We start from the raw sequence: 46,683 nt of genomic DNA on the forward strand, positions 1-46,683 counted from the left end.
CCCTGAGCAGCTGGCCGCCAGGTACGAGGCTGATCCTGCGCAAAGAACGTCCCGTGCGCCGTGAGGCGCTGTTGATTCGAACGGAGGTGAAAGACCGACGTCGCCGATCCTGTCGCAGCAGGACGGTGAAGCTGAGGGCAGCCTGACCCGGGTGGTGACGGGGAGGGTGGCAAGCGGCCCTGACAAAGCCGGGACGTGTCAGCACTGTCAGATGGTGCGGGTCCGGCGAGCGTGACGGAAAGGAGTACGCAAGGAACCGGCGTTTACGTCCCTTCATCTTGCACCGGCTCAAATCTGGCGGATATGGGCCGGGGCGGTGCACACCCACCGAGGGCTGGTGGGGAACTCCTGGGCCGGATAGGTCGGTCGGCCCGGAGACCACGGTGAAGCGCTGCGGGGTAATCGTGGTGAGGCCGCAGGGGCAGAGTCGGGCTCCTACTCCGTCGAGCGAATCGCAGTGAACACGGGAACCATCTCGGTCCCGCCGATTCTCCGGGCACCCGGTCTGGTTGGTTCGGCTGGGCGCACCGACCGCCGATCGGGTCGAGATGGGGCGGAGCCGTTGTAGTACTCCGAGCTGGGGAAAGCCCGGCGCTTGGGGAAGGACGGCAGCGGTATCGAGAAGGGAAGGAGACTGTAATGCCGAAAGACGCGATGGTGAACACCACCGCCCCAGACGAGGTGAACCTGATGGGTCCACGCGCTCGGGTATCGGGGATGCAGGCCAAGCTTCACCATTGGGCGGCGACCGATCCAGGTCGCAGGTTCGATGACCTGTTCAACTTCGTGCACGATCCATCGACGCTGCTCGTAGCGTTCGATCGGGTCGCGGGCAATGCCGGGGCGAAGACTCCCGGCGTCGATGGGTTGACCGTCGTCGCCGTGGAGGCCAGCATCGGGATGCCCGGGTTTCTGGACGACCTGCGAACTCAACTGAAGGATGGCTCTTTTCGCCCACTTCCGGTGCGGGAACGTAAGATCCCCAAACCGGGGGGCAGCGGGAAAGTCCGAAAGTTAGGGATTCCGACGATAGCGGATCGGGTCGTTCAGGCGGCGCTGAAGCTGGTGCTGGAACCGATCTTCGAGGCCGACTTCTTGCCGGTCTCCTACGGGTTCCGGCCGAGGCGACGGGCACACGACGCGGTTGCGGAGATTCAGTATCTGGGCACCAAAGGCTACCGCTGGGTGCTCGATGCCGATATCGAAGCGTGTTTCGACTCGATCGAGCACACGGCCCTGATGGACCGTGTGCGAGCGCGGGTTAAAGACAAGCGGGTGTTGATGCTGGTCAAGGCGTTCCTCAAGGCTGGAGTGATGACCGAAACCGGTCACCTTGAGGACAACCCGACCGGCACGCCGCAAGGGGGCATCCTGTCCCCGCTGCTGGCCAACATCGCCCTGAGCGCGCTCGATGAGCACGTTCATGGGCCGTGGCAGCCGGGTGGGACCATGAGTACCCCAGTGATTCGCGCTCGCCGCAGAAGGGCAGGCCTGCCGAACTGGCGGATCGTCCGCTATGCCGACGATTTCGTCGTGCTCGTATTCGGCAATCGCGACCACACCAACAACCTACGCGAGGAGATCGCTCAGATACTGGCGCCACTGGGTCTTCGCTTCTCCGAAGCCAAGACCCGTGTCGTGCACATGAGCGAAGGGTTCGACTTCCTTGGCTTCCGCATCCAGTGGAAGTGCAAGCGAGGCACGGACAAGTGGTACGTCTATGTGTTCATCGCCGATCGGCCGATCCGATCGCTGAGGGACAAGATTCGTGCCCTGACGAGCAGGCTCTCGCAACAGCCACCCAGGGACGTGCTGATCCGGCTCAACCGAATCATGCGCGGGTGGTCCAACTATTTCCGCTACGCAGTCGCCAAACGAGTGATGCAGTCCCTGGCCATTTTCGTGTGGCACAGGATCGCGCGCTGGTGGCTACGACTGCACCGGTGGAGTTGGACCGATCTTCGACGGCATCTCATCGGCCGCAACGGCCGCTGGCAGATGCCGTCAGCCGACGGGGTCGAACTGTTTAACCTCGGCCGGGTACCAACTGAGCGATATCGGTACCGCGGCACCAAGATCCCCAATCCCTGGGCCATGGCCAACCACGCCTGACGGCAGAGACCGTGGAGAGCCCGGTGCGTGGAGACGCGCACGCCGGGTTCGGCGAGCGGCCCGCAGAAACGGACCGGCGGCAACGCCGGCACCGCGCTGCGGGCCGACTCAACCATCCGGGCGCGCAGTTGCGGTTCACCGACGCCGACGGGATGCGGGTCACCGCGTTCATCACCGACACACCGCCCGGTGTCGTGGCAGGCCAAGTCGCCGGTCTGGAACTGCGCCACCGTCAGCACGCCCGCGTCGAGGACCGTATCCGCGAACTCAAAGCCACCGGCCTGCGTAACCTGCCCTGCCACTCGTTTTGGGCCAACGCCGCATGGTTGGAAATCGTGCTGGCCGCAGCTGACCTGGTCACCTGGGCTCGGCTCATCGGCTTTCGTAACCAGCCTGGGCTGGCCCGCGCCGAGATTGCCACCTTCCGTTACCGAGTCCTGCATGTGGCCGCCCGTATCACCCGCAGCGCCCGCCAACGACGGCTGCGTATCGACGCCACCTGGCGATGGGCCGCACAGATCGCGACCGCCTGGCACCACATCCGCTCCGCCTTCAGATAGACCCCTCACCACCCGACCGAACGATCACGAAAGGCCCACTGGCCCTGGGAAAGCCCGCCCACCCGGCGACACGGGACCACCCCACCACGCCCCACAACAGCAGAACCCAACTCCCAACCCATCCCGCCGCACAGTTCGAGCGCCACCACCTCGGACGAAAAATCGGGGTTAGCGCGGGCAGTCAGCCGGCGCGCACCGAGGAGTCCGGGGCGATCTCGCCCTTGAGCGGCGCCAGAGTGGCTCCGATCGCTTCGATGGTGTCGCCGGGAACGCCGAGCCCACTCAGCGTCGCCACCAGATGATCGACCACCCGGTCGAAATGCGCGGGCTGGATGTCGAAGCGCGCGTGGGCTTCTCGCATCGGATGCCCGAAGGTAGGGCTCGGGTCCGCCGATGGCCGCCGCGATGAACGAGCGCTGATTACCCTTGAGTCGCTTGACGTCGACGTTCTCGAAGTACGGCCACACGCCGTATCCACGGGGAGTCGGCAACGACGGGTCAGGAATCGGGAAGCTCGAACTGGGCCCGCGCCACCTGGTCGATGAACGGCGCCAGTCGGGCGCGCAACTCGTTGTGCTCGGCATCCTCGTCGTAGCCGCGGTAGGCCGCGGTGTCCTCGAAGTCGGCGACGATCACGAAATCCCAGTTGCCGTCGCGCAGACCGGCGTCGGTCCCGACCGTGTAGTGGCGGGTTCCCGGACAGTCCAGATTGCGCAGGCCGTCCTGGATCTGCTCCACCTCGGCGGCGTCGTAACCCGTCTTCAGCTTGGCGAGCACCACGTTTCGGATCATTCGGGCACCCTAACAGCGCGCAGTTCGGACCACTTTCGCAAAAAACTTGACTCAGTCCAGAAAACGACGTAGGAATGTCCATGTGCCTTCGGACTACGCGGACCTGCTCCGCGGCGCGGACTTGCGCGTGACGCGTCCGAGGCTAGCCGTTCTCGAGGCCGTGCAGGCGCAACCACACGCCGACACCGACACGATTTTCGGTGCCGTGCGCACCGCTCAGCCCGACGTGTCCCGCCAGGCCGTCTACGACGTGCTCGCGGCGCTGACCGCGGTCGGCCTGGTGCGCAAGATCCAGCCCTCCGGATCGGTGGCCCGCTACGAATCGCGGGTGGGCGACAACCATCACCACGTCGTCTGCCGGTCCTGCGGTTCCATCGCCGATGTGGATTGCGCGGTCGGCGAAGCGCCCTGCCTGGTTCCCTTCGATCCGGCCGGTGATCTGGAGGGCTTCGTCGTCGACGAGGCCGAGGTCGTCTACTGGGGCGTCTGCCCTGAGTGCTCGCTGAAGGAGATTTCCCGATCACAACCGTGATCACAGCCCAATTCACCACCTACGGAAGGAAATTGCCGTGCCCGATGATCGCCCCATCGAAGACAGCCCGCCGATCGGAGAAGCCCAGACCGACCAGACCGAAGGTGGCTGCCCCGCCGGGTTCGGTCGTGTCGTCGCCCCCGTCGAAGGCGGAGGCAACCGGGACTGGTGGCCCAACCAGCTCAACCTGAAGATCCTGCAGAAGAACCCCGACGTCATCAACCCGCTCGACGACGACTTCGACTACGCCACCGCGGTGCAGACCCTCGACGTCGACGCGGTGCGCGCCGACATCGTCGAGGTCATGCACACCTCGCAGGACTGGTGGCCCGCCGACTTCGGTCACTACGGCCCGTTCTTCATCCGGATGTCGTGGCACGCCGCAGGTACCTACCGCGTCAGCGACGGCCGTGGCGGTGCGGGCGCAGGCATGCAGCGGTTCGCTCCGCTGAACAGCTGGCCGGACAACGCGAGCCTGGACAAGGCGCGCCGCCTGCTGTGGCCCGTCAAGAAGAAGTACGGCAAGAAGCTGTCGTGGGCCGATCTGATCGTGTTCGCCGGCAACGTCGCGCTGGAGGACATGGGGTTCCGTACCGCCGGTTTCGCGTTCGGCCGCGATGACCGCTGGGAGCCGGAGGAGGACGTCTACTGGGGCCCCGAGCTCGAGTGGCTGGACGACAGGCGCTACACCGGCAAGCGCGATCTGGAGAACCCGCTGGCCGCGGTGCAGATGGGCCTGATCTACGTCAATCCCGAAGGCCCCAACGGCAATCCGGATCCACTGGCGTCGGCGATCGACATCCGCGAGACGTTCGGCCGGATGGCGATGAACGACGTGGAGACCGCCGCGCTGATCGTCGGTGGGCACACCTTCGGCAAGACGCACGGCAACGGTGACGCCGAACTGGTGGGCCCGGAGCCCGAGGCGGCCCCGCTGGAGGAGATGGGTCTGGGCTGGCGCAACCCGCAGGGCACCGGTGTCGGCAAGGACGCCATCACCAGCGGGCTCGAGGTCATCTGGACCCACACCCCGACCAAGTGGGACAACAGCTTCCTGGAGATCCTGTACGGCAACGAGTGGGAGCTGTTCAAGAGCCCCGCGGGTGCCAACCAGTGGCGGCCCAAGGACGGCGGCTGGGCCAACTCGGTACCGGAGGCCTTCGGCACCGGAAAGACGCACCCGTCGATGCTGACCTCCGATCTCGCGCTGCGGATGGATCCGATCTACGAGCGGATCACCCGCCGGTGGCTCGACCACCCCGAGGAGCTGGCCGAGGAGTTCGCCAAGGCCTGGTTCAAGCTGCTGCACCGCGACATGGGTCCGGTGGTCCGCTACCTCGGACCCGAGGTACCGAAGGACACCTGGGTGTGGCAGGACCTGGTGCCGGCAGGCTCCGCCCTGTCCGCCGACGATGTCGCCACCCTCAAGAGCGCGATCGCCGATTCGGGTCTGACCGTGTCGCAGCTGGTTTCGACGGCGTGGAAGGCCGCGTCGTCGTTCCGCGTCAGTGACAAGCGCGGCGGAGCCAACGGTGGCCGGATCCGGTTGCAGCCCCAGCTGGGCTGGGAGGTCAACGAGCCCGACGAGCTGGCCCAGGTGATCCGCACGCTCGAGGAGATCCAGCAGTCGTTCAACTCTGAAGCCACTGGTGTGTCGTTCGCCGATCTGGTGGTTCTCGGCGGAGTGGTCGGTGTCGAGAAGGCGGCCAAGGATGCCGGGTTCGCCATCGAGGTCCCCTTCACCCCGGGTCGCGGCGACGCCACCCAGGAGCAGACCGACGCCGAGTCGTTCTCCTACCTGGAGCCCGCTGCCGACGGCTTCCGCAACTACCTGGGCAAGGGCGGCCAGCTGCCTGCCGAGTTCCGGCTCGTCGACCGCGCGAACCTGCTCGGCCTGTCGGCACCGGAGATGACGGTCCTGGTGGGCGGGTTGCGTGTACTGGGCACCAACTTCGGCGGCACGAAGCACGGTGTCCTCACCGACAAGCCGGGAACGTTGACGAACGACTTCTTCGTCAACCTCCTCGACATGGCCACCGAGTGGAAGCCCTCGTCCGCCGACGACGGAACCTACGTCGGCACCGACCGCGCCAGCGGGGCGCAGAAGTGGACCGGCACCCGTGTCGATCTGCTCTTCGGCTCGAACTCGCAGCTGCGGGCGGTCGCCGAGGTGTACGCGGAGGACGACGCCAAGGAGAAGTTCGTGAAGGACTTCGTCGCCGCGTGGGCGAAGGTGCTCGACGCCGATCGCTACGACGCAGGCAAGGGACTCGAGTAACAGCCCGAACGGAGAGGGGCGTCCGGCCGAGCTTCAGGGCCGGGCGCCCCTTTTCTGCTGCGGTCCGGCGGGTTTCAGTACGGGTTGAGCTGAGCGCCGATCAGTGGGGCCAGCTTCTCCGCCATGTATGTGTGCCCGGCATCGGTGGGATGCACCCCGTCGGCGCCGATCAACTCGGGCTTGCCGACGAACCAGCGTGCCGCGATGGGATCGACGAACGTCGCCCCGGCCAGCTCGGATTGGTAACCGAGGACGTCACGGATCCGCCGTATCTCCTGCGGGGGGTCGGCCGTCGGCCACGACGGCCCGACCACGAGGAACTTCGCCGACCGGGCGATCTGGCGGGCCAGCTTCAAGGTGCCGTACATCGCGATCGACAGCCGCGTCGGGTCGACGTTCATGTCGTTGCGCGATCCGAAGAACACGACGAGCACGTCGGTGGGTTTGACCGCCCTGACGGTCAGGTCCTCGAAGACGCTGCCCCGATTGCCGCGCGTGCAGTATCCGGCCCCGCCCTCGGCGGCGACGGTCGGCGTGACGGCGATTCCGTGCTGGGTCAGCGCCTGCCACACCTGCGACGGCCACCCGCTCGTGCCGTTGCCACCCTGGTCGCTTCCGGTGGTGTACGAGTCACCTATCACCGCAACACGGTTGACGGCGAAGTCCGCCAGGCGCACCTCGTGATGCTGGGTTCGCGGAAGCTGTGCGCTGAAGGTGCCGAAGAGCACGGCGACCGAGAGCACCAAGGTCAACAGCCGATTCACCGGACCAGCCTAGGGTCGAACGGGCCCGGATCATGGCCGACTCGCCGCGCACGGAGAACCGTTATCCGGCACGCGCCCCGACGGACTGCAACCTGCTGGGTGCCGGTTCGGCGGGCAGCGCCGCGCGCGGCCGCTTGGTCTCGACCATCCGGCGCATCCACTTGCGTGCCGGCTCCTCGACCACGTGATACAGAAACGCTGCCCCGAGACCGGCCAGCACGATGAGGGCGAGCACCACCAGCTTGGCCGACCAGTCCGGCGTCAACGTGATCTCGAACTGCCGGGCGGTCCAATTCCATGCGGTGTGCACGATCTCGTGGAGCATGTAGAGGCTGAACGAGATGTGCCCGAGGTACACCATCACCCGGGTGGACAGCAGCGCAGGCAGTGTGCCGACGCCGACAGCCAGCGTGATGACCAGCGGAACGAAGAGGATGTCGACGAGGCCACCCGCGTCGTAGATCGACCCGGGCGGATACGCGTCCAGCAGGTACAGCCCGCCGACGATGGCCCCGCCCAGCAGAAGCGACGCGGCCCCCGCGGTCAGCCGGGCCCGGTCGGACAGCTGGAGCTTGCGGACCGCGGCACAGGCCAGGGCGCCGGCGATGAACTGCATGACGATTCGGGGCAGCCAACTCCACGGGGTGTAGAACACGCCGCTGGCCAGCAGGAGCAGCACAGGTGGCAGGGAGGCGGCGATCGCCAGCCAGATCAGCCCGCGTGCTCGGGTGGCGGACGCGATCCGGAACACCACCAGCACGACGGCGCCGAACAGCAGGTACGCCAGCCACTCCGCGCTGATCGACCAGGCCGGACCGTCCCAGCTCGATCCGTCGAAATACGGCTGGAACCACAGCTGAACCAGCAACACCTGCCGGACCCAGCTGGTCGCGTTCAGCGATTCGACCACCGGCGGTTCGGCAGGCACATGGCCGACGTACAGCGTGAAGATGATCCACGCGGCGGCCAGGTGCATGGTGACCAGGTAGACCGGCCACACCCGCGCCAGCCGAAGCCACAGGAACCGCAGCGTGTCCCGCGCCGACCAGGACTCCCCCATCCGGTCGAGGTAGTTCCATGTCAGGACGAACCCGCTGAGGATGAAGAACAGGTCGACGCCCTGCGCGCCTGCGTCGAGAACCGGGGCCAGCGCGGTACTCAGCGACGGCGATGCCTGGGCCAGTAGCGGCCGGAAGTGAAAGAGGACCACCCACAGCGCGGCGACGATCCGCAGGCCGGACAAGGCCCTGATCTCTCCGGTGCGCACACGACTCATTTCGTCGGGATTTCTGCAGGTGGTCGATGCTCGTCGGTCAAGGAAACGGCTCGTGGCCACCCCCCCAGACACCAACGGCGACGGGTCGCAATTTACCAGCGCGGCCGCCGCAACGGCGGTCCGCAACGCCGCGCGGGCACATCGCCACGCGCGACTGCCGGCCCAAGGTATTGTCGAGAAATTGTCAACAGAGGTGATCGGTGCGCGCCAGGGGCCCGTGCCGCCGAGGATTCCGGGGCGCATGCACGTGCCGACTGACGGCGAGGAATTGTCGCTGCTCCTGGTCGAGGACGACCGTGCGGACGCGATCATCGTCGAAGAGCTGATCGCCGACGCCAGCTTCGACACCCGCGTGGTGTGGGCGGAGTCGATGGCCGAGGCAGAACGCCATATCGCCAACGCCCGGCCCGACTGCGTCCTGCTGGATCTGCACCTGCACGACACCGACGGCATCAACGGGCTGAACCGCATCGCCACTCAGGACGCGACCATCCCGATCGTCGTGCTCACCGGCCTCAACGACGAGCACGTGGGCGTCTCGGCCATGGCCTCCGGGGCCCAGGACTATCTGGTCAAGGGCCGGGTGGATCCTGAGATGCTGCGGCGAGCCGTGCGCTATGCGATCGAGCGCAAACGCGCCGAGCTGACCGCCGTCGACCTTCATGCCAGCCAGCTGCGGGCCCGCGAGAACGCGCGGCTGGAACGCGGTCTGCTCCCCTCTCCGCTGTTGCTCGACGATCCGGGCGTCGAGATCGTCACCCAGTACCGGCCCAGCCGGGAGAACGCACTGCTCGGCGGCGATTTCTACGATTTCGTGCAGACACCGGACCGCACCGTGCACGTGATGATCGGCGACGTCGCCGGTCACGGTGCCGACGAAGCCGCGCTGGGGGTGGCGCTGCGGATCGCCTGGCGGGCCCTGACTTTCGCCAACCTGCGCGGATCCGATCGGATGCGGGAGCTGGAGCGGATCCTGCTTGCCGAGCGGGCGGGCACGGGGATCTTCGCCACCGTGCTCAGCCTGGCGATTCCGCCGGAGGGGTCGAGTATCGCCGCGGTTCGGGCCGGACATCCCGGGATGCTGTTGCACGGTGGCGGCACCGTGGAGTGGGTCGAGCCCCCGGGCGGGCCCGCGCTCGGATTGCGTGCCACCGAGTGGAAGGCCCAACAGGTCGAGCTGCCCCCGGGCAAGGGCCTGGTGTTGCTCACCGACGGAATGTTCGAGGGGCATACCGGACGGGGCAACGAACGCCTCGGCGAGGAGGGGTTGCTGGAGTTGGCCCGGTCGCTGGCCGCACTCCCCGGTCGCGAGTTCGTCGACGCGCTCGTCGACGCTGTGGAGGAGCGGGCACAGTCCCACGGCGGCATCAGCGACGACATCGCGGTGGTCCGAGTGGAGCGGACTGCTAGGCGATGAGCGCTTGCGCGAAGAGCAGAAGGTGGCAGTGAGCGCTTGCGCGAAGAGCAGAAGGTGGCGATGAGCGCTTGCGCGAAGAGCAGAAGGTGGCGATGAGTTCGCAGCGCCGCGACCGTGTGGCCCAGCTGACCGTGCAGGGGTGGCAGTACGTCGTGCTGTCGATCATGGGTTTGGTGGTGTTGGTCGGCAGTATCTTCTCCGCGGTCCTGCTCAACCGCACAGATGACATGTCGCGGCAACTCACCCTGCAGATCCAGCCGTCGCGGGTGGCGGCCTACCAGATGCAGGCGGCGCTTCGCGATCAGGAGGCCGCGATTCGCAGCTACCTCGTCACCGCCGACCCGCAGTTCCTCGACGACTACAACCAGGGCAGGACGGACGAGCAGGCGGCCTCGACGAAGATGCGGGTGTTCGAACAGGGCCGACCAGACCTGTTGACGGACCTCGACACCGTCGAGCAGGCTGCCGGGACTTGGCGCACGTCGTACGCCGAGCCGGTGATCGCGGGAGTGCCGCGTGACGACGTGGCCGCGACCACGGAGCTTGGCGGAGCCGAATTCGACCGGCTTCGTGGTCTTTTCGATGACCAGAACGAGCGTCTGGCCCAGGCGCGCGATGACGGCGCGGCTGAGCTGGAGCGGATCAAGTCCTGGCGCGACGCGGTGCTGTTGGCGATGCTCGCGGTGTTCGCGGTGACGATGGTCGTGCTGGCCGTGCTGCTGCGCCGGGCACTGGTGCGTCCCCTCGGATCACTGGCCGCCTCCTGCCGGCGCATCGCGCAGGGCAATTTCTCGGAGAAGATCACCCCGCAGGGCCCCAAGGACATCCGTGGTATCGCGATCGACGTCGAGGACATGCGACAACGCATCGTCGAAGAACTCGAGGCTTCGCGCGCGGCCACCGAGGCGCTCGACGTGCAGGCCGAGGAGCTCCGGCGCTCCAACGCCGAACTGGAGCAGTTCGCCTATGTGGCTTCCCACGACCTGCAGGAACCGTTGCGCAAGGTGGCGTCGTTCTGCCAGCTGCTGGAGAAGCGCTACGGCGACCAACTCGACGAGCGGGGCACCGAGTACATCGGTTTCGCGGTCGACGGGGCGAAGCGCATGCAGGTGCTCATCAACGATCTGCTCACCTTCTCGCGGGTGGGGCGGCTCAACGCCGCCGACGTCGATGTGAACCTCGACAGTGCGCTGGACGCGGCCCTGAGCAACCTCGCGACCTCCGTCGAGGAGTCGGGTGCGGTGATCCAGCGCCCGCCGGACGGACTGCCGACGATCAAGGGCGATCCCACACTGTTTACGATGCTGTGGCAGAACCTCATCGGCAATGCCGTGAAGTTCCGCCGCGAGGGGGTGCAGCCGCGCATCGTCATCGAATGCCTGGACAGCGTCGACGAAGACAATCCTCAGTGGTCTTTCTCGGTGTCGGACAACGGGATCGGCATCGCGCCGGAGTTCATCGACAAGGTCTTCATCATCTTCCAGCGATTGCACGGCCGCGATGTCTACAGCGGAACCGGGATAGGCCTGGCGCTGTGCAAGAAGATCGTCGAGCACCACGGCGGCGCCATCTGGATCGACACGGACTACACCGACGGCACCCGCTTCCGGTTCACCCTGCCCGTTGCGGCACATGACACAGCGACCCCCTTACTGGAAGGATCACCGACATGACACCGGCCGAACGCGCCATCGACGTCCTGCTCATCGAGGACGACCCGGGAGACGAGCTGATCACCCGGGAAGCCTTCGAGCACAACAAGATCAAGAACAACCTGCATGTCGCGCACGACGGCGAGGAGGGGCTGGACTTCCTGTACCGGCGCGGCGCCTACGAGGGCGCTCCGCGTCCCGACCTGGTCCTGCTCGACCTGAACCTGCCGAAGTACGACGGCCGTCAGCTGCTGGAGACGATCAAGTCCGATCCGGAGCTCAGCCACATCCCGGTGGTGGTGCTGACCACCTCGTCGGCCGAAGAGGACATCCTGCGCAGCTACAAGCTGCACGCCAACGCCTACGTGACGAAGCCCGTCGATCTGGATCAGTTCATGAACGCGGTCCGGCAGATCGATGAGTTCTTCGTGCAGGTGGTCCGGCTTCCGCAGTTCTGACGTGGAGCTGCCGCGCCTCGACCCGGCGACCCCCCATCTCGGGGATGTGACGCCGTCGGTGCTGGCCGCGATGGGGGTCGCCGGTTTCTCGCCGCGCATCCCGCTGCCCTACGACGTCGCGGGGGCGTGCGTACTGCTCATCGACGGCCTCGGCGCCGACCTTCTGGACACCTATGCCGCCGATGCTCCGGTTCTGGCGGGGCTTCGGGGGCCCACTCTGCAGGTCGGCTTCCCCTCGACGACGGCCGCCGGATTGGCGGCGGTGGGCACCGGGCTCCGATCGGGCGAGCACGGGATGGTCGGGATGTCGTTCCGGTTGCCGGACGTCGGGGTGATCAATGCGCTGCGCTGGCGCCCCCACCCGTGGGGTGAGGATCTGCGCGACGACGCGCGCCCCGAAGAGGTGCAGCCCGCACCGACGGTGTTCGAACGTGCGGCGTCGACGGGCGTCGCGGTCAGCGTGATCTCGGGCGCCCAGTTCGCGGGGTCGGGTCTCACCCGCGCGGTGCTGCGCGGGGGCCGCTATATCGGTGTGCACGCACTCGGCGATCTGGGCGCCACCGTTCGGAACACCTTGGCGGACGGTGGATTCTGCTACGCGTATCACGCTGACCTCGACTTGGTGGGCCACCTGCACGGTCCGGGTTCGGCGGCGTGGCGAATGCAGCTGAGGCAGGTCGACACGCTGGTCGAGTCGATCGTGGAGGGACTGCCGAGCGGCGGACTGCTCGCGGTGGTCGCTGATCACGGCATGGTGACTCTCGACGACGCCGACGCGGTGGACATCGACGCCACGGAGTCACTGCGTGACGGGGTGGACGCGATCGGCGGGGAGGTGCGGGCGCGGCACGTCTACACGCGGGCGGGGGCGCGCGAGGACGTCCTGGACGCGTGGCGGGCGACCCTCGGTGACCGGGCGTGGGTGGTGACGGGCGACGAGGCGATCGCGGCGGGGTGGTTCGGAGCCCGGGTCGCCGACGAGGTGCGCCCGCGCATCGGTGATGTGGTCGCTGCCGCACGAGGTTCGTCGGGGCTGCTGCGACGCGCAGTCGAACCGATTGAATCTTCGCTGGTTGGTCAGCATGGGTCGCTCACCGACGCCGAACAGACGATTCCGCTGCTGCTCGCCCATCGCTGAGCCCAGCGGACCGGCGGCCCACGCTCGTGGCAGTTCAGGGGCTGTGCTCGAGGGACTCAGCGGGAGGTCCGGCTGGTATGGCGGTCTGGCTGAGGCTCAAAATGTACTGGTGGACAGGTTGTTTCGTCCCATCTGGGTCATCGTTGCCGCGGTTGGTCAATTCACTCCGCGCGCAACGACTTTCGTGAGTCATTCGTCACTGTGCGGCGGTTTGTGAACGCCGTCACAGATTTTGGCCGTATTAGAGACCCTCTGTTAATGTCCCGCTGCATGTTTGCTCTCGCACTCTTGACACTTGTCAACCAGGTGTCGGGCACGCCGTATGTGAGCGGAGGTGACACCCCCGCAGGCACGGATTGCTCCGGCCTGGTGTCGTGGGTGACCAACGCCGCAACGGGCAGGCCCGTCTACGGGGACAGGTTCCACACCGGCAACATCGAAAGCGCACTGCTAGCCCGTGGCTTCCAGTACGGGACACAGCCCGGCGCACTGGTCGTCGGCTGGAACAGCGGCCACACCGCGGCCACCCTGCCCGATGGCACCCCCGTCTCCTCCGGGGAGGGTGGCGGCGTGAAGGTCGGCGGCGGCGGCGCCTACCAGGACCAGTTCACCAATCACATGTTCCTGCCGATGCCCGCGAACGTGCCGCCCGTTCCCGACCCGGCGATGGCGCCGCCGATGCCTGCGCCGGTGCCACCGATGGCCCCGCCGCCCCCGCCGCCTCCCCCGGACCCGCTGCTGCCGCCCCCGCCGCCCCCCGGTGCACCCGTCGTGCTGATGGGTCAGGAGGTTCCCCCGCCGCCGCCTCCCCCCGGCGCACCGCTCTGACACGCGTCCGGCGCGGCAGCGGGCACCCGTTAGCGTCTCTGTCGTGATCGTGCTGCTGCCGCCGTCGGAGACGAAGCGAACCGGTGGTGATGGGCCGGCTCTGTCCATCGAGGCGTTGAGCTCGCCCGCGCTGGCGCCGCTGCGCACCGAGTTGGTCGACGAATTGGTCGCGTTGGCAGCCGACCGCCCGGCGAGCAGGCGCGCGCTGGGAATCTCGGCCGCTCAGGACGCGGAGATCGACCGCAACGCCGCGCTGCGCACCGCGCCGACGATGCCCGCCATCGACCGCTACACCGGCGTGCTCTACGACGCCCTCGACGTCGGCAGCCTGAAGGGTGCGATGGCTGCGCGTGCGAGGTCGCGGCTCGCCGTCGGATCGGCACTGTTCGGCCTGCTGCGCGCCGACGACCCGATCCCCGCGTACCGGCTCTCGGCGACCTCCCGGCTGCCGGGCCGTCCGACGCTCGCCTCGCGTTGGCGGCCGGTGCTCGATCCGGTGCTCGCCGGGGTCTCCGAGTGCGAGTTGGTCGTCGACCTGCGGTCGGGTTCCTATGCGTCGCTGGGAAGGGTTCCCGGCGCCGTCTGCGTCGACGTCGTCGCCGAGCACGCCGACGGACGCCGAACCGTGGTCAGCCACTTCAACAAGGCGCACAAGGGGAGGCTGGCCCGTGCGTTGTCGAGCACCCGGTCAGAGCCCGCCGACGCCGCCGCCGTCGCGGGGGTCGCGCGGCGCGCGGGGCTGCGCGTCGAAGGGCGGGGCGACCACCTCACCGTCGTCGTCGCGGCCTGAGCCGCGATAATCGCGTTGCAGGCCAAGTCGTTCGGAGACAGGATCAGAGTGCGGCGATCACGCCGGAGGTGTAGAACTCCTCCGGGATCTGCGAGTGGGCGGCCGGTCGGGTGATGAACACCCACACTCCGGTGGCGCCCGCGGTGCGCGGGCCCCGCACCGTCAGCGCACCGGCACCCGCGGAATCGGTGAACAGTGCGCCGGCCGCCACGCCAGGGTCCCCGGCGTTGCAGGGCCGTGCCGACGGGCGCGGCGCCTGGATCACGCGGACGTCGTAGCGCGTGTTGGGCGACCCGGTGGCGAACTGGACGTCCGCGACCACCTCCGCGCCCTCGGTGCGCACCTGAGCCGTCGGCCGACCGTATGCGCCGCCGCCGACGTACTTGATGTCGCTGAAGTCGCACCGTCGCAGGGTCTGGCCGAAAGGCAGGAACGTGCTGCCCGCTTCCGCCGATGCCGCGCCGGTACCGCCCGTCAGTGGCAGGACCGAGGCGATGATGATGGCCGCGGCCGCACGAGCAGTACGCGTGGTAGACCGCATCTTCAGCTGTTCCTGTTCGTCGGGGCGAGACCGCCGTTGACAAGCGACGTCCGCCGTTGACAAGCAATGTTGTCGATAATATTAGATGGTCTCATAAAAAGCTGCGCGCCCGGGCATCGATCGTTGACGTGGCGGGGCCGGCGCGGGACACTTTCGGCCGATGTCCGCACTCTGGGTTTATGTCCGTATCCAGGCGATGATGTTCGTGTTCGGGCTCGTCGGGCCGATCTTCCTGGTCGTCTACTTCGCCGCCCAGCCCGACACGACGTTGCGCTGGATGTACTGGTGGGGCCTGTTCATCACCGCCGGTGATGTCCTGCTCGCGCTCCTGCTCGCCGAGGGGACGGTGCGCACGGATCGCGGGAAAGCCGACAAGGCGACCGCCGAGCGGCAGCAGGCCCGGGATGGCTGACGCCATGGCATACCCCGGATACCCGCCGCCCGCCAAACCGCCCCGATCCGGTGCGGACCTGGCGATCTCGATCGCCGCGCTGACGTTGACTGTGCTCCTCGGCGCGGCCGCGGCGTTCTTCGGGCTGTTCTCGCTGGCGTTCCTGGACCACTGCCCACCGGAGACGTGCAGCGTGGACGGCGCCGTCAACGCGGTCTTCACCTCACTGCTGATCGCGGGCGGCATCGGGGTCGTCGGCGTCGGGCTGACCGTCGTGGCGCTCGTGCGGCGCAAGCGAGGTTGGCCGTTCGCGATCGCCACCCTCGCGCTCTGTGCGCTGGCCGTGTTCCTCGGTGGCGTCGGGTACACCGCCGCCGTCGGCTGAGGTCGCGGCGGAGTCGCTGCGGCCCAACAGTTCTGGTCGCCGAGTTGCCGGCCCCCGTCGAGCGCAGCATGATCCGCGTCATGGATACCCGCACGGCATTCGAACTCGCCGACACCGACGCAATGGGCCAGGCTGCGCTGGCCGCATCGGGTGAGGTGTCCGCGGACGAACTCCTGGAGGCCGCGATCATCCGGCTAGAGGCGGGCCGGGCGCTCAATGCCGTGATCACCGACCTGTTCGACCGCGGGCGCACGCAGGCCGCCGCACTTGATGCCTCGGGTGAGCTGCGCGCCGGCGAGGCCGGCCCGTTGGCGGGAGTTCCCTTCCTGCTCAAGGATCTTGGCGCATCACTGGCGGGCGCCCCTGAGGCGATGGGTTCCCGCGCGCTGCGCACCCATGTCGCCCGTGAGTCGGCCTGGATCGTCGAGCGCTACCTCGACGCCGGACTGGTCGTCTTCGGCAAGACCAACACTCCCGAGTGGGGTAATCACTGCACCACCGAACCGGCGCTGTTCGGCGCCACCGCCAACCCGTGGTCGCCTGCGGTGACCCCCGGTGGCTCCAGCGGCGGATCGGCCGCGGCCGTCGCGGCGGGCATCGTGCCCGCGGCCTCGGGCGGTGACGGAACCGGGTCGATCCGGGTGCCCGCGGCGTGTTGCGGGCTCGTCGGGCTCAAACCCCGCCGCGCCCGCACCTCGTTCGCCCCCGGTGCCGGGCACGGGCTCGAGGGGCTGGTGAACGAGCACGCGCTGACCCGCACGGTCCGCGACAGCGCTGCGCTGCTGGACGCGGTCACCGGCGCCGGAGTCGGGGATCCCTACTCGGCGCCGCGCCCATGCCGAACACGCCTTTCTTACAGGCGATTTCGTCCCCGACGCCGCCGCAGCGCATCCTGATGGCCACCGCATCGCCGTTCCCGGGTCCGGCCACCGAGCCCGCGGCCGTCGCCGCCGTCGAAAAGGCCGGGGCGCTGCTGGCCGACCTGGGGCACATCGTGGAGGCCGGTGCCCCCACCGTCGACGCCGACGCGGTCGCCGATGCGATTGCGGTGCTGCACACGGTCAGCAACGTGCAACTGTACGACCTGGCTCGCAGTCACCTCGGACGGGAACCGCGCGAGGACGAGTTCGAGCCCAGCACCTGGGTGATGGTGCGCGAGGGGTTCGCGACGACCGGTACCGAGTACGCCGGCGCGATCGCGGCCATCCACGCCCAGTCGCGGCGCTTCGCCGCGCAGATGACCGGCCACGACGTGCTTCTGGTGCCCACGCTGCTCACCGCTGTGCCTCCGTACCGTCTGCTCGACCAGCCCCGCGGGTCGACTCGGGCGTTCTTCGACGTGGAGTTCGCCACCACCGGGTGGACGTCGCTGGCCAACGTGACCGGCTGGGCCGCGGTGTCGCTGCCGCTGGCCTTCACCGACGGCGACGATGGGGTCCTGCCCATCGGGGTGCAGCTGATGGCCCCCGACGAGGCGATCCTGCTGAAGCTGGCCGCGCAGCTGGAAGTGGCGGTACCGTGGGCCGGCCGCCGACCACCGGGCTGGGTCCGCGGACTCTGACCGAGGAGGCGCGATGCTCAGAGACATTCGGGAACTGGCGGATTCGCCGGCCGAGTACGCAGAAGAGCTGCGCCGACGCTGGGGTGGGCTGCTCAGCTATCGCTACATCGGCCGCAGCTACGCCCAGATGGATCTCGGACCGGAAGACAACACGGTGACGATCCGCCGCGACATGCGCGACGGTGCGGGCGGGCTGCTGCTCGCGGTGCTCGGTATCTCGGCACCGGAAAGCGGGCACATGTCCGATCTGGAGGCGGTACCGAACCCGGTGATCCATTCCTGCCAGATCCTCGACCCCGGGGTCGGGGTCGAGCGTATCGAGATCATCTCCGAGGAGCTCAGGCGTGGCAGGCAGCTGGGATACAGCCGGGCGAAGATCGTCGACGCCGACCACCCCGCGCGGGTGCTGGCGCTGATCGAAGGCCAGGGCGTCAGCATCGGCGTGCCGCCCGAAGGCCTCGAGCGGATGGAGGCCAATCCGCTCGAGATCGCCGACTCCCCCGACCCGCCCCCGCTGTGGCAGGTGTTCGGCGCGCACCTGCGCCAGGACGGGTACTGGGCCCTGCCCGAGCTGTCCGTCGATGTCGCCTCGCCCGACGCCGCCCTGCACATCGGCCCCCAGTTCGTCACTCTCGAGACCGCTGCGCGCCACGGTGCGGCCGAGACCGCGGGCACCGACCGGCTCCACGGGGTGTCCGCCCACGTCATGTTCGTCGCCCGCGGCAAGGCCGGCCCGTTCCGCGTCGAACCCGAAGCGATTGCCGGCGCGGGCGGAAACGTCGCGGTGCGCGTCAAGATGTACGACGAAGGTGCGGGCGACCGGCTGACCACGGCCGGGTCGTACCTCTTCGTGCCCACGGATTGATTCGCAGAGCGGATCGGCGCGCGCCGAGCACATGGGACACTTTGCCCATGTCTGTAGAGATCGCCCGACCCAAGCTTGAAGGCAACGTCGCCGTCGGCACCGACCGCCGCCTCGGGTTCGCCGAGTTCGGCGATCCTCAGGGCCGCGCGATCTTCTGGCTGCACGGCACCCCCGGCGCCCGCCGCCAGATCCCCGTCGAGGCGCGGCTCTACGCGGAGAAGAACCAGATCCGCCTGATCGGGGTCGACCGCCCCGGTATCGGGTCGTCGACACCGTACGAGTACGCGACCGTCATCGAGTTCGCCGACGATCTGCGGACGATCGCCGACACCCTCGGCATCGACAAGATGGCGATCATCGGGCTCTCCGGCGGAGGCCCCTACACCCTGGGCTGCGCCGCGGCGATGCCCGACCGCGTGATCGCTGTCGGGGTGCTCGGCGGTGTCGCGCCGACGCGGGGAAGTGACGGCATCGGCGGCGGCTTGATGGGCAATCTCGGTCTGTCGGTGGCCCCGATGCTGGAGAGGGCCGGGGCTCCGCTCAGCCTGTTCGCCGCGGGACTGATCCGTTTGATCAAGCCGGTCGCCGAGCCTGCGCTGTACCTGTACGCGAGCGTCTCCCCCGAAGGCGATCGCCGCCTGCTGGTCCGGCCCGAGTTCAAGGCGATGTTCCTCGACGACCTGCTCAACGGCAGCCGCAAGCAACTGGCGGCGCCGTTCGCCGACGTCGTCGTGTTCGCCAGGGACTGGGGCTTCCGGCTGGACGAAGTCAAGGTTCCCGTCCGCTGGTGGCACGGCGACAAGGACCACATCGTGCCGTACTCGCACGGCGAACACGTGGTCGCGATGCTGCCCGACGCCGAGCTCTACCCGCTGCCCGGCGAGAGCCACCTGGGCGGTCTGGGACAGGCGGAGGCCATCATGACCACCATGAACGAGATGTGGGACGTCCACCGCAAGCGGTGACGGACGGCGTCAGCGCTTCAGCCAGCCCCGTACGGTCGGCAGATCTGTGCTGTAGGTCTGCAGGAAATCGTCGTGGTAGAGCGTGCCGCCGTTGATCGCGGTGTCACCGTGCCAGACGATGTGCACCCGGACGACACCCTTGTTGAAGTAGTCGCTGCGATCGGCCACCCGGTGGTTCCAGCCGGCTTCCTCGGCGACCGTCGCAACGGCCTGTCGCTCGTCGGTGTCAACCATCGATGCTTCTCCAATTCCGCACTGTGTTGTCATCACCCTATCCCCCGCCGCTCAGCGCCCGTCGTAGCAGATGCATGGCGACGGTCGTCGAGCGCTCGCGGACATCGGTCCTGTTGCCGGGCAGCGTCGTCGTGCGGGTCACCTCCGAGATCTCAGTGCCTTCGGCCAGCGCCACCGCGAAGCACACGGTACCCACCGGTTTGGCCGCCGTTCCGCCGCCGGGCCCCGCCACCCCGGTGATCGCGACGGCGGTGTCGGCGCCGAGGCGTTGCAGCGCGCCTCGCGCCATCGCGCGAGCCACCGGCTCCGACACGGCGCCGTGCTGGTCGATCAGGGCCGGGTCGACGCCGAGCAGCTCGGTCTTGGCCGCATTGGAGTACGCCACCACGCCGCCGGCGACATACGCCGACGAGCCGGGCCGCTCGGTGAGCCTGGCCGCCAGCAGACCCGCGGTGCACGACTCGGCCGTGGCGATGGTGCGGCCGTCGAGCAGCCTCGCGATCTGGTCGTCGACGAGGGCGCCGTCCTCGGAGAAGATCTCGCGTGCATGCCGGTCGCGCAGCGCCGACAGCAGTTCGTCGTAGGCCGCCGCGTCCTGCGGTTCGTAACGGGTGACGATCTCCAGCTCGCCGCGCCGCAGGCAGGTGGTGATCTCCAGCCGGTCGAAGCCGCCGACGGTGCGTTCGGCGTCGCGAAGGGTATCGGCCAGACCGGATTCGGGCAGGCCGAACATGCGAATCGTCTGCTGCTCGAACGGGGTCCTGCCGGCGATCGCCGCCTGCACCGCGTCGGTGACGACGGCGGCACCCCACATGGGCTGCAGTTCCCGCGGCGGGCCGGGCAGCACCACCACGGTCGGGGTCCCCGGGATCACGACGCCGGGTGCGGTGCCGACCGGGTCGAGGACGACCGCGCCGGCGGGGACGAACGCCTGTTTGCGGTTCGCGGCGCGCACCGCGTCGGCGTCGACGCCGGGGAAACGCGCCATCAGGCCGGTGACGATCTCGCCGATCCTGGCCTCCAGCGCGGCGTCGAGCACCAACTCCCGCCGGCAGAACCGGGCGACGATCTCGACCGTCATGTCGTCGGCGGTCGGGCCGAGGCCGCCGCTGGTGATGATGAGATCCACGCCCTCGTCGGCGAGGAACCGCAGCTGCGCCTCGATGTCAGCGGGACGGTCGCCGCACAGCGTGATGTGGCGCAGTTCCACGCCGAGCTCGAGTAGCCGGTCGGCGAGCCAGGGACCGTTGCGGTCCTGGACGCGTCCGGTGAGGACCTCGGTCCCCGTCACCACGATTCCGGCCCGTGCACTCACGGGAGACGACACTACGCATCGGCGCGGCACCGGCCGCGCACGGCGTGCGCCACCGGACGGGCGTCACATCTTGTGCGGCACGTCGTTGGTCAGACCGCCGTCCATCACGAACTCGGCACCGGTGGCGTAACGGGATTCGTCGCTGGCCAGGAACACCACAAAGGTCGCGACCTCGTCGGGCTGCCCCGGACGTCCCAGCGGGATCTTCAGCATGTTGTCCGGGAAGTGCTTGGTCATCGGGGTGCGGATGAACCCGGGATGGATGGAGTTGACGCGGATCTGGTGGGCGCCCAGCTCCAGCGCGGCGGATTTGGTCAGGCCGCGGACGGCCCACTTGGACGCCACATACGGGTGCACCATGACCGCGCCGCGCAGCCCCTCGATCGACGAGACGTTGATGATCGAGCCGCCGCCGGCGGCCTTCATCGCCTCGACCGACGCCTGCATGCCGAGGAACGTCCCCGTGAGGTTGACGTCGATGACCTTCTGCCATTTCGCCATGTCGAACTGACCGATCATTCCCAGCGCGACCGTGCCCGCGTTGTTGACGAGGACGTTCAGCTTGCCGAAGTCGGTGACCGCGGTGGCGACGGCGGCTTCCCAATCCTCGGCCTGGGTGACGTCGAGGTGGACGTAGCGCGCGGAATCCGGAGTCGTGGCATTGATCTCGTCGGCCAGCGCCTTGCCCTTGTCGTCAAGGATGTCGCCGATCACGACCTTGGCGCCCTCGGCGACCAGCGCCCGTGCGTCCTCGGCGCCCATGCCCTGCGCGCCGCCACTGATGAGTGCCACTTTTCCGTCCACGCGTCCCATGGGGCGTCAGGTTACCGCAACGCGCCCATCAAACTAGAACCTGTTCCAATTTGCGGACCCAGCACGCATACTGCTGGCCATGGCTATTCGTGTGGCTCTCATCGGGACCGGCAACTGCGGCAGCCTGGCACTGCGTCAACTCATCGAGGACGACCGCTTCGACCTGGCCGGAGTGTGGGTGTCCTCGCAGGCCAAGGTCGGCAAGGACGCCGGTGAACTCGCCCGCCTCGACGTCACGACGGGCGTGACGGCGGTCGCTGACATGGAGGCCCTCATCGCCACGGCGCCGGAGTGTGTCGTCTACTGCGCGATGGGCGACATCCGGATGCGCGAGGCGATGGCCGACGTCCGCCGGTTGCTCGAGGCGGGCATCAACGTCGTCGGATCCTCTCCCGGGGTCCTCGAGTACCCGTGGGGTGTCATCCCCGACAAGTCCATCGACCGGGTGGAGGCCGCCGCACAGCAGGGAGGTGCGAGCGTGTTCGTGACCGGCGTGGATCCCGGTTTCGTCACCGACCTGCTGCCGCTCGCGCTCGCGAGCACCTGTCAGAGCATCGAACAGATTCGAACCATGGAGATCGCCGACTACGCCACCTACGACGGGGCGACGGTGATGTTCGACGTGATGGGGTTCGGCAATCAGATCGGTGATCTGCCGTTCCTATACCAGCCCGGGGTCCTGAGTGCGGCGTGGGGCGTGGCGATCCGCCAGCTCGCGGCAGGCATGGGTGTGGAACTGGACGACATCACCGAGTCCGTCGAGCAGGAGCCGGCGCCCGAGGACATCGACGTCGCGGTCGGAACCATCAAGAAGGGCACGGTGGCGGCCGTGCGGTTCGAGATCGAGGGCATGGTCGACGGCAGACCCGCCATCGTCGTCGAGCACATCACGCGGCTGCGCGGGGACCTACGGCCCGACTGGGCCCAGCCGGCGCAGGAGGGCGGGTCCTACCGTGTCGAGATCACCGGAGAACCCTCCTACGTCATGGACATCTGCCCGACCAGCCGCAACGGCGACCACAACTACGCGGCGATCCTGGCGGCGGCGGGGCGCATCGTCAATGCCATCCCTGACGTCGTCGCGGCCGAACCGGGAATCCGGACCACGCTCGACCTGCCCCTGGTGACCGGCAAGGGTGTCTACCGGGTGCAGTGATCAGCCTCGGCTGATGCCGTTCCACTCGAGCTCGACCCGGGTGCCCTCGCCGGACGTGTCGATCCTGGCCCGGTCGGCCAGGGCCTCCATCAACGGGATGCCGCGGCCACGGGTGCGTGGTGCGGGGTCGATCTGCCGCTTCCGCCAGGTGCCGCGGTCGCAGACGTGCACCGTCAGCTTCTGCTTGCCGGGGTGATAGGTGGCCTGGATGTCCATCGTGCCGGGGCGATCGTCCAGCAGGTAGGCGAATTCCGCCGCATTGGCCAGCGCCTCGTTGATGGCAAGCACCAGGTCGCTGCACCGCACGGGGTCCAGGTCGAAGAAACGTTGGAGCCACCGGGTGAACTCCTGGCGCGTCCGGGACACCACCTGCGCGTCGGCGTCCAGGCCGAAGCGCTCGAAGCGATCTGCGTTGGCTACCTCAGCCGGCGGCATGGAATCGATCATGGCAGTCGGTGGCTACCCCGGAAATCACGTTCCTACGCGACTTCTCTACGTGGTGTGCGCCGCAAGAGCGTCATCGAGGCTCGGATACAGGCTGACGATCTCCGCGATGCCCACCAATTTGAGCGGCCTGCTGGTCGCGGGCCCGTCGGCGACGACGCTGAACGCCACGTCGGAACCGGCCCTGTCGTGCGCGGCGACCAGGACGCCCATCCCCGCCGAGGCGAGGAACTCGACGTCGGTGAAATCGATCACGACACCTGCGGGGCCCTGCTCGAGCGCTCCGTTGATGGCCGTTTCCAGCTGCGGTGAGGTGAGCATGTCGACCACACCGGACACCGAGACGACCGCAACGCGGTCGACCCACCGCTCGGTGACGACACAGTTCGAAGAAGATGTCGCCCCCAAAGCATCAGTAATGCCTTCGGCTGCTTGCTCGTCCAAGGTTCACCTTCCATGTCAGGCCGCTCTACGCATACTGCGAGAGCACACTCGAGAGGACCCCCGTTGGGGTCCTGCGTGCTGCTCGCGCAGGCTGCATCCTGAACCCGGCAAGTCCAAACTACCGTGGCCGTCTGGCTTCGACCCGGCCACAGATTAAACCAGCAGCGTAGACGGCGCCCGTACCATGGTGGCTCAACACCTCGTGACTGCCCCGTGAAGAGGAGCGGAATGTGACCGCGGACGCCGCAGACACGGTGGATTCGATAGCTCAGATCGAGGCGAGCCCACCGGGCCCCCAGGTCGGTGCGTTCTTCGATCTCGACGGTACTCTCGTCGACGGCTTCACCGCGACCGCCCACGCGGGCGACCGGATCCGCCGACGCCAGGCCCGCATCGGCGAGGTGATGGGAGTGATCGAGGCCTCGATGCGCTACCGGTTCGGCCGGATGCACTTCGAGCGGCTGCTGGTGCGCGCCGCCGGGTATCTGCGAGGTGAGTCCCTTTCCGACCTCGACGTGGTCGGGGAACGGTTGTTCGGCGAACGCGTGCGGTCGCGGGTGTATCCCGTCATGCGTCAGATCGTGGAGGCCCACCAGCGGCGAGGGCACACCGTGGTTCTGAGCTCCTCGGCGTTGACGATCCACGCCGAGCCCGTCGCCCGGTTCCTGCGGATCGACCACGTGCTGTGCAACCACTTCGACGTCGACGACGCCGGCCGCCTCACCGGCGGCATCACCAAGCCCGTCATCTGGGGCAGGCAGAAGGCCGCGGCTGTTCAGCAGTTCTCCGCGGGCCTGGATATCGAGCTGACGAGCAGCTACTTCTACGCCGACGGCGACGAGGACGTCGCGCTGATGAAGCTGGTGGGTTTCCCCCGTCCGGTGAACCCGCGCCGGGGCCTGGCCGCGATGGCTGTCGAGCAGGGCTGGCCGGTGCTGCGGATGACTTCCCCCGGCAAGGGCTCTCGTGGTGGGCTCCGTGGTGTACTAAAGTAGAACACGTTTCAGTTTTCGTGTGATCAGCACCATCGGCCCACTAGGAGCGGACTATGCATACTCCCCTGTGCGACCAGCTCGGCATCGAGTTCCCGATCTTCGCCTTCACCCACTGCCGTGACGTGGTCGTGGCGGTGAGCAAGGCCGGAGGCTTCGGTGTTCTCGGCGCGGTCGGGTTCACCCCTGAGCAACTCGAGATCGAGCTGAACTGGATCGACGAGCACATCGGCGACCACAACTACGGCGTGGACATCGTCATCCCCAACAAGTACGAGGGCATGGACGCGAACCTGTCCGCCGACGAGCTGGCGAAGATGCTCCAGGACATGGTCCCCCAGGAACACCTCGACTTCGCCAAGAAGATCCTCACCGACCACGGAGTCCCGCTGACCGCCGAGGACAACGAGAGCACCCTGCAGCTGCTCGGCTGGACGGAGGCGACCGCGACCCCGCAGGTCGAGGTCGCGCTCAAGCACCCGAAGATGACCCTGATCGCTAACGCCCTCGGCACCCCGCCGAAGGACATGATCGATCACATCCACGCCGAGGGCCGTGAGGTCGCCGCGCTGTGCGGATCGCCCAGCCAGGCGCGCAAGCACGCCGACGCGGGCGTCGACATCATCATCGCCCAGGGCGGCGAGGCCGGCGGGCACAGCGGCGAGGTGGGCTCGATCGTGCTGTGGCCGCAGGTCGTCAAGGAGGTCGCCCCGGTCCCGGTGCTGGCCGCGGGTGGCATCGGCAGCGGGCAGCAGATCGCCGCGGCGCTGGCGCTCGGCGCGCAGGGCGCGTGGACCGGCTCGCAGTGGCTGATGGTCGAGGAAGCCGAGAACACCCCCGTGCAGCAGCAGGCCTACGTCAAGGCGGGCAGCCGCGACACCGTCCGCAGCCGCTCGTTCACCGGCAAGCCGGCCCGGATGCTGCGCAACGACTGGACCGAGGCCTGGGAAAATCCCGAGAACCCTTCCCCGCTCGGAATGCCTTTGCAGTTCATGGTTTCCGGGCTCGCGGTGGCCGCGACGCACAAGTACCCGAACGAGACCGTCGACGTCGCGTTCAACCCGGTGGGCCAGGTGGTCGGCCAGTTCACCAAGGTCGAGAAGACCTCCGCGGTCATCGAGCGCTGGGTGCAGGAGTATCTCGAGGCGACGAACACCCTCAACGAGCTCAACGAGGCCGCGAGCGTTTAGTGATTTCGGTGTAGTTGGTCGCGCTGGCGTTGACCAACTACACCGAAATCGCCTCAGGCGCTGACGTAGGCGGCGAGGTGCTTTCCGGTGAGCGTGCCGGCGTCGTCGACGAGAGCCCTCGGTGTGCCCTCGAAGACGATTCGCCCGCCGTCGTGGCCTGCGCCGGGCCCGAGATCGACGATCCAGTCGGCGTGGGCCATCACAGCCTGGTGGTGTTCGATCACGATGACGGACTTGCCGGCGTCGACGAGGCGGTCGAGCAGGCCGAGTAACTGGTCGACGTCGGCCAGGTGCAGACCCGTGGTCGGTTCGTCGAGGATGTAGACCCGCCCCTGGTCGGCTCCCTTGTCGCACAGCCGGGCGGCGAGCTTGAGTCGCTGCCGTTCGCCTCCCGACAGGGTGGTCAACGGCTGCCCGAGCGTGAGATAGCCCAACCCCACTTCTGCCATTCGTTCCAGGATCTTCTGGGCGGCAGGCACTTTCGCATCACCGTCGGCGAAGAACCCACTGGCCTCCTCGACCGGCATGGCCAGGACCTCGGCGATGTTGCGCCCGCCCAGCGTGTACTCCAGCACCGCTGCCTGGAATCGCCTGCCCTCGCACTCCTCGCACGTGGACTCCACGGTCGCCATCACACCCAGCTCGGTGTAGATGACGCCGGCGCCGTTGCAGGCCGGACACGCCCCCTCGGAATTGGAGCTGAACAGCGCGGGCTTGACCCCGTTGGCCTTCGCGAACGCCTTGCGGATCGGGTCGAGAAGCCCCGTGTAGGTCGCCGGGTTGCTGCGCCGCGAGCCGCGGATCGGACTCTGGTCGATCGACACCACACCGTCGCGCCCGACCAGCGAGCCGTCGACCAGCGAGCTCTTGCCTGAGCCGGCCACGCCGGTGATCACCACCAGCACGCCGAGCGGGATGTCGACGTCGACGCCGGACAGGTTGTGCGTATCGGCCCCGCGGATCTCCAACGCGCCGTGGGGCTCTCGGGCCGATTGCTTCAGCGCGGCCCGGCCGTCCAAGTGCCGCCCGGTGACGGTGTCACTCTTGCGTAACGCCGCGACGGAGCCTTCGAAGACCACCTGCCCGCCTGCGGTGCCCGCCCCTGGACCGAGATCGACGACGTGATCGGCGATCGCGATGGTCTCGGGCTTGTGCTCCACCACCAGCACGGTGTTGCCCTTGTCCCGCAGCTGCAGCAGAAGCTCGTTCATCCGCGCGATGTCGTGCGGGTGCAGGCCGATGGTCGGTTCGTCGAATACGTAGGTGACATCGGTCAGCGCAGACCCGAGATGGCGGATCATCTTGACGCGCTGGGCTTCTCCGCCGGACAGCGTGCCGGCCGGACGCTCGAGTGACAGGTAGCCCAGTCCGATCTCGACGAACGAGTCGAGGGTGTGCCGCAGCGCCGCCAGCAGTGGTGCGACCGACTTTGCCTGGGATTCCTTCTCGAGCGCACCGATCCAGTCGGCGAGGTCGGTGATCTGCATCGCGCACACGTCGGCGATGCTGACACCGTCGATCTTCGACGACCGGGCCGTCTCCGACAGGCGGGTGCCGTCGCAGTCGGGACAGGTGGTGAACGTGACCGCCCGCTCCACGAAGGCGCGGATGTGCGGTTGCATGGCCTCGACGTCCTTGGACAGGAACGACTTCTGGATCTGCGGGATCAACCCGAGGTAGGTCAGGTTGATGCCGTCGATCTTGAGTTTGGTGGCCTCCTTGTACAACAGCGCGTCGCGTTCCTTCGCGGTGAACTCGTTGATCGGCTTGTCCGCGTCGAAGAAACCGCAGCCGTTGAAGATCCGGCCGTACCAGCCCTCCATGCTGAACCCGGGGATGGTGAGGGCACCCTCGTTGAGCGACTTGGTCTCGTCGTACAGCGCGGTGAGGTCGATGTCGTTGATCGCACCACGGCCCTCGCAACGCGGGCACATGCCGCCGACGATGTTGAACTCGCGACGTTCCTTGACCGTCCTGCCCCCACGTTCCATGGTGACCGCGCCCGCGCCACTGATCGAGGCGACGTTGAACGAGAACGCCTGAGGGGAGCCGATGTGGGGTTTTCCCAAACGGCTGAACAGGATTCGCAACATCGCGCCGGTGTCGGTGGCGGTCCCGACGGTGGAGCGCGGGTCGGCACCCATGCGCTGCTGGTCGACGATGATCGCGGTGGTGAGCCCCTCGAGGACGTCGACGTCGGGCCGTACCAGGTTCGGCATGAAGCCCTGCACGAAGGCGCTGTAGGTCTCGTTGATGAGACGTTGCGACTCCGCGGCGATGGTGTCGAAGACCAGCGAGCTCTTGCCGGAGCCGGAGACCCCGGTGAACACCGTGAGCCGGCGTTTGGGCAGCTCGAGGTCGACGTCCTTGAGGTTGTTCTCCCGCGCTCCGGTCACCCGGATCAGGTCGTGGCCATCGGCTGGGTGCATCTCAGCGCAGCTCCTGGATTCGGATCATGGTGCCGGCCGGATCCCGGACCGCGCAGTCGCGGACCCCGTACGGCTGGTCGGTGGGCTCTTGGACGATCTCGGCGGTGCTGGCCTGCAGCTTGTCGAAGGTCGCGTCGAGGTCGGTGGTGGCCAGCACGACGATCGCATACGTGCCCTTGGCCATCATCTCGGCGATGGTGCGGCGCTCGTCGTCGGTGATGCCCGGATCGGCGGCGGGGGGATGCAGCACGATCGAGGTGCCCGGCTGGTGGGGAGGCCCGACGGTGATCCAGCGCATCTTCCCGCCGCCGACATCGAGGCGGACCTCGAAACCGAGGACGTCGCGGTAGAACGCCAGCGACTCCTCCGGGTCGTCGTGCGGCAGGAAGCTGTTGTGGATGGTGATGTCCATGCGGATCACGCTAGGTGCAGTCGGGGCGGCGGCGCTTCTCGATTCCTGACCGGTCTCGTCACCTGCTTCTCCACGCAGGAGGCGATGCCGGCCGGCGCGTGCGCCATCTGCTCCCGGTAGCGGCTTGGCGCCATGCCGACCAACTCGGTGAAGCGGGTGCTGAACGTGCCCAACGACGAGCAGCCCACCGCGAAACACACCTCGGTCACCGAGAGGTCCCCGCGACGCAGCAGCGCCATCGCCCGCTCGATTCGGCGGGTCATCAGGTAGGAGTACGGGGATTCGCCGTAGGCGGCCTTGAACTGGCGGGACAGGTGCCCGGCCGAGATGTTGACCCCGCGTGCCAGCGCCTCGACGTTCAGCGGCTGTGCGTAGTCCCGGTCGATGCGGTCGCGGACGCGGCGGAGCAACGCGAGGTCACGCAGGCGCTGTGCGGAATCGGGGGCACCGTCGCGTCGGGCCTGGGCGGATTCGCTGGGCACCGGGAAATCCTACGTCGAGACCCTTCCCTTAGATGCGGGAGACTATGTAGGGTTACATACATAGTCCGACCGGAAGGCGGTCCCCAGTGACGAGTCCTCGCGAGCGCATGGTCGTCTCGGCGGCGCTGCTGATCCGGGAACGGGGTGCGCACCCGACCGCGATTGCCGACGTCCTCCAGCACAGCGGTGCACCGCGGGGTTCGGCGTATCACTACTTTCCCGGCGGGCGGACCCAGTTGCTCTGCGAGGCGGTCGATTACGCAGGTGAATACATGGCGGCCAGGCTCAATGCGGCGGGCTCGACTCTCGAGGCGCTCGACGCTCTGTTCGATGATTACGGTAAACAGCTGCAGCGCAGCGACTTCCGTGCCGGTTGCCCGGTGGTCGCTGTCACCGTCGAAGCCGGCGATCCCGCCAAACCCGATCAGATGACACCCGTGATCGAGCATGCCGCGGCGGCCTTCGCCCGGTGGCGCGAGGTGATCGAGCGGCGGCTGGTCGCCGACGGCGTCCCCGCGCAGCGGGCCGGCGCGGTGGCGATGCTGGTTCTCTCCTCGTTCGAAGGTGCGGTCGTGATCGCGCGGGCGGCGCGCGATCTGGAGCCCCTGGACACGGTTCACGCCCAGCTTCGGTCGCTGATCAGCGCCGAGACACATCCCCCCGCAAGAAAGCGAAGCCCGCGATGACCGACCAACCCGGCGAATGGCAGCCCACGGCGTGCATCCTCTGCGAATGCAACTGCGGCATCGTGGTGCAGCTCGAGGGCCGCACCCTCACCCGCATCCGCGGCGACAAGGATCATCCGGCATCGCGTGGGTACACCTGCAACAAGGCGTTGCGCCTCGATCACTATCAGAACAACCGCAATCGCCTGACATCGCCGATGCGGCGCAGGACCGACGGAACCTACGAGGAAATCGACTGGGACACGGCGATTTCCGAGATCGCCTCGGGGTTCGAGGCGATCGCCGACACCCACGGCGGCGACAAGATCCTCTACTACGGCGGCGGCGGACAGGGAAACCACCTCGGCGGGGCGTACAGCGGCGCCTTCCTCAAGGCGCTCGGGTCCCACCACCGTTCCAACGCCCTGGCTCAGGAGAAGACCGGCGAGCACTGGGTCGACGCCCACTTCTACGGCAACCACACCCGCGGTGAGTTCGAGCATGCCGAGGTGTCGGTGTTCATCGGCAAGAACCCGTGGATGTCGCAGAGCTTCCCCCGGGCCCGTGTGGTGCTGCACGAGATCGCCAACGATGCGGCCCGGTCGATGATCGTGATCGATCCGGTCATCACCGACACCGCGAAGATGGCCGACTTCCATCTGCGGGTCAGGCCGGGTACCGACGCATGGTGCCTGGCGGCCCTGGCCGCGGTGCTTGTCCAGGAGGACCTGTGCGACGAGGAGTTCCTCACCGAGCACGTCTCCGGGGCGGCGCCGGTCCGCGAGGCTCTCGCGCACGTGCCGGTCGGCGAATACGCCGAACGCTGCGGCGTCGACGAGCAGCTGGTGCGGGCCGCGGCGCGCCGCATCGGTACGGCGGGCAGCGTCGCGGTGTTCGAGGATCTCGGCGTCCAGCAGTCCCCCAACAGCACCATGTGCTCGCATCTGAACAAGATGCTCTGGATACTGACCGGGAACTTCGCCAAACGCGGTGGCCAGCATCTGCATTCGTCATTCGCGCCGCTGTTCCGGCCCGGCGGTGTGGGCCGGACACCGGTGACGGGCTCGCCGATCATCGGCGGGCTGATGCCCAGCAACGTGGTACCCCAGGAGATCCTGACCGATCACCCCGACCGGTTCCGCGCGATGATCGTCGAGAGCAGCAACCCGGCGCACTCGGTCGCGGACTCTCACGCGGTCACCCGGGCGTTCGCCGAACTCGAGTTGCTCGTGGTCATCGACGTGGCGATGACGGAGACAGCCCGGCTGGCGCACTACGTGCTGCCCGCGGCGACCCAGTTCGAGAAGGTCGAGGCGACGTTCTTCAACCTCGAGTTCCCGCACAACACCTTCCATCTGCGGCACCGGCTGATGGAGCCGTTGCCCGGCACGCTGCCCGAACCCGAGATCTGGGCCCGTCTGATGCGTGCGCTCGGCGTCGTCGACGAGGCCGAGCTGGCTCCCCTGCGCCGGGCCGCGGCGCAGGGTCGCGAGGTGTTCACCGAGGCGTTCCTCCAGGCGGTCGGCGCCAATCCCGGATTGGGCAAGGTGCTGCCGTTCGTGTTGTATGAGACGCTGGGTCCGACATTGCCGGAAGGGCTTTCGGGCGCGGCGGCGCTGTGGGGGTTGGCGCAGAAGGCGGCGATGACCTACCCGGAGGCGGTTCGCCGTGCCGGGCACGCGGACGGCAACGCGCTGTTCGACGCGATCCTGGACGGCCGTTCAGGGGTGACGTTCACCGTGCACGAGTACGAGGACGATTTCGCGTTGATCTCGCACGCGGACGGCCGGATCGCGCTGGAGATCCCGGAGATGCTCGCCGAGCTGCGGGCACTGGCCGACGCGCCCCACGGCCTGACGACGCCGGACTTCCCGATCGTGCTGTCGGCCGGGGAGCGTCGCGCGTACACCGCCAACGACATCATCCGGGACCCGTCGTGGCGCAAGCGCGACGCCGACGGGGCGTTGCGGGTCAGCGCCGAGGATGCCGATGCCCTCGGGCTCGTCGACGGCGGCCTCGCACGGATCACCACCGCAGCCGGCGCGGCGGAAGCGACCGTCGAGGTCAGCGGCGCGATGCTGCCCGGGCACGCCTCGCTACCGAACGGCTACGGGCTGGACTTCGTCAACGGTGACGGCAGCGAGCAGGTGCCGGGGGTGGCGCCCAACTCGCTGACGTCGAGCGACTGGCGCGACCCGTACGCCGGGACGCCGTGGCACAAGCACGTTCCCGCGCGCCTGGAACCGGTGGTGCGACCGGTGATGGCCGCGGCAGCCGACTAGGGCGCGACTAGGGCGCGACCGGTGGCGCGTCGACCGGCGCGGGCGGCAGAGGCGCCTGCGGTCCTGCGGGCATCCCCGCCGGCGGCCTTGCATCGGCGACCATGGGCCGCTGCGTCAGCAGCAGCAGCGCGTCGCCGCCGCTGACCTCCTGGGTCTGCATGGCGTGCCACAGTTCGCGCAGGTACGTCAGCCGTGGCTGGGGCGGCGCCACCCGGGCGGCGCTCGTGCCCGGTGGGGGATTGTCGGGGCTCAGCAGGTGGGGCACGCCCTCGGCGACGGGGGCGGCGGCATCGCCTGCGAGCGGTTGCGCGGGGATCTCGGCGGCCAGCGGGGCCATGGGTGCGGCAGGCAGGGGTGCCGGGACCGGCGGCGGCGGTGGAGCCGGCTCGGCCATGGCGGGTGCTGCGGCGAACGTCAGCGCTGCGAACGCTGCAGCCCCGACGATGGAAACGGTCTTCGTGTCGAATCCGAACTTCACCGAGCCCCCTCCGGGTTTCGCGGTTGCGCTGCTTTCACTGGATGCATCCGTCTGGGTACAGAAATCGTTACACCGCCGAGCCCGGGAGTCCAGCGCCCGCGGAGGCTTCTGCTGGACACTTCCCTCAACTTGTCTCGCCGAGGCCCCTCCGTGGTGTAGCAATGCGGTTACGGCCCCTCGACGGTTAGGAGCAACGCATGCCGACTCCCGCCCTCCCGCCCGGATTCGACTTCACCGACCCCGACCTCAACCGGGAGCGGTTACCGGTGGAGGAACTCGCCGAGTTGCGTCGCTGCGCGCCGATCTGGTGGAACGAGCAGACCGCAGGCGGGGCCGGGCCTTTCGGTGACGGCGGCTACTGGGTGGTGACCAAGCACCGCGACGTCAAGGAGATCTCCAAGCGCAGCGACGTGTTCTCCAGCCTGGAGAAGACGGCGCTGCCCCGATACCCGGAAGGCTCCACCGCGGAGCAGATCGAGACCGGCAAGTTCGTCCTGCTGAACATGGACGCGCCGCACCACACGCACCTGCGCAAGATCATCTCGAGGGGTTTCACCCCACGGGCCGTGGAACGGTTGCGTGAGGATCTCAACGAGCGGGCCCAGAACATCGCCAAAGCCGCAGCCGCCGAAGGCTCCGGCGACTTCGTCGAACAGGTGTCCTGCGAACTGCCGCTGCAGGCGATCGCGGGCCTGATCGGCATCCCGCTGGAGGATCGCAAGAAGATCTTCGACTGGTCCAACGAGATGGTCGCCGACGACGACCCGGAGTTCGCGCACCACGACGGACGTAATGCGGCGACCGAACTGATCATGTACGCGATGCAGTTGGCGGCGGTCCGGGCGAAAGAGCCGGGCGAGGACATCGTCACCAAGCTGATCGAGGCCGATGTCGACGGACACAAGCTCTCCGACGACGAGTTCGGGTTCTTCATGGTGTTGTTGGCGGTGGCGGGCAACGAGACGACCCGCAACTCGATCACCCACGGCATGATCGCGATGGCCGAGCACCCCGACCAGTGGGACCTCTACAAGCGGGAACGCCCGGTCACCGCGGTGGACGAGATCGTGCGGTGGGCCACGCCGGTGACCTCGTTCCAGCGCACCGCGCTGCAGGACTACGAACTGTCGGGGGTGCTCATCAAGAAGGGGCAGCGGGTCGTCATGTCCTACCGGTCGGCGAACTTCGACGAGGAGGTCTTCGACGACCCGTTCTCGTTCAACATCCTGCGAGACCCCAACCCGCACGTCGGCTTCGGCGGCACCGGCGCTCACTACTGCATCGGCGCGAACCTGGCCAGGATGACGATCGAGCTGATGTTCAACGCGATCGCCGACCACCTCCCCGATCTCGCCGCGGTCGGCACCCCCGAACGCCTGCGGTCGGGCTGGCTCAACGGCATCAAGCACTGGCAGGTCGACTATCAGGGGGCACCGACGAGTTCGGCCTGACGGTCGTCGTCGAGTTCCGGGTTGCTCAGACCCTCCCCGCCGAACTCGGATAGTCGATGATCGAGCGCCAATAGTCTTCGGGGATCTCGGCGTTCGACCGCAGCACCATCGCCAGCCCGGTCGCCATCGCGACACCCAGCAGCCCGAGCCACAGGCCGGCGAGCCCGATGGCGACCCACGCCACCGTGGTGAGGGCCTGCCACGGCGAGAGGATCGCGAGCACGGGTGCGAAGAAGAAGCCGGCGCCGATGTACCACGCCGAGCCCGCGCGGTCGCAGATCAGGACGAAGCGCAACCAACCCGGGATATTCGGCGGTGATTCGACCTTCTCGAGGTTGCGCATCGTCGAGCCTTTCTCGCGTGGTACCTCCACCGTGCCGCGCATAGGTAAGCGGCGCAATTACCTGTGAGGTAGTGGTCGAGTGAACCCGGTGCGGTCACACTGGGCGCATGACGACTCTGGACGCGCACACCGGAAGGTCGGGGACGTTCGGCACGATGATGCGTCGCTGGCGGCTTCGGCGCCGCCTCAGCCAACTCGACCTCGCCATCGAAGCGGGTGTCTCCGCGCGGCACGTCAGCTTCATCGAGACCGGACGTTCGAGTCCGAGCAGGGCGATGGTGTTGCGGTTGGCCGCGGCGCTGGATGTGCCTGCGCGCGAACAGAATCGGCTGCTCGTCGCCGCGGGACTGGCTCCGGTGTACGCCGAGCGGGCACTCGACGCGCCGGACATGGCGGCGGTGCGGGCCGGGGTGCAGCGCGTGTTGGAGGCCTTCGACCCGTATCCCTGCGTCGTGGTGGACAGGGGATGGTGGATCGTGCAGGCCAACCCGGGCGTCGCGGTGCTGCTCGACGGTGTCGCACCGTCCCTGCTGGAGCGACCGAATGCGTTGCGGATCGCGTTGCACCCCGACGGTCTGGCACCGCGTATCCGCAACCTCGCACAATGGCGGACCCATCTGATCGAGCGGCTGCGACGCGAGGTGGCTTCGAGCGACTCCCCTCAGCTCGGTGAACTGCTCGACGAGATCGACTCGTACCCGGGCGGATACGACGACACCCACGATCTGGGCGGCGTGGCGGTCCCGCTCGAACTGGACACCCGCGACGGACGACCGTTGCGGTTCCTGAGCATGGTGACGACGTTCGGCACCGCGCTCGATCTCACCGCCGCAGAGTTGAGCATCGAGGCGTTCCTGCCCGCCGACGACCACACCGCCGCGGCACTGCGCTGAGGCCGGCTTGTCGATCGCGGCCCTCATCGGCGCCACCCATTCCCGAACACAAAGGCATTCCGGTCGGACGGGAGCGCCGCAGCGCATAGAGTCGGGCGCCATGGAGACCCGACACTTCGTGGTGGCAGCGGCCATCGGCAGCGCCGTCATCCTGGGCGGCTGCTCGACACCGGAACCGGCCCTCGGCGGCACGACGGCGAAGGTGACCATCGACGGAAACGACACCGGCGGCGCGCTCCCGGTGCGCTGCAATCAGTCGGGCTGGACGTGGTACATCGAGACCCCCGGCAAAGAGAACGGCTTCACCGCGGTGCTGGAGACGGGCGGTTCGGTCACGCCGACGTCCGTGGAATTCCGCGGCCTCGGCGGGTTCACCGGCACCTACTGGGCCGACAACATCGGCGAAGCCGAGGTGACCGGCGCCGAAGGCAAGTACACGATCACCGGTTCGGCGGACGGCAACTTCACCGACGATCCGATGGAGGAGGTCACGGCGAAGTTCAGGATCGAAGCCGATTGCTGAGCAGACCGCTCAGGCCTGAACGATGATCGGGTCGCCCAGTCCCACGGTGTCGAAGTACCAGGCGGCGTTGTCGGGGCTGAGGTTGATGCACCCGTGGCTGACGTTGGCATAGCCCTGTGAGCCCACCGACCACGGTGCGGAGTGCACGTAGACGCCGCCCCAGGTGACGCGGACGCCGTACTCCCCCTTGATCAGGTAGCCCTCGGGATCGTCGAGCGGAATCCCGATGGTGCGCGAGTCGAACGTGACGTTGCGCTCCTTGCTGAGCGCGGTGAACCGTCCGACCGGGGTGGGGTACTTGGCCTTGCCCATCGAGGCGGGCATCTGCCGGGCGACTTCCCCGTCGATGCTCACCGTGAAGGTGTAGGCACTGATGTCGGCGACGCTGACCACCGACGCTCCCGTCTGAAAGCTGGTCTGGAAGCCGCCGACGGAGACGCCGATCGGTGTGTGGGCGGGGAAGAACTCCGTGGGGGTCCACTCGACGACATGATCGTCAAGCCAGGTGAACGATCCGGTCGCCGGGCCGGACGTGCCCGCGGGGGCGACCGAGATCGACCGTTCCACCGCAGCCCTGTTGTCGACGGCACCGGTGAACGTCACCGTCACCGGATGGGCGACCCCGACCGTCTCCCCTGCCGGTGACACGCCCGCGACCGTCACCGGGATGGTCGACCCGGCCCCGGCGGCGGCGGCCGGTCCCACCGTCAGCAGCCCGGCGCACATGACGAGAGTTCCGGTCGCGGCCGCGAGGCGACGCGCGGCCGCGCGCCAGGGTGGAGTTCGCTGTAGGCGAGCGCTCAGCACGTTTGCCATCCTAGTTCGTCGTCGGTCCGGCGCGGCGATGACCGCCGCGCGGCGAATTCGGTTTCGCCTCTTCGGTGACTATCGAATTCCCATGTCGGAACGTTTCAATCCACGGCCGTGGCGGCGGCGCGGTGAGCAGCCAGCAATGTGTAGCCCAGCGCGAGCACGCACGCGGCCAACCCGGCGACGTTGGCCACGACGGTCGCGGTCCCGACGGTAGCCGGGTCGAGGAAGTAATACGGTGCGCGTCGACCGAACCTGTTGAGCACCAACAGCGCCAGGGCCAGATACCCGGCGGGATACATCAGCCAGGCGAAAGGCTGCCACCACGAGACCCTCGCCGTTCCCCGGCCGACGAGCAGCCAGTCGGTCAGTGCCAGCACCGGCACCACGACGTGCAGCAGCAGGTTCGCCGGTGTGTAGCCCATGCTGTGGCCGGTGAGGAACAGGTTCCAGACGACGCCGGCGATGACGACGTACAGCACCACCGCGCCGCGCAGGCCCACCCTGGCGTCGGCGCGCGGCGCCGCCAAGGTCCACAGGTAGTAGCAGGCGGCGAGCAGGTTGGCCTGGTATGTGAACGTGATCAGGCGCCACCACACACCGCGTTCCGAGGTCACCGCCACCACGGCGACGGCTGCCATGACCGCGGCGATGATCGCGACCCGCAAGGCGACGCGCAGCAGCGGACTTCCGGGCAGGGCGACGGGCAGGCTCACCTCAGCGAGGGTAAGCGCTGCGGCCTCACGGTGCTGCGGACGCTACGGCGGCGGCGGAGGAGGCGGCGCGACGGGCGGCGGAGGCGCCTGCGGCGCAGGCACGGCCGCCGGTTGCTGATCGTCATCGCGGGACAACCGCTCGCGGATCCGCTGAAGGATGCCGGGGCGTTCCTCGGGCACGGGTGGCGGCGGCAGCACCTCGGGGACAGGCAACGCCGGCGGCGCGGCCGGGACGTCGGGCTGCGGCAGCGTGACGTCGGCGGGCGGTGCGGCCTCGGGAAGGGGTGCCTCCTCGACGATCGGTACCGCCTCGACGACCGGTGCGACGTCCGGAGGCGGGACCACCGGTGCCGCCTCGGGTGCGGGTGGTGGTGGTGCCGCAGGGGCGGGTGCCCGGACCGCCGCCGGTGTCTGGACCGACGTCTCGGCGGCGGGGCGAGGCTGCGGGGCGGTCCGCTCGGGGGTGGTCTGCAGTGCCAGTGCCGCGGACGCCGACACCACGAACGTCACGATCCCGGCGGCCAGCATGGCTGCCGGACCTCTCTTCGCGATGCGCCTGCCTGCGGTGGGGTGCGTGCCGGAGGCAGTACGCTCCCCGCCTGCGTCGAGGCCGAACGTGAACTCCGCGCTGCGTGCGCACGCCAGCGCCGCGCCGCGTGCCAGCGCGAGTTGCGCCTCGGCGGGGGTCACCACCGGGACCGCCAGCGCCTCCTCGAGGACCGGCAGCAGCCCGTCGAGGTCCTCGGCGGAGCCGACGAGCACCAGCGCCTCGGGTTCCCAGTCGGCCTTGGCGAACACCGCACTCAACCAGCCGACGAGGTCCTCTTCGGTGACGATGCTGTGGTTGACCGCGGTCTGCACGGCGCCTTCGTCGGTCTGGACCACCAGCGCGATGAGCTGTTCGGGCTCGATCACGCACACGGCCGTCGTCTGGTAGCCGGTGGCCTCGGCGATCCCCCGCGCCAGCGCGTCGGTCGCTTCGGACAGTCGCACCGGGACGACGTTGTCGAAGCCGGAGTCACTCAGCGATGTCAGCAGCAGCGACGCTTCGGTGTCGGCGTCGTCGCTCCAGGTCACGCCGATGGAGTGCACCCGTTGTCCCCGGCCCGCGGCGATCGCCTCGGTGCGCAGCACCGCCGCCGCGGCCTGCTCGGACGTCTGGAGGGCACTGCGTGCGCAGACCTCGAACCCGACGCCGTCGGTGGCCACACCGTCGGCGTCCTGCCCCTCCACCAGGACGAGGCCGACGGCAGACGGCGTCACCGACAAGCCGAGCACCGCGTCCACGAACCACTCCTCCTGGCGTCCACGACCCCCTACGGGTCATGTGACGAAATCCCGGGTGACCCTACCCGCTGCCCGCCCGGGATCGCACACCTGTCGAATCGGCTGGGACCGTCACGCCGCCAGGATCTGCGCGAGCAGATGCGGTTCGATGTTCCCGCCCGACAGGATCATCACCGTCGGCCCCGGCGGAGTCGGGCCCTGACGATAGGCCGCCAGCGCCACCGCGCCGCTGGGCTCGCTGACCAGGTGAGCGTTAAGGGCGAGTTCGCGGACCGCCGAGCGGATCTCACTCTCGGACACCGTGATCATCCCGTCGAGGACCTGTTGCAGATGCGCGAACGTCAACTCCGACGGTTGCGACCGCAGGCCGTCGGCGATCGTGCGATTGCGGTCCTCGATCGGCCAGTCCACCCGGTGGCCGACGCGCAGTGCCTCGGTGGTGTCGGCGGCGAGTTCCGGTTCGACACCGAAGATCGTGGCCTGCGGGCACAGTGCCCTGATCGCGGTGCCGATGCCCGACGCCAGGCCACCCCCGCTGACCGGGATGAGTACGTTGCGTACCCCGGGCAGATCCTCGGCGATCTCCAGGCCGATCGTTCCCTGCCCGGCGATGACGTCGGGATGGTCGAACGGCGGGATCATCACACCGCCGGTCTCGGCTACCACCCGGGCCGCGACGGTCTCCCGCTCCCCCGCCGCGCACAGCACGACGCGCGCCCCGTGCTCGCGGGTGGCGTGCACCTTGACGTTCGGGGTCTCCTCGGGCATCACGATGTGGGCGGGCAATCCGTATATCGCCGCCGCGTAGGCCACCGCCTGGGCGTGGTTGCCGCTCGAGTACGCCACCACCGCGGGGGGCGTCACCCCTGACTCGCTGAGGGCGGCGATCGCGTTGAACGCACCGCGCACCTTGAACGCGCCGATCGGTTGCAGGCTCTCGGGTTTGACCCACAGCGGTCGCTCGGCGTCGCCCCACCGCGCCGCCAGCAGCGGGGTGCGCACGACGTGGGGGCGGATCCGCTCGGCGGCCGCCCGGATGTCGTCGATCGTCACGAGGTCCATGGCCCCAGTCTCGTACACACCGTGGCTAGGGTGATCGGCGTGAGCGCGTATTCGCTGCCGATCGTCCCCCGCTACGCCGAAGTGGACCAGCAGGGTGTCGTGTTCAACGGTCACTACCTGACGTGGTTCGACGAGGCGTGCACCGGCCTTCTCGATCACGTCGGCGTCGCCTATCCCGACCTGATGTCTGCGGGCCTCGACTTCCAGGTGGTGCACAGCGACATCGACTTCCAGGCGCCGGTCCGGTGGCGTGACGAGGTTCGGGTCACCGCGGAATGCACCCGGATCGGGACGACGAGTTTCACCGTCGAATTCGGCGTCTGCAGCAGGACCGCGGGAGGCGCCGAGTTGGTCGCCGTCCGCGGGAGCAACGTCTATGTCGTGGTGTCGATCCAGGACTGGACGAAGCGGCCCGTTCCAGAAGTGCTGCGTGCTGCGTTGAGTTCGAACGGTTCACAGCGGCGCTGACCGGTACGGTCGTGCGCATGGCCCACGAGCACGACCATCCCGAAGGCCGCAGGGAGATGCCACCGGGCATGGCGGAGCAACTCGACCTGCCGTACGCCGGCCTGGCGTCGTTCGGTCACCGGCCCTTCCTGACCGAGGTCGAACAACTCGAGGCCTGGAAGCCGGACGTGGCCGTCGTCGGTGCACCGTTCGACATCGGCACCACCAACCGGCCGGGGGCGCGTTTCGGCCCGCGTGCGATCCGGGCCACCGCGTATGAGCCCGGCACCTATCACATGGATCTCGGGCTGGAGATCTTCGACTGGCTGGAGGTCGTCGATTTCGGTGACGCCTACTGCCCCCACGGTCAGACTGAGGTGTCCCACAAAAACATTCGGGAGCGAGTCCACGCCATCGCCTCGCGCGGGATCGTCCCGGTGGTCCTCGGCGGTGACCACTCGATCACCTGGCCCGCCGCCACCGCCGTCGCCGACGTCCACGGGTACGGCAACGTCGGCATCGTGCATTTCGACGCGCACGCCGACACCGCCGACGAGATCGAGGGCAACCTCGCCAGCCACGGGACGCCGATGCGCCGGCTGATCGAATCGGGAGCGGTGCCGGGGACCCATTTCGTCCAGGTCGGGCTGCGCGGCTACTGGCCACCCCGGGACACGTTCGAATGGATGCTCGAGCAGGGCATGACGTGGCACACCATGCAGGAGATCTGGGAGCGGGGCTTCAAGGACGTGATGCGCGACGCCGTCGCCGAGGCTCTCGCCAAGGCCGACAAGCTCTACGTCTCCGTCGACATCGACGTGCTCGACCCGGCCCATGCGCCGGGCACCGGTACCCCCGAGCCCGGCGGTATCACCAGCGCGGACCTGCTGCGGATGGTTCGTCAGCTCTGCTACGACCACGACGTCGTCGGCGTCGACGTCGTCGAGGTGGCCCCCGCGTACGACCACGCAGAGCTCACCGTCAACGCCGCCCACCGGGTGGTGTTCGAAGCCCTGGCCGGGATGGCCGCCCGGCGCAGGGATGCCGCCAACGCCGAGCCGGGCCAGCCGGCGCTGTCTTACCGGGACGACCCGCCCGCGTCGCTCAACCCTTCTGGAGGGTGAACTGGCAGATGTCGGTGTAGCCGTCGCGGAACAGGTCCGCGCAGCCGGTCAGGTACTTCATGTAGCGGTCGTAGACCTCTTGGGACTGAATGGCGATGGCCTCGTCCTTCCGGGACTCCAGCGCCGCGGCCCAGATGTCGAGGGTCTTCGCGTAGTGCATGCGCAGCCGCTGTTCGCGCGTGAGCCGGAATCCGGCCTTGGTCGCGTGCTCCTCGACGGTGGTGGGCTTCGGCAGATCGCCGCCCGGGAAGATCTCGTCCATGATGAACTTCGAGAACCGCACGATGCTCATCGTCAGCTTCAAGCCGCGATCGGTGAACTCCTCGTCGGTGGGCTTGATGATGGTGTGCAGCATCATCACGCCGTCGGCGGGCAGCACCCGGTAGGCCATCTTGAAGAACTCGTCGTAGCGATCGCGCCCGAAGTGCTCGAACGCCCCGATCGAGACGATGCGGTCCACCGGCTCGTCGAACTGTTCCCAGCCCTGCAACAGCACGCGCTTCGATCGTGAGCCGTCCTGCTTGTCGAGAGCCTTCTGGACGTGTGCCTTCTGGTTCTCGCTCAGCGTCAGCCCGATCACGTTGACGTCGTACTTCTCGATCGCGCGCAGCAACGTGGCGCCCCAGCCGCAACCGATGTCGAGGAGGGTCATTCCCGGTTCGAGGCCCAGCTTTCCGAGCGACAGGTCGATCTTGGCGAGTTGCGCCTCTTCGAGCGTCGTGTCGTCGCGTTCGAAGTAGGCGCAACTGTAGGTCTGTGTCGGGTCGAGGAACAGCCGGTAGAAATCGTCCGACAGGTCGTAATGCGACTGGACGTCCTCGAAGTGTGGCTTCAGGTCCTGGGTGCCTTGGTTGATGTCTGGCAAATTACAAGCCTTTGAGATTCGGGATGATGGTCGATGGTCGATGGCCGGCCCCGCCCAGCTTGAGGGCCTGTCTCGTCGTCTGCGCAATTCACGCACACTACCCGACAGCCACCTCGTCAAGTGAATCACCAGGTCGCCTCGCCCAGCAACGGCCGACGGTGACGAGTCGGGAACGGTTCGCGCGGGCAGCGTCACTCTCTCGGCGGTCCCGGCGGTCCCGTGTTGCGTGGGTGCGGTGCGAACGGGTACACCGAAGCTCGGACTGCGCAGACGCAATCCGTACGTCACTGACCGCCCAGAGGGAGTGCCCATGACGACACCAGACCCCAACCCACTCGGTGACGCCGCTGAAGCCGACGTGGCCGAACAGCACCGCGCGGTCGACGACACCGACGAGGAGGTCTGGACCGACGCCCAGCGGGTCGCGGCGGACCGCGACTGGCAGGCCAGCGAAGCCGATCTGATCGAGCAGGCCATCGAGGTTCCCGAGGACGATTCGGACCTGGACCGCTGAGAGGAGCCCGACGATGCAGGGTTCGGTGACGGTGTCGATGGCGGCCCCGGCGGATCGGATCTGGAACCTGATCGCCGACGTCCGCAACACCGGCAAGTTCTCCCCGGAGACGTTCGAAGCCGAGTGGCTCGACGGCGCGACCGGCCCCGCGCTGGGCGCCCGCTTCCGCGGCCACGTGCGGCGCAACGAGATCGGGCCGGTCTATTGGACGACGTGCCGCGTCACCGCGTGCGACCCGGGCCGGGAGTTCGGCTTCGAGGTGCTCGTCGGCGACCGGGCGGTCAACAACTGGCACTACCGGTTGACGCCGTCGGGTTCGGCCACCGAGGTCACCGAGTCGTTCCGGCTGAATCAGAACGCGCTGATGTCCCTGTACTCGGTGCTCGGCGGCCAACTCCGAAGGCGCCGCAACCTCAGGGACATGCGAAAGACCCTGGAGCGCATCAAGGCGGTCGCGGAGGCCGACACCTGAGATTGCCGGCGGTCCGCTGCGGGTATCACGACACGGTGGGCGACGTGAGTGACGACACGGTCGATGCCGTCGGCAAGATGACCGAAGCGCTGGAGTTCGTCGAACGGGCCAGGGGTCACCTGTACTCGTTCCATCAGCTGATCGGTCATGCCGACCTGTTGCTCGGCGAGGCCTGCGACGCGTTGCGCGAGGCAGGCAACGACGCCGTGGCCGACCGGCTGGAGACCGACATGATCGGGCGCAACGTGCTCGAGGGTCGCTGGACCTTCCAGGTGGTCGAAGAGTTCGACGACACCTACTGGTCGCGGTTCCGCGACCACGAGCGCCGGGTGCGCGACGAACTCCTGGGCGGTGCGCGCCACCTCCACGAGGCGCGGATGAAGGAGCAGCGGCGCACTCACGGCAGAAAAGGTCATGAAGCCGGGCCGTGAGGCTACGCTGGGTCCGCATGGGTCTCAGAACGGGCGTCATCCGAACCAATGGGATCGCTCCACCGGATGTGCCGCTGGCCGAGGCCGACCTGGGCACCTGGGATTTCTGGGGGCTCGACGACGACATCCGCGACGGCGCCTTCGCCACGCTTCGCCGCGAGGCCCCGATCACCTTCCACCCTTCGTTCGTCGCGGACGGTCAGGCCGAGACCGCCGGACACTGGGCACTCACCCGCTACGACGACGTCTTCTACGCCAGTAGGCATCCCGAGATCTTCAGCTCAGCCCTCGGCATCACGATCGGCGACCAGACACCCGAACTCGCCGAGTACTTTGGGTCGATGATCGCGATGGACGACCCCCGCCACAGCAGGCTTCGCAACATCGTCCGAAGCGCCTTCACCCCGAGGGTCCTCGCCCTCATCGAGGACTCGGTGCGGCAACGCGCCCGCCGCCTGGTCGAGCAGATGGTGGCCGCCCACCCCGAAGGTCGGGGCGAACTCGTCTCGGAGCTCGCCGGCCCGCTCCCGCTGCAGATCATCTGCGACATGATGGGCATCCCCGAGCAGGACCATCAACGAATCTTTCACTGGACCAACGTGATCCTCGGCTTCGGCGACCCGGACATCGCCACCGATTTCGACGAGTTCGTCTCTGTCGCGATGGCGATCGGGGCGTACGCCACGCAGCTCGCCGAGGACCGCAGGGACAGTCCGGGCGACGATCTGACGACCAGCCTGGTCCGGGCGGAACTCGATGGCGAGCAGCTGACCTCGGCCGAGGTGGCGTCGTTCTTCATCCTGCTGGTCGTCGCGGGCAACGAGACCACCCGCAACGCGATCAGCCACGGCATGCTGGCGCTGAGCCGATATCCCGAACAGCGTGATCTGTGGTGGGCGGACTACCACGCGCTCGCCCCGACCGCGGTCGAGGAGATCATCCGGTGGGCCTCCCCTGTGGCCTACATGCGTCGAACCACGACCCGCGATGTGGAGCTTTCCGGCGTGAAAATGGCTGCGGGAGACAAGGTCACGCTCTGGTACGGCTCGGCCAACCGCGACGAGTCGAAGTTCGCCGATCCGTGGACCTTCGACGTCCGCAGGCACCCCAATCCGCACCTCGGCTTCGGCGGGGGCGGGGCCCACTTCTGTCTCGGTGCCAACCTCGCCAGGCGTGAGATCACGGTCGCATTCGAGGAACTGCACCGTTGCGTCCCCGACATTCACGCCACCGAGGAACCCGCCCGGCTGCATTCGGCGTTCATCCACGGCATCAAATGTCTGCCGGTGTCCTGGAGCACCTAGGAGCGTGGGTCAGTAACGCTTCGAGGGGGTCGGGGCGTCGAATGTGCACATAGATCGCGTTCGAGGTGATTTGCGTGATCTGTGTGCACGCTACTAGGAGCGTGGGTCAGTAACGCTTCGAGGGGGTCGGGGCGTCGAATGTGCACATAGATCGCGTTCGAGGTGATTTGCGTGATCTGTGTGCACGCTGGCACGGTTGTGCGCGATAACCCGCCTGGTAGCTCTGACCGGGCGTGACGGTGCTTGCTCAGTGGGCGGGTAGGGCGGATAGCCCGGTAACTCCGATGTGGCCGTGCAGTTTTCGCAGGTTGTGACAGGCGGCAAGCAGTAGCCATTCCCCGCGGGCCTGCTCGAACCCACGCAGCAGGAGATGTTTAGCGTTCTGCAGGGTCGACATTTGACCGAACACCGGTTCCACGATGGCCTTGCGGCGGGCATACGCCTGCTGGCCTTTTTTGGTGGTGAGCTTGCGGGCCATCCGCTGCTTTGTGGTCGCGCCAGCGGGGATGCGTCCGCGTGGGGGAACCGGTGGCGGGTCATCGCGGCGACGACGACCGGGAGCGATGAAAAACTCGGTGCCGCAGGTCGCGGTGAACTGTGCGGCGGCATCGAGGTTGGCGGTACTGCTGTACCCGGCATCAGCGAGCATCTGGGCGGGAATGGCGCCGGTGTTGGTCACGGTCTGGGCGGTCATCGGCAGGAGCGTGGCCACATCGGAGGCATTGGTGCCCAGCTCAGCGGCCACGATCACCTGATGATCGCCGTCCACGACGGCCGCAGCGTTAAAGCACTGATGGAAGGCCCCGTCCCCGGTGAGCATGATCTTCGAATCGGGGTCGGTGAAATTGCGTTGCGCCTTCGGTTTCGGGACGGCCGCAGCAGCCGCAGCGGCACCCTTGGCGGCGGCCGTGTCATCGTCATCACCACGGTCTTTGGACTTGTGTTCGGCTTCCTCGCGGGCCGCATCGGCAGCGTCAGCCTCCAGGGCGGCCTTCGCAGCTTGGATCGCGGCCAGCCGGGTTTCACGACGGGCCAACTCTGCGGGCAACTCATCACCGCGGCGGTTCTTACCGAACTTCTTGTCCTCGGCCTTATCGATGCGTTCGGCCTCGGCCAGCAGTGCTGAGACTTCGCCGGCGAGGGCTCTTTCTTTCTCGGTCATCCGGGCATAGCTCATGGCTTTGCGTTTGGAGGCATTGGCTCGCAGCTTGGTGCCATCGAGTGCGACGCAGCCCAGGCTGACCATGCCCGCGGCCTGGCAGAGCGCCAATGCTTGGACGAACAAATGCCCCAACGCCGACAAATGACGTTTACGGAACCGGGCGACCGCCCGATAGTCGGGGCCCGCTCCGGCGGCCAGCCAGCGAAATGGCACGTCATCGACACATTTGCGTTCGATGGCCCGCGAGGAACGCACCCCGGTGGTGTAGCCGTAGAGCAGGATCCGCACCATCAGCCGCGGATCATAGGGCGGACCACCGCGGACCTCGGTATAGGCGGCGTGGATTCGGGACAGGTCCAGATGCTCATCGACCAGATCTGCGATGAACCGGACCAGGTGCTCGGCCGGTAGCCAGTCATCCAACGATGGCGGCAACAACAAGTCTTGATCCGGGTTGAACGGGCGAAACGTCTTATCCACCGGCGCCTTCGGCGCCACAGAATGTGATTCCAGCCGCTGTTCGGGATCTACCTCGAACAAACCGTCGGCATCGAGATCATCAGGCACACCCCATGATCCCCTACACCCGCCACCGGCCCAGGCACCCCGCCCGGCGTGTTACTGACCCACGCTCCTAG

Annotated in this window: 51 protein-coding genes; 30 read left to right on the forward strand and 21 right to left on the reverse strand. The window is 68.0% G+C overall.

Annotated features, from left to right (window positions below; genetic code table 11):
* Window positions 1–690: 690 nt before the first annotated feature.
* Entirely contained in the window at window positions 691–2,112 is a 1,422-nt protein-coding gene (gene ltrA, locus H7I57_RS07455) for a group II intron reverse transcriptase/maturase (RefSeq protein ID WP_504928634.1), read from the forward strand.
* 23 nt (window positions 2,113–2,135) lie between these two features.
* A complete protein-coding gene (locus tag H7I57_RS07460; RefSeq protein ID WP_464489543.1) occupies window positions 2,136–2,672 on the forward strand; it encodes a transposase in 537 nt (178 codons plus the stop codon).
* Between the two features lie 181 nt (window positions 2,673–2,853).
* Here the strand turns inward: H7I57_RS07460 and H7I57_RS07465 are convergent, their stop codons facing one another.
* Complete coding sequence (locus H7I57_RS07465) at window positions 2,854–3,033, reverse strand: globin family protein (protein WP_264022739.1); 180 nt, start codon at window positions 3,031–3,033, stop codon at window positions 2,854–2,856.
* Window positions 3,034–3,170: 137 nt separating this feature from the next.
* Window positions 3,171–3,464, reverse strand: coding sequence for a Dabb family protein (locus H7I57_RS07470; protein WP_264022740.1), 294 nt, complete (start codon window positions 3,462–3,464; stop codon window positions 3,171–3,173).
* A gap of 82 nt (window positions 3,465–3,546) precedes the next feature.
* Here H7I57_RS07470 and H7I57_RS07475 point away from each other — a divergent pair, with 82 nt between their 5' ends.
* Together H7I57_RS07475 and katG are read left to right on the forward strand one after the other, a co-directional pair.
* A complete protein-coding gene (locus H7I57_RS07475; RefSeq protein ID WP_264022741.1) occupies window positions 3,547–3,996 on the forward strand; it encodes a Fur family transcriptional regulator in 450 nt (149 codons plus the stop codon).
* A gap of 37 nt (window positions 3,997–4,033) precedes the next feature.
* On the forward strand, window positions 4,034–6,274 hold the full coding sequence (gene katG / locus H7I57_RS07480; protein WP_264022742.1) for a catalase/peroxidase HPI: 2,241 nt from the start codon (window positions 4,034–4,036) through the stop codon (window positions 6,272–6,274).
* 74 nt (window positions 6,275–6,348) lie between these two features.
* On the opposite strand, the gene H7I57_RS07485 is transcribed toward katG, so the two are convergent.
* Window positions 6,349–7,038, reverse strand: coding sequence for an Rv0518 family GDSL lipase (locus tag H7I57_RS07485; protein ID WP_264022743.1), 690 nt, complete (start codon window positions 7,036–7,038; stop codon window positions 6,349–6,351).
* A 61-nt stretch (window positions 7,039–7,099) separates the two neighbouring features.
* Window positions 7,100–8,314, reverse strand: a complete 1,215-nt coding sequence (locus tag H7I57_RS07490) for an acyltransferase family protein (protein ID WP_264022745.1) — start codon at window positions 8,312–8,314, stop codon at window positions 7,100–7,102.
* Between the two features lie 241 nt (window positions 8,315–8,555).
* Here H7I57_RS07490 and H7I57_RS07495 point away from each other — a divergent pair, with 241 nt between their 5' ends.
* From H7I57_RS07495 to yaaA, 6 genes are all read left to right on the forward strand, one after another.
* Window positions 8,556–9,731 (forward strand): PP2C family protein-serine/threonine phosphatase, encoded by a 1,176-nt coding sequence (locus tag H7I57_RS07495; RefSeq protein WP_264022746.1) that lies wholly within the window; start codon window positions 8,556–8,558, stop codon window positions 9,729–9,731.
* Between the two features lie 92 nt (window positions 9,732–9,823).
* Window positions 9,824–11,404: a sensor histidine kinase gene (locus H7I57_RS07500; protein WP_264022797.1), complete on the forward strand. Its 1,581-nt coding sequence runs from the start codon at window positions 9,824–9,826 to the stop codon at window positions 11,402–11,404.
* Window positions 11,401–11,841 carry a response regulator gene (locus H7I57_RS07505; protein WP_178360274.1) on the forward strand — a complete coding sequence of 147 codons (441 nt, stop codon included), beginning with the start codon at window positions 11,401–11,403 and terminating at the stop codon, window positions 11,839–11,841. The genes H7I57_RS07500 and H7I57_RS07505 overlap by 4 nt, the downstream gene beginning before the upstream one ends.
* Before the next feature lies 1 nt (window position 11,842).
* Window positions 11,843–12,979 (forward strand): alkaline phosphatase family protein, encoded by a 1,137-nt coding sequence (locus H7I57_RS07510; protein ID WP_264022747.1) that lies wholly within the window; start codon window positions 11,843–11,845, stop codon window positions 12,977–12,979.
* Window positions 12,980–13,249: 270 nt separating this feature from the next.
* Entirely contained in the window at window positions 13,250–13,807 is a 558-nt protein-coding gene (locus H7I57_RS07515) for an NlpC/P60 family protein (protein WP_372510141.1), read from the forward strand.
* 43 nt (window positions 13,808–13,850) lie between these two features.
* Window positions 13,851–14,597 carry a peroxide stress protein YaaA gene (yaaA, locus tag H7I57_RS07520; protein ID WP_264022749.1) on the forward strand — a complete coding sequence of 249 codons (747 nt, stop codon included), beginning with the start codon at window positions 13,851–13,853 and terminating at the stop codon, window positions 14,595–14,597.
* Between the two features lie 43 nt (window positions 14,598–14,640).
* On the opposite strand, the gene H7I57_RS07525 is transcribed toward yaaA, so the two are convergent.
* Complete coding sequence (locus H7I57_RS07525; protein WP_264022750.1) at window positions 14,641–15,138, reverse strand: hypothetical protein; 498 nt, start codon at window positions 15,136–15,138, stop codon at window positions 14,641–14,643.
* 160 nt (window positions 15,139–15,298) lie between these two features.
* Here H7I57_RS07525 and H7I57_RS07530 point away from each other — a divergent pair, with 160 nt between their 5' ends.
* From H7I57_RS07530 to H7I57_RS07555, 6 genes are all read left to right on the forward strand, one after another.
* Complete coding sequence (locus H7I57_RS07530) at window positions 15,299–15,550, forward strand: hypothetical protein (protein ID WP_264022751.1); 252 nt, start codon at window positions 15,299–15,301, stop codon at window positions 15,548–15,550.
* Window positions 15,543–15,914, forward strand: coding sequence for a hypothetical protein (locus tag H7I57_RS07535; RefSeq protein ID WP_372510142.1), 372 nt, complete (start codon window positions 15,543–15,545; stop codon window positions 15,912–15,914). The genes H7I57_RS07530 and H7I57_RS07535 overlap by 8 nt, the downstream gene beginning before the upstream one ends.
* 80 nt (window positions 15,915–15,994) lie before the next feature.
* A complete protein-coding gene (locus H7I57_RS07540) occupies window positions 15,995–16,810 on the forward strand; it encodes an amidase (protein WP_264022752.1) in 816 nt (271 codons plus the stop codon).
* Entirely contained in the window at window positions 16,810–17,475 is a 666-nt protein-coding gene (locus H7I57_RS07545; RefSeq protein ID WP_264022753.1) for an amidase family protein, read from the forward strand. The genes H7I57_RS07540 and H7I57_RS07545 overlap by 1 nt, the downstream gene beginning before the upstream one ends.
* Before the next feature lie 13 nt (window positions 17,476–17,488).
* Window positions 17,489–18,340: a hypothetical protein gene (locus H7I57_RS07550; RefSeq protein WP_264022754.1), complete on the forward strand. Its 852-nt coding sequence runs from the start codon at window positions 17,489–17,491 to the stop codon at window positions 18,338–18,340.
* Window positions 18,341–18,387: 47 nt separating this feature from the next.
* Complete coding sequence (locus H7I57_RS07555) at window positions 18,388–19,305, forward strand: alpha/beta fold hydrolase (RefSeq protein WP_264022755.1); 918 nt, start codon at window positions 18,388–18,390, stop codon at window positions 19,303–19,305.
* 9 nt (window positions 19,306–19,314) lie between these two features.
* Here the strand turns inward: H7I57_RS07555 and H7I57_RS07560 are convergent, their stop codons facing one another.
* From H7I57_RS07560 to H7I57_RS07570, 3 genes are all read right to left on the reverse strand, one after another.
* Complete coding sequence (locus H7I57_RS07560; RefSeq protein WP_264022756.1) at window positions 19,315–19,539, reverse strand: hypothetical protein; 225 nt, start codon at window positions 19,537–19,539, stop codon at window positions 19,315–19,317.
* 37 nt (window positions 19,540–19,576) lie between these two features.
* Window positions 19,577–20,854, reverse strand: coding sequence for a competence/damage-inducible protein A (locus H7I57_RS07565; RefSeq protein WP_264022757.1), 1,278 nt, complete (start codon window positions 20,852–20,854; stop codon window positions 19,577–19,579).
* Between the two features lie 63 nt (window positions 20,855–20,917).
* A complete protein-coding gene (locus tag H7I57_RS07570) occupies window positions 20,918–21,667 on the reverse strand; it encodes a glucose 1-dehydrogenase (protein WP_264022759.1) in 750 nt (249 codons plus the stop codon).
* Between the two features lie 79 nt (window positions 21,668–21,746).
* Here H7I57_RS07570 and H7I57_RS07575 point away from each other — a divergent pair, with 79 nt between their 5' ends.
* Window positions 21,747–22,823 (forward strand): NAD(P)H-dependent amine dehydrogenase family protein, encoded by a 1,077-nt coding sequence (locus H7I57_RS07575; protein ID WP_264022761.1) that lies wholly within the window; start codon window positions 21,747–21,749, stop codon window positions 22,821–22,823.
* On the opposite strand, the gene H7I57_RS07580 is transcribed toward H7I57_RS07575, so the two are convergent.
* Together H7I57_RS07580 and H7I57_RS07585 are read right to left on the reverse strand one after the other, a co-directional pair.
* Window positions 22,824–23,270, reverse strand: a complete 447-nt coding sequence (locus H7I57_RS07580; RefSeq protein WP_264022762.1) for an ATP-binding protein — start codon at window positions 23,268–23,270, stop codon at window positions 22,824–22,826. It lies immediately after the preceding gene.
* 45 nt (window positions 23,271–23,315) lie between these two features.
* Window positions 23,316–23,711 (reverse strand): STAS domain-containing protein, encoded by a 396-nt coding sequence (locus tag H7I57_RS07585; RefSeq protein ID WP_264022763.1) that lies wholly within the window; start codon window positions 23,709–23,711, stop codon window positions 23,316–23,318.
* A gap of 230 nt (window positions 23,712–23,941) precedes the next feature.
* Between H7I57_RS07585 and H7I57_RS07590 the strand changes: the two genes are divergently transcribed.
* Both H7I57_RS07590 and H7I57_RS07595 read left to right on the forward strand, forming a co-directional pair.
* Complete coding sequence (locus H7I57_RS07590; protein ID WP_264022764.1) at window positions 23,942–24,706, forward strand: HAD family hydrolase; 765 nt, start codon at window positions 23,942–23,944, stop codon at window positions 24,704–24,706.
* A gap of 53 nt (window positions 24,707–24,759) precedes the next feature.
* Entirely contained in the window at window positions 24,760–25,893 is a 1,134-nt protein-coding gene (locus tag H7I57_RS07595; RefSeq protein ID WP_264022765.1) for a nitronate monooxygenase, read from the forward strand.
* Between the two features lie 53 nt (window positions 25,894–25,946).
* Here the strand turns inward: H7I57_RS07595 and H7I57_RS07600 are convergent, their stop codons facing one another.
* From H7I57_RS07600 to H7I57_RS07610, 3 genes are read right to left on the reverse strand one after another with little or no spacing between them, the layout of a single operon-like run.
* Window positions 25,947–28,322, reverse strand: a complete 2,376-nt coding sequence (locus H7I57_RS07600) for an ATP-binding cassette domain-containing protein (protein WP_264022766.1) — start codon at window positions 28,320–28,322, stop codon at window positions 25,947–25,949.
* A 1-nt stretch (window position 28,323) separates the two neighbouring features.
* Entirely contained in the window at window positions 28,324–28,734 is a 411-nt protein-coding gene (locus H7I57_RS07605) for a VOC family protein (RefSeq protein WP_264022767.1), read from the reverse strand.
* A gap of 5 nt (window positions 28,735–28,739) precedes the next feature.
* The gene (locus tag H7I57_RS07610) at window positions 28,740–29,216 is read right to left on the reverse strand and encodes a helix-turn-helix transcriptional regulator (protein WP_264022768.1); all 477 of its coding nucleotides are present in this window, start codon (window positions 29,214–29,216) and stop codon (window positions 28,740–28,742) included.
* Window positions 29,217–29,302: 86 nt separating this feature from the next.
* On the opposite strand from H7I57_RS07610, the gene H7I57_RS07615 reads away from it, so the two are divergent.
* Together H7I57_RS07615 and H7I57_RS07620 are read left to right on the forward strand one after the other, a co-directional pair.
* Window positions 29,303–29,902, forward strand: a complete 600-nt coding sequence (locus tag H7I57_RS07615) for a TetR/AcrR family transcriptional regulator (protein WP_264022769.1) — start codon at window positions 29,303–29,305, stop codon at window positions 29,900–29,902.
* Entirely contained in the window at window positions 29,899–32,163 is a 2,265-nt protein-coding gene (locus tag H7I57_RS07620; protein ID WP_264022770.1) for a molybdopterin-dependent oxidoreductase, read from the forward strand. Before H7I57_RS07615 ends, H7I57_RS07620 begins: the two co-directional genes overlap by 4 nt.
* A 7-nt stretch (window positions 32,164–32,170) precedes the next feature.
* On the opposite strand, the gene H7I57_RS07625 is transcribed toward H7I57_RS07620, so the two are convergent.
* A complete protein-coding gene (locus tag H7I57_RS07625) occupies window positions 32,171–32,641 on the reverse strand; it encodes a hypothetical protein (RefSeq protein ID WP_264022771.1) in 471 nt (156 codons plus the stop codon).
* Between the two features lie 197 nt (window positions 32,642–32,838).
* Between H7I57_RS07625 and H7I57_RS07630 the strand changes: the two genes are divergently transcribed.
* A complete protein-coding gene (locus H7I57_RS07630; RefSeq protein ID WP_264022772.1) occupies window positions 32,839–34,092 on the forward strand; it encodes a cytochrome P450 in 1,254 nt (417 codons plus the stop codon).
* Window positions 34,093–34,117: 25 nt separating this feature from the next.
* Here the strand turns inward: H7I57_RS07630 and H7I57_RS07635 are convergent, their stop codons facing one another.
* Window positions 34,118–34,435 carry a hypothetical protein gene (locus tag H7I57_RS07635; RefSeq protein ID WP_264022799.1) on the reverse strand — a complete coding sequence of 106 codons (318 nt, stop codon included), beginning with the start codon at window positions 34,433–34,435 and terminating at the stop codon, window positions 34,118–34,120.
* Between the two features lie 107 nt (window positions 34,436–34,542).
* Here H7I57_RS07635 and H7I57_RS07640 point away from each other — a divergent pair, with 107 nt between their 5' ends.
* The gene (locus H7I57_RS07640) at window positions 34,543–35,328 is read left to right on the forward strand and encodes a helix-turn-helix domain-containing protein (protein WP_264022773.1); all 786 of its coding nucleotides are present in this window, start codon (window positions 34,543–34,545) and stop codon (window positions 35,326–35,328) included.
* A 100-nt stretch (window positions 35,329–35,428) separates the two neighbouring features.
* On the forward strand, window positions 35,429–35,851 hold the full coding sequence (locus tag H7I57_RS07645) for a lipoprotein LpqH (RefSeq protein ID WP_264022774.1): 423 nt from the start codon (window positions 35,429–35,431) through the stop codon (window positions 35,849–35,851).
* A gap of 9 nt (window positions 35,852–35,860) precedes the next feature.
* Here the strand turns inward: H7I57_RS07645 and H7I57_RS07650 are convergent, their stop codons facing one another.
* The 4 genes from H7I57_RS07650 to H7I57_RS07665 all read right to left on the reverse strand — a co-directional run bounded on the left by H7I57_RS07650 (window position 35,861) and on the right by H7I57_RS07665 (window position 39,726).
* Complete coding sequence (locus H7I57_RS07650; protein WP_264022800.1) at window positions 35,861–36,577, reverse strand: L,D-transpeptidase; 717 nt, start codon at window positions 36,575–36,577, stop codon at window positions 35,861–35,863.
* Window positions 36,578–36,762: 185 nt separating this feature from the next.
* Window positions 36,763–37,377: a Pr6Pr family membrane protein gene (locus H7I57_RS07655; protein WP_372510143.1), complete on the reverse strand. Its 615-nt coding sequence runs from the start codon at window positions 37,375–37,377 to the stop codon at window positions 36,763–36,765.
* A gap of 42 nt (window positions 37,378–37,419) precedes the next feature.
* Window positions 37,420–38,664, reverse strand: a complete 1,245-nt coding sequence (locus tag H7I57_RS07660; protein WP_264022775.1) for a DUF7159 family protein — start codon at window positions 38,662–38,664, stop codon at window positions 37,420–37,422.
* A gap of 111 nt (window positions 38,665–38,775) precedes the next feature.
* On the reverse strand, window positions 38,776–39,726 hold the full coding sequence (locus H7I57_RS07665) for a threonine ammonia-lyase (protein ID WP_264022776.1): 951 nt from the start codon (window positions 39,724–39,726) through the stop codon (window positions 38,776–38,778).
* A 39-nt stretch (window positions 39,727–39,765) separates the two neighbouring features.
* Here H7I57_RS07665 and H7I57_RS07670 point away from each other — a divergent pair, with 39 nt between their 5' ends.
* The gene (locus H7I57_RS07670) at window positions 39,766–40,194 is read left to right on the forward strand and encodes an acyl-CoA thioesterase (RefSeq protein WP_264022779.1); all 429 of its coding nucleotides are present in this window, start codon (window positions 39,766–39,768) and stop codon (window positions 40,192–40,194) included.
* Between the two features lie 17 nt (window positions 40,195–40,211).
* Window positions 40,212–41,297: an agmatinase gene (gene speB, locus H7I57_RS07675; protein ID WP_264022780.1), complete on the forward strand. Its 1,086-nt coding sequence runs from the start codon at window positions 40,212–40,214 to the stop codon at window positions 41,295–41,297.
* On the opposite strand, the gene H7I57_RS07680 is transcribed toward speB, so the two are convergent.
* Window positions 41,278–42,162, reverse strand: a complete 885-nt coding sequence (locus H7I57_RS07680) for a cyclopropane mycolic acid synthase family methyltransferase (RefSeq protein ID WP_264022781.1) — start codon at window positions 42,160–42,162, stop codon at window positions 41,278–41,280. The two genes, speB and H7I57_RS07680, sit on opposite strands and share 20 nt — an antisense overlap.
* 310 nt (window positions 42,163–42,472) lie before the next feature.
* Here H7I57_RS07680 and H7I57_RS07685 point away from each other — a divergent pair, with 310 nt between their 5' ends.
* The 4 genes from H7I57_RS07685 to H7I57_RS07700 all read left to right on the forward strand — a co-directional run bounded on the left by H7I57_RS07685 (window position 42,473) and on the right by H7I57_RS07700 (window position 44,883).
* The gene (locus tag H7I57_RS07685) at window positions 42,473–42,676 is read left to right on the forward strand and encodes an Rv3202a family protein (RefSeq protein WP_264022782.1); all 204 of its coding nucleotides are present in this window, start codon (window positions 42,473–42,475) and stop codon (window positions 42,674–42,676) included.
* 13 nt (window positions 42,677–42,689) lie between these two features.
* Window positions 42,690–43,148 carry an SRPBCC family protein gene (locus H7I57_RS07690; RefSeq protein WP_264022783.1) on the forward strand — a complete coding sequence of 153 codons (459 nt, stop codon included), beginning with the start codon at window positions 42,690–42,692 and terminating at the stop codon, window positions 43,146–43,148.
* 77 nt (window positions 43,149–43,225) lie between these two features.
* Window positions 43,226–43,579, forward strand: coding sequence for a hypothetical protein (locus H7I57_RS07695; RefSeq protein WP_264022802.1), 354 nt, complete (start codon window positions 43,226–43,228; stop codon window positions 43,577–43,579).
* Between the two features lie 17 nt (window positions 43,580–43,596).
* The gene (locus H7I57_RS07700) at window positions 43,597–44,883 is read left to right on the forward strand and encodes a cytochrome P450 (RefSeq protein ID WP_264022784.1); all 1,287 of its coding nucleotides are present in this window, start codon (window positions 43,597–43,599) and stop codon (window positions 44,881–44,883) included.
* Window positions 44,884–45,130: 247 nt separating this feature from the next.
* Here H7I57_RS07700 and H7I57_RS07705 read toward each other — a convergent pair whose 3' ends face one another.
* On the reverse strand, window positions 45,131–46,525 hold the full coding sequence (locus tag H7I57_RS07705) for an IS1182 family transposase (protein WP_443678327.1): 1,395 nt from the start codon (window positions 46,523–46,525) through the stop codon (window positions 45,131–45,133).
* Window positions 46,526–46,683: the final 158 nt, after the last annotated feature.

The organism is Mycolicibacterium pyrenivorans, assembly GCF_025821625.1.
Lineage (GTDB): Bacteria > Actinomycetota > Actinomycetes > Mycobacteriales > Mycobacteriaceae > Mycobacterium > Mycobacterium pyrenivorans.

Coding starts and splice junctions, on each gene's coding strand:
- ltrA (WP_504928634.1), top strand. CDS start 691: ATGGGTCCACGCGCTCGGGTATCGGGGATGCAGGCCAAGCTTCACCAT.
- H7I57_RS07465 (WP_264022739.1), bottom strand. CDS start 3,033: ATGCGAGAAGCCCACGCGCGCTTCGACATCCAGCCCGCGCATTTCGAC.
- H7I57_RS07470 (WP_264022740.1), bottom strand. CDS start 3,464: ATGATCCGAAACGTGGTGCTCGCCAAGCTGAAGACGGGTTACGACGCC.
- H7I57_RS07490 (WP_264022745.1), bottom strand. CDS start 8,314: ATGAGTCGTGTGCGCACCGGAGAGATCAGGGCCTTGTCCGGCCTGCGG.
- H7I57_RS07495 (WP_264022746.1), top strand. CDS start 8,556: ATGCACGTGCCGACTGACGGCGAGGAATTGTCGCTGCTCCTGGTCGAG.
- H7I57_RS07500 (WP_264022797.1), top strand. CDS start 9,824: ATGAGTTCGCAGCGCCGCGACCGTGTGGCCCAGCTGACCGTGCAGGGG.
- H7I57_RS07505 (WP_178360274.1), top strand. CDS start 11,401: ATGACACCGGCCGAACGCGCCATCGACGTCCTGCTCATCGAGGACGAC.
- H7I57_RS07515 (WP_372510141.1), top strand. CDS start 13,250: ATGTTTGCTCTCGCACTCTTGACACTTGTCAACCAGGTGTCGGGCACG.
- H7I57_RS07525 (WP_264022750.1), bottom strand. CDS start 15,138: ATGCGGTCTACCACGCGTACTGCTCGTGCGGCCGCGGCCATCATCATC.
- H7I57_RS07530 (WP_264022751.1), top strand. CDS start 15,299: ATGTCCGCACTCTGGGTTTATGTCCGTATCCAGGCGATGATGTTCGTG.
- H7I57_RS07535 (WP_372510142.1), top strand. CDS start 15,543: ATGGCTGACGCCATGGCATACCCCGGATACCCGCCGCCCGCCAAACCG.
- H7I57_RS07540 (WP_264022752.1), top strand. CDS start 15,995: ATGGATACCCGCACGGCATTCGAACTCGCCGACACCGACGCAATGGGC.
- H7I57_RS07545 (WP_264022753.1), top strand. CDS start 16,810: ATGGCCACCGCATCGCCGTTCCCGGGTCCGGCCACCGAGCCCGCGGCC.
- H7I57_RS07550 (WP_264022754.1), top strand. CDS start 17,489: ATGCTCAGAGACATTCGGGAACTGGCGGATTCGCCGGCCGAGTACGCA.
- H7I57_RS07555 (WP_264022755.1), top strand. CDS start 18,388: ATGTCTGTAGAGATCGCCCGACCCAAGCTTGAAGGCAACGTCGCCGTC.
- H7I57_RS07560 (WP_264022756.1), bottom strand. CDS start 19,539: ATGGTTGACACCGACGAGCGACAGGCCGTTGCGACGGTCGCCGAGGAA.
- H7I57_RS07570 (WP_264022759.1), bottom strand. CDS start 21,667: ATGGGACGCGTGGACGGAAAAGTGGCACTCATCAGTGGCGGCGCGCAG.
- H7I57_RS07575 (WP_264022761.1), top strand. CDS start 21,747: ATGGCTATTCGTGTGGCTCTCATCGGGACCGGCAACTGCGGCAGCCTG.
- H7I57_RS07580 (WP_264022762.1), bottom strand. CDS start 23,270: ATGATCGATTCCATGCCGCCGGCTGAGGTAGCCAACGCAGATCGCTTC.
- H7I57_RS07595 (WP_264022765.1), top strand. CDS start 24,760: ATGCATACTCCCCTGTGCGACCAGCTCGGCATCGAGTTCCCGATCTTC.
- H7I57_RS07600 (WP_264022766.1), bottom strand. CDS start 28,322: ATGCACCCAGCCGATGGCCACGACCTGATCCGGGTGACCGGAGCGCGG.
- H7I57_RS07605 (WP_264022767.1), bottom strand. CDS start 28,734: ATGGACATCACCATCCACAACAGCTTCCTGCCGCACGACGACCCGGAG.
- H7I57_RS07620 (WP_264022770.1), top strand. CDS start 29,899: ATGACCGACCAACCCGGCGAATGGCAGCCCACGGCGTGCATCCTCTGC.
- H7I57_RS07630 (WP_264022772.1), top strand. CDS start 32,839: ATGCCGACTCCCGCCCTCCCGCCCGGATTCGACTTCACCGACCCCGAC.
- H7I57_RS07635 (WP_264022799.1), bottom strand. CDS start 34,435: ATGCGCAACCTCGAGAAGGTCGAATCACCGCCGAATATCCCGGGTTGG.
- H7I57_RS07640 (WP_264022773.1), top strand. CDS start 34,543: ATGACGACTCTGGACGCGCACACCGGAAGGTCGGGGACGTTCGGCACG.
- H7I57_RS07645 (WP_264022774.1), top strand. CDS start 35,429: ATGGAGACCCGACACTTCGTGGTGGCAGCGGCCATCGGCAGCGCCGTC.
- H7I57_RS07650 (WP_264022800.1), bottom strand. CDS start 36,577: ATGTGCGCCGGGCTGCTGACGGTGGGACCGGCCGCCGCCGCCGGGGCC.
- H7I57_RS07665 (WP_264022776.1), bottom strand. CDS start 39,726: ATGGACCTCGTGACGATCGACGACATCCGGGCGGCCGCCGAGCGGATC.
- speB (WP_264022780.1), top strand. CDS start 40,212: ATGGCCCACGAGCACGACCATCCCGAAGGCCGCAGGGAGATGCCACCG.
- H7I57_RS07685 (WP_264022782.1), top strand. CDS start 42,473: ATGACGACACCAGACCCCAACCCACTCGGTGACGCCGCTGAAGCCGAC.
- H7I57_RS07690 (WP_264022783.1), top strand. CDS start 42,690: ATGCAGGGTTCGGTGACGGTGTCGATGGCGGCCCCGGCGGATCGGATC.
- H7I57_RS07695 (WP_264022802.1), top strand. CDS start 43,226: ATGACCGAAGCGCTGGAGTTCGTCGAACGGGCCAGGGGTCACCTGTAC.
- H7I57_RS07700 (WP_264022784.1), top strand. CDS start 43,597: ATGGGTCTCAGAACGGGCGTCATCCGAACCAATGGGATCGCTCCACCG.